We start from the raw sequence: 57,167 nt of genomic DNA, 5'->3' as shown, positions 1-57,167 counted from the left end.
CACGCACGCGCGGTGCTCCGCCATGTGCGCTGCCGCGCCGCCCACGCGCCCCTGCGGAAACGCGACGCCCTCCCGCCGCCTCCTCCCCGACGGCGACAGACCCTAGGCCGTCTCGTGTGACGCGGCCTGCTGGTTCCGGGCGGCCGTACGGCCGGGTCGCCGTAGCCTGCCGATCACGTCACGTATCGGGTTTCGGTCCTTCGCCTCGCCGTGGTCCCAGGTTCCTCCCTTGCATCAGGTCTGAACCCCACCCCCTATGACAAGCCGTTTCGCAGGTCGAATCTCGTTCGGTAAGACGGTGAGTCCGGAGGGTATCGGGCTAATTTCGGGGAAATGGCGATCGGGGGTAGGGGATGGTGTCGAAGCAAGTAAGGATGATTCTCGCTAGAACGCTTGTGGATTTCCGCTTTGCCCGAATAATTGAAGCCTAAGTCGAGTTTGAGGGGAGACATGAAGAAAATCATCGTGCGCAAGCCGGGTCTCGCCAAGCTCACCGGTAACGCCAGCGTCATCCACAAGGGGTGATAGACCACTCCTGCCACTTGTGGCTCCGGGGTGCGCTCTCTCGTGACAGGGCGGGGGAGCGCGCCTCGTGGGGGCCGCTCCCATTGATCGCGCCCGTGGTGAACGCGCATCGGCGAGTGCGCGGGCCCTATGCGGTGGGGAGCGCGTTGCTGCGTGCGCTCGTGCCGGGCGCGCTGGCGCGCCATCCCGGCGAGGTGGCCGCCCGGCATATCGAGATTCGCAGTGTCGCGCCCGATCTGCGGGAGCTGGTGCCGGTCCCGGATGAGACGCTTGACGCGCGCCTGGCCGAGGACGAGCGCATTCTCGTGCCCGCGCCCCGCCGCTCGCTGCGCCTCGCCAACGGGATCACCGAGTTCGTACGCGCCTGCGCCCCGCGCCGCTCCGTACTGGTCGTGGAGAACGTGCACGAGGCCGACGCCACCGACCGCGAGCTGCTGATCGTGCTGGCCCGCCGCATCGACCCGGAACTGCTGACCGTCGTGGCCTGTGCCGGCGGGCCCGCGCCCGAGGCGTTCCGGGGCCGTACCGCGTACGCCCCGCCTGTCCCGGAGCCCGATCTCGCCTTCGGCGCCGAGGCCGCGCGCGCGTACGTGGACAGCGACGGGTCCGAGGACGACCCGCGGATCGTGGCCGCGTACGAGGCGCTGGACCCGGGGGAGCGGGCGGCGCTGCACGACCGGCGCGCCGAGGAGCTGATCCGGAACGGCGAGCCGGGGGCGGAGCTGGGCGCGATCCCGTACCACCGCGAGCACGGCGGCGACCCGGGCGGCGCCGGGGCCGCCGCGCTGTGGGCGGCGGTGGACCACTGCGTGACCGAGGGGTTCCTCGACGCGGTCGCCGACCTGGGCATGCGCGGGCTGGCCGTCGTCGCGGAGGACTCGGACCTGTGGTGGCGGTTCCTCCAGCGCACGGCGACCGCGATGGCGGGGCTGGGCCGGCACGACGAGGCGTGGCGGCTGTGGAACCGGGCCAGGCGGGTCAGCACCAAGCCGGCCGTGCACGCGGCGGCGGCGTACGGCAGCGCGATGCTGGACGCCCGGCATCCCGACCCGGCGCAGCGTGACCTGGACCGGGCGATGGGCTGGATCAACACGGCCATCGCGATCTCCACGCTGCTGCCCGACCGCGCCGACCGGGCGTTCAAGCTGGGCTTCGACCGCAACGGGCGGGCGCTGATCGAACTGCGCCTCGGCCGTCCGGAGGCGGCGCTGGAGCTGGTGGAGTCGGCGATCGACCTCGCCGTGCGCGACCTGCCACCCGGCCGCCACCTCCAGCACCGCATGGTGCTGCTCGCCAACCGGGCCCAGCTCCTGGCCGGGCGCGGGCAGACCAAGGAGGCCCTGGAGGACTACAACGCGGCCATCGCGCTCGACCCGGCCTTCCCCGACTACTACCTCGAACGGGGCAACCTGCTGTTCCGGCTGGGAATGCTCGACGGCGCCCTGAACGACTACGAGGCCGCGATCCGGCTGAGCCCGCCCCTGCCGGAGGCGTACTACAACCGGGCCGAGCTGCGCATCGCGCTCGGCGAGCAGGACGCCGCGCTCGCCGATCTCGGCCGGGTGATCGAGCTGGACCCGGGCTACCTCGACGCCTACATCAACCGGGCCGGCCTGTGGGCGATGGCCGGGCGGCCGGCCGAGGCGCGGGCGGACGTCACCGCCGGGTTCGCCATCGACCCCCGCAACGCCCACCTGTGGTCGGTGCTGGGCCAGGTGGAGACCGCCGAGGGCAACCACGAGGAGGCCGAACGGGCCTTCGGCGAGGCCCTGCGCGCCGATCCCGGGCTCGGCACGGCCTGGGCCAACCGCGGCATCCTGCGCTTCGAGGCGGGCGACGCCGCGGGCGCGGTGGCGGATCTCAGCCGCGCCATCGAGCTGGCGGACGCCGAGGAGCGCGCGGGCCTGCTGTTCAACCGGGCCACGGCCCTGCGCGCCCTGGGCCGGGAGCAGGAGGCGGCGGCCGACCTGCGCCTCGCCTTCGACCTCGACCCCGAGGACCCGGACATCCGCGAGGCCCTCGGCCGCTGACGCCCGCACCCGGCGTCCGGGCGACGCCGGGTGCAGATTTGTCCCCCGAGTGGATGAAAATCCTCCCTCCGCAGCGGGAGGAGGTCTTTGGCGGCCGGGTGGAGGATTTTCCCCCGAAGATTTCTCCCGGAGGGTAGGTGGAAAATTCGCTCCCCTTCGGTAGAGATTCTTGCTACTCGGAGGGAAAATCCTCCTACTGCTTCATGAGCGTTTCGATGATGCGGATCAGGTCCGGCGGTTCCAGGGCGTCGGGGAGGGCCGCAATCTCGGCCAGGCTGAGCCAGGCATGGCCGAGATAGGTGTCGATCTCACCGTCGGTGAAGGCCATCGGGGTCACCTCGGGCGCGCCGGGGAAGCGGGCGACGTAGAACGGCTCGGTCCTGACGTAGCGGCGGCCGCGCCAGCGGGTGTCGCGCGGCACCGGGATCCACAGATCCTCGCGTACGGCGTCGCCGGGAAGGCCCGTCTCCTCGTGCAGCTCGCGGCGGGCGGCCTCCAGCGGGGTCTCGCCGGGATCGATGCCGCCGCCCGGCGGCTCCCACTGGGTGCGGCCGTCCACGGGGTCGCGCCAGTGCAGCAGCAGGACCCGGCCCTCGCCGTCGAAGCAGATCACCCGCGCCGCCGGGCGCTCGGTCGGCTTGTCACTCTGATCCACGTCACTCCTCACCGTTTCATGGCCCCGTCGGCGATGGCGTCGGCCGCGTCGCTGATCGCGACCGCCACGATCTCCAGCCGGCGTACCAGCTCGCGTTCCTTCATCGCCTGCGACGTCACCTCGTCGGCGAAGATACGGGCGATCTCGTACTGGTACATCCGCTGGATGTTGCCGCCGATCTTCTTCGCCTCCAGCGCGTCGTGCCCGGCCGCGCTCGCGCTCGCGGCCAGGTCGCGTACGGAGGTCTCCAGGGCCTCGATTCCGGTGATGATCTGGTCGAGCATCGGGGCGAAGCGGCGCTGGCCGGGCACACGGTACAGGTACGACTCGCGGACGAAGTCGCGCAGGGAGTCCAGGATGTCATCGATCGAGCGGGACAGGCGGAACAGGTCCTCACGGTCGATGGGTGTGACCAGCGCGCCGGACAGCTCCCCGACGAGCCGCGCCCGCCACTGGTCGCCCCGGTGCTCGATGACGCGCATCTTCTCGTGCGCGCTCGTCCGGTCCACCTCGCCGCCGATCATCGCCATGGCGAGCCAGGCGCCGTCTCGGGTCGCCGAGAGCTGGCCGAGCAGCGCGTCGGTCAGGGCGGGGTCCATCCGGCCGTTCATCATGCTCAGCACGCGCCGCAGTCGCTTCACGCGGCCACCCCCTTCACCACGAGGGCCGCCACCCCTGCGAGCAGGCCGCTCACCGGCAGCGTCACCATCCAGGCTATGACGATTTTCATCGCCGCCTGCCAGCGCACCCGGCGGCTGCTTTCGAACACACCGGCGCCGATCATGCCGCCGGCGATGGCCTGGGTCATGCTGACCGGCGCGCCCGCCGCCGCGCAGCCGATCACGGTCGCGCCGCTGGCCAGCTCGGCGGAGACCGAGTGCAGGGGGCGGGAGGCGAGCAGTTCCCGGATCAGCGTGCGGCCCGCGCGCGGCAGGCCGTACAGGGCGCCGAGGCCGAACAGCACCGCGGTCAGCGCGCAGATCTCCGGCGGCGCGCCGGAGAAGCCGAGCGCGACCATGAACACCGCGAGCATCTTCTGCCCGTCGTTGGCCGCGTAGGCCAGGCACTGGACCGCGAACCCGGCACGGTGCCAGCCCGGCAGCGCCCGGGTGGTGGTCAGGGTGACCAGCAGGCCGCTGGTCACCGTGGCGACGAACGCGCCGGCGAACGGCGCGGCCAGCCCGACCACCAGCACGAACGCCACCGCGCCCGGCGAGATCGGCAGCCCGAAGCCGAGCCCGGCGCCGGTGACCGCGCCGACGATGGCCAGCGTGAGGCTGGTGGGCCGGCCGCGCACGCTCAGCGCGATCACCACCGTCAGGGCGGCCACGACCGCGACGATCATGGCAAGCCGGCCCAGCGTGCCGGTGAGCGGGGTCAGCCGGGTGGTGAACGTCAGCGCGACCCGGGAGGTGATCATGGGCACGACCGCGACCGCCAGCATCAGCGCGAGCAGCCCGAACAGGGGCCGTACGCTCGGCACCTTCAGGCCCGTCCCCAGGACGGCGCCGCCGTCGTTGATGCCGGTGACGAAGGCGAACAGGCATGCGAGCGTCACCAGCGTGGTGGTCATGCATCGCAGCTCTGCCCGGATAGAGATGATTTATGCAGAAATATCTACCCAGGGTGGTCCCGGTGACCGCCGGGCCGGTGTGACCGCTGAGGCAGTTGCGGCGATCAGGGAACCGGCGGGTCGCCCGGCCATGTACCCTGCGCTGTGCGTGCGCGAAACGAATGGAGCCCACAGGTGAGTGCGGAGTACGTCCTGACGCTGTCCTGCCCGGATCGGCCGGGCGTGGTCGCGGCCGTCTCGGGGCTGCTGGCGGCACGAGGGTGCAACATCACCGAGAGCCAGCAGTTCGGCGACCGGGTCGCCGAGCGCTTCTTCATGCGGGTGCAGTTCCTCTCCGACCTGCCCGCCGACGAGCTGCACGCGGCGTTCGCGGCGCTGGCGCCCGACTTCGGCATGGAGTTCAAACTCCGCGACCTGGCCGTACGCCCCCGGGTGCTGGTCATGGTGAGCAAGCTCGGCCACTGCCTGAACGACCTGCTGTTCCGCGTACGCTCCGGCCTGCTCGACATCGAGATCGTCGCGGTGGCGTCCAACCATCCCGATCTGCGCCCGCTGACGCAGTCGTACGGGATCGACTACCACCACCTGCCGGTCACGCCCGAGACCAAGCCCCGGCAGGAGGCCGAGGTGCTCACCCTGGTCGAGCACTACCAGGCCGACCTGGTGGTGCTCGCCCGCTACATGCAGGTGCTCTCGGAGGACCTGTGCGGCAAGCTGGCCGGCCGGGTGATCAACATCCACCACTCGTTCCTGCCGTCGTTCAAGGGCGCCAAGCCCTACCACCAGGCGTTCTCCCGCGGCGTGAAGCTGATCGGCGCCACCGCGCACTACGTGACCCCGGTGCTCGACGAGGGCCCGATCATCGAGCAGGAGGTCGCCCGGGTCAACCACACCCACTCACCCGAAGACCTCGCCGCCATCGGCCGCGACCTGGAGTGCCAGGCACTGGCCCGCGCCGTCCGCTGGCACGCCGAACAGCGCATCCTGCTGGACGGCCACAAGACCATCATCTTCCCCCGCTGAAAGGCCCGAGGGGCCCGGGCAGGGCCGGGGCTGACGGCTGACGGCTCGGACTCGCGCGCCCAACACGGGATGGAAGGCCGGCGGTCGCCGCCCCTTCCACCCCGCGTTCACCAGAACCGCGGTGTGCTGCGGCTCACCGCCCCGGCCAGAACGGGTCGCGGCCGATGAAACCCAGCAGTCTGGTCTGGGCGTCCGAACCGTCGGGCACCTCGACCCGGGCGCCGTACTGGCCCGAAGAGCGGAGGACCTGCTCCATCTGCTCCATCCCGCCGAGGAGCTGGGCGCAGAAGTCAGGGTCCAGCCGGTCGTCCTGGCCGGTGGCCCGGGAAAGATCCCAGGTGTGCATGAACACGTCGGCGGTGTAGAACCGGTCGATCGCGGTCGCCAGAGGCAGGCGGCCGATGTGCGGGTTGGTGAGCTCCCGGTGCGCCGTCTCCGGATCGTCCAGCACCGCCTGCACGCCGTCGCAGTGAACCTGCCACGCGCTGACCGGGTTCTCGTCCACCGACGGCCCGCGGGGCAGTTCGATGCCGGCGCTGGAGGCGAGAAACCCGGGGAACCACTCGGTCAGGTGCCGCACGACGTCGCGGGCGGCCCAGCCGGCGACCGGGGACGGCGCGTCCCAGGATCGGGTGCCGCGGACCCGGTCGGTGAACAGCCCGGCGACCTGCCGGTGCCGCTCGGCCGGGTGGTCAGACAGCGCCATCGGCGATCAGCCTTTCCAGCTTCGCGTACCCGTCGTTGACACCGACCTCCATACCGCTGCGCAGCCACGCGTCGCGGCTTTCGAAGCTGTCCACCAGCGACTGCGTCCGCAGCCGCGTACGGCCGTCGCCCAGGTCCTCGAACCACATCGTCTCCAGCGCGACCCCGTCGGGATCGCCGTCGAACGTGAAGGTCTGCACGATACGGTCCGGCCGTACCTCGTGGAAACAGCCGTGGAACCCGTACTCCGTGCCTTCGTGCACCGAGACGTACCGCCAACTGCCGCCGGTGGACGCGTCCCAGCGCTCGATCCGCGTGGACGTGCCGTCGGGACCAACCCACTGGGCGAACAGCGCGGGATCGGTGTGGGCGCGGAAGAGTTGCTCGGGCGTCGCCGCGAAGTCACGGGCCGTCCGGATGACCGGCACCTTCGGGTCGGCTTCGATGACCGTCTCTGTGATCTTGTTCATGTTCGTCTCCGTTCATCGCCGCGAGGACGGCGTCAAGTCGTCGGTAGCGCTGCTCGGCCCGGCTCCGGTAGCGCTCGATCCAGGTGTCCATCAGGTCGAGGGCCTGGATCTCCAGGCGCACGGACCGTGGCTGCGGCCCTGGCGGCCGGCTGACGATCCCGGCCTCCTCAAGCACCCGCAAGTGCTTGTAGACGGCCTGCAACGACATCCGGTACGGCTCGGCGAGCTGGCTCACGGTCGCATCGCCCTCCGAGAGCCGGGCCACCATGTCCCGCCGCGTCGGGTCCGCGAGGGCGGCGAAGACTCGGGACAGCGCGTCCGGTGTCATCCATCCCCCTCTTTTCAACTCCTTGGTTGAAACGACTCTAGAACGCGGCCTGCCCATCCGTCAACCATCTGGTTGAAAGCCCTGCTCAGAGTTGGTACGACCCCGACCTCAGACCCAGGCGGGAACATTCGAAGCGCCCCTCGGCCCGCACCGCCAAGGTCCACGCCCCGCCGGCTCGGGCCACCCCAGGGCTGAAAAGGTCCTCGCCCGTGGCGCTCCGCGCGTCCGGCGCTGTGCGCGGCTCGGGCAGTGCTCAAAGGTCCTCGCCCGTGGCGCTCCGCGCGGCTCGGGCAGCGCCCATCGGGGGGCACGGCCCCCCGAACCCCCGGCCACGAGGGGCAAGCCCCTCGTGGCTCCCCGCTGGCGCCCACGTCACCCAAGACCGCCCGTTTGCCCCCAGAGCGGCCATCCTCCCGGCATCATGACCGAAATCACCAACGTCGCCAGGAAGTGTCCGGGTCACGGCGGATCTTCCTCAAGGGATGGGGGAGGTGGATGCCGGGACCAGCGGAAACGCGAGGCCCTCCCGCCACCTTCTCCCGAACGGGGACGCATCCGGACACATCTGGACAAATCCCGTTGTCCAGGGTGTCCCGTTGCCCGGGGTGGAAGGGCGATGTGCTGCGGCCTTCGAGGGGTGAAGCGCACAGCCTGATGGCCGTGCGCATGGGGATCAACCCGCTCGTTCCGCCCCTTCTGGAATGTGTCGAGTTCGCCGCGGTCCGGCATCTGAATTGGAGCGAGTAATGACGCGTGGAGGACGTGGATGTCTGGGACAATGACCATGGACAGGTGAGGGTGGGGGAGGTGAAGCGGGGTGTCCTACAGTCCGAAGCTGGCGGCGGCGTTGTCGGGGGCTACCCTTCGCCAGCTCGCCCATTGGCGCAAGGCCACCGAGCGCGGCGCCGTACTGGTGCCAGAGATCTCCGCGACCCGGCCGGTGCTCTACTCCTTCCGCGACCTGATCGCGCTGCGTACCTGTGTGAAACTCCGCAACGACGCCTCGCTGCAGAAGATCCGCAGGGCGCTCGACACCCTCCGCGACGACTTGCGTGAACGCGAGCACTTGTCGGCCTACCGATTGGCGGCCAACGGCTCGACCATCTACCTCATCGAGCCTGATCAGGCGACCGACCTCGTCCACCGCAGGGGCAACCTGGTCATCCACGAGCTGGTGGACGTGCTGCGCCCGTTCTACCGCGATGGCCGGCACATCCCGGATCTGCTGCGGCCCCGTGAGCATGTCACGATCGATCCGGGGGTGCGGGGTGGCATGCCGGTGATCGAGGGCACCCGCGTGCCGTACGACGAAGTGGCGGCGCTGCTGCGAGATGGGGTTCCACCAGAGCGGATCGGCGATTACTACCCGAGCGTGAGTGCCATGGCCGCACTGGATGCCGCCGATTTCGCTGATTACGTCGACAGTTACGAGCCCCCCAGGGAACAGCGTGAGGCCGCTGCTGGATGAGAACGTCCCCCGCCCGCTGCACCAGGCGCTGACCGCCTTCATCCTGAACCACGAGATCGTCCACTTGCTGGATCTGCCAGGCTGGTCGGGCACCCGCGACGAAAGCCTTTACCCGCAGGCTGCGGCCGAAGGCTTCCACATCGTGCTCACCAACGACGGGCGTCAGATGCAGCGTCCTCGTGAGGTGGCGGCTGTCGCCGCCTCGCGGGTGCATCGAATCGAGTACTCGCACAAGCATCCCGGCTTGGCCGGTATCGGGATCGCGATCGCGACGGTCGCCGCAGGGCTGCCGAGCGCCTTGGCGCTGCTGGAGGAGGCCGACGGGCAGCGGCTGATCATGTTGCGGGGCGTGGATCCGACGGTGGGAAGCCGCATACGGGTGTGCGATCCTGCGATATCGCCGCCGAAATTCTGGCCTGTGGCCCGTTAGCCGCCTGTGGTGTGGTGGTGCTACCCGATTGGGATCAGGGGTTCGGGTGGGCGTCGGCCGCTGGGGCGCATGTGCGGATGCTGAGAGCCCGCGCGCGTGGGGGTGTGTGCTCGGGAGCGAGTGGGCGATCTCCGGTAAGGGTGGGCGCCAGCGGGGAGCCACGAGGGGCTTGCCCCTCGTGACCGGGGGTTCGGGGGGCCGTGCCCCCCGATGAGCACAGCCCGAGCCGCGCGGAGCGCCGGACGCGCGAAGCGCCCCGGGCGAGGACCTTTTGGCCGTGGCGCTGCCTGAGCCGCACGTAGGGCCGGACGCGCGAAGCGCCGTGGGCAAGGCCCTTTTGGCCGTGGCGCTGCCTGAGCCGCACGTAGGGCCGGACGCGCGAAGCGGCCCGGGCGAGGACCTTTTGGGCCTGGCGGTGAGGACCTTGGGCCGGCAGATCGGGAGGGATCTGCCGGCTGGGTCACTCGCCGAGGCCGGTGTGGTCGGCCAGGAAGCTGAGCTGGTCGGCGGCCAGGTCTACCGACTTGCTCACGGCGCGGGCGCCGTGGCCGACCTCGGTTTCGTTGCGCAGGAGGATCGGGCGGTCGGCGGACTGGGCGTGCTGGAGGGCCGCGCACATCTTCCAGGCGTGCAGCGGGTGCACGCGGGTGTCGGACTGGAACACCGAGAACAGGGTGGCCGGGTAGGCGACGCCTTCGCGGACGTGGTGGTAGGGCGAGTAGGCGTGGAGCCAGGCGAACTCCTCGGGGACCTCGGCGGAGCCGTACTCGACGTTCCAGGTGGCGCCCAGGCCGAACTTCTCGTAGCGGATCATGTCGAGCAGGGGGGCGCTGCAGACCACCGCGGCGTACAGGTCGGGGCGCTGGGTCAGGGCCGCGCCGACGAGGAGGCCGCCGTTGGAGCCGCCGGAGATGCCGAGCATCTCGGGGGTGGTGACGCCGGTGGCGATGAGGTGCTCGGCCGCGGCGTGGAAGTCGTCGAAGACGTTCTGCTTGTTGGCGAGCATGCCCGCGCGGTGCCACTGCTCGCCCTCCTCGCCGCCGCCGCGGAGCTGGGCGATGGCGTAGACGCCCCCTGCCTCCACCCAGGTGAGGATCGAGGCGGAGTAGCCGGGCGTCATCGAGATGCCGAAGCCGCCGTAGCCGTACAGGATGGTGGGGCGGGGGCCCTCGGCGCCGGGGCGGGAGATGACCAGCATGCGCACCTCGGTGCCGTCGGCGGAGCGGTAGACCACCTGCTCGGTGTCGACCGCGGGCACCTCGACCGCGCCGGGGGAGGCCGCCCACAGGGTGGTCTCGCCGGTGCGGGCGTCGTAGCGCTGGATGGAGGGCGGGGTGGTGTTGTCGGTGTAGCCGAACCACGCCTCGTGGCCGCCGTCGGGATGCTCGACGATGCCGCCGATCGTGCCCAGGCCGGGCGTGGGCACCTCGCCGATGCGCTCGCCGGTGACGAGGTCGTGCACGGTGATCTCGCTGATCGCGTGCCGGGTCCAGCCGACGAGCATGACGGGACGGTCGAGGTCGTCGAGGATCGCGAAGTCGGACAGCACCGCCTCGGGGTCCTCGGGGATCAGGTCGCGCCAGTGCTCGTAGCCCGGCTGGGCCGGGTCGGTCACGCACACGCGCGCCCTGGGCGCGTCGCGGTCGGTGAAGACGTAGAGCCGGCCGTCGCGGCCGAAGCTCAGCGAGGTCTGGGCATCGACGTCCTGCTGCACGGTGACCAGCTCGGGCCGCTCCGGGTCGCAGGCCGACAGGTCGGCCACCCACAGGTCGTTGCGCGGCGCGGTGCCGCGCGAGGCCGAGATCGTCAGCCAGCGGCCGTCGCGGGAGACCGACACGCCGTAGTAGTTGGTCTTCTCCAGGCCCTCGCCGAAGATCAGCACATCGTCGTCTTCGGCGGAGGCGCCCACCCGGTGCAGGTAGACACGACGGTGGAACTGCTCCTCGCCCTCGGGCACCTCGCCCGGGGGCAGCCGGCGCACGTAGTAGAACGCCTCGCCGCCCGGCAGCCACGCGATCGGCGAGTAGCGGCAGCGGTCGATCGGCCCTTCGACCACCTCGCCGGTGGCGACGTCGAGGACGTGGAGCTTGGACTCCTCGTCGCCCCCCACCGAGATCTGGTACGCCAGCCGGCGGCCCTCTTTGTCGGGCTGCCACGAGTCGAGCGTGGTGAGCCCGGACGGGTCGAGCCGCATCGGGTCGATCAGCGCGCGCTCGGAGCCGCCGGGATCGACCGTGTAGAGCACCGCGTGCTCCTCGTCGGGGGTGCGGCGCATGAAGAACTGGCGCTCACCGCGCCACACCGGCGGCCCGATCGTGCCGGACCGCAACAGCTCGGCGATCCGCTCCTTGAATTTCGGTCGGCGGCGGAGCGCCGAGTCGAGCAGAGCGCTCTGGGCGGCCAGCCACTCCTTGGTGGCCGGATCGTCCGGATCCTCCAGCCACCGGTACGGATCGGGGACCGCCGTGCCGTGCAGGTTGTCAAGAACCTCGTCACGGCGGGCCGGCGGGTAAGGCAGTCGCGTCATGGCTGGAACCCTACATTTTCGCGGGGCCGTACGAGGAGTCGGCGGGGCGCCTGTGGACAGCGGTTTTCCGGCCTGTGGACGAGGCGAGTAAACGGGGTTGTCGAACGGAGTAAACAGCGCCCAGGACGGGGATAACAGGCACAGGCGTCTCTCGCGTCATTCCGGCCCGGCGTTATGGGGTGGCGGGAGAGCGGAGTCGAAGGCCAGACTGGTGGAGGACGGTGCCGTGGTGACCATCCGTTGGGCCGTCCGGCGGAGGTCCCTGTGACGGAAGCGAACGGGCCCCAAGAGAGCGGGCCACAACAACCCCGGTCGCGCCCCGGCGCGGCCGCCGACATTTCGCGTACTGCGGGAGAGGCCCGCTGATGCGCCAGGTTCTGCTGCTCAATGCCACCTTCGAACCCCTGACCACCCTCTCCCTGCATCGGGCCGTCGTGCTCGTGCTCAGGGAGAAGGCCGACGTCATCCACCGTGACGGGCGTGGCGCGGTGCTGCGCTCCGCCAGCCGCACCCTGGATGTGCCGTCGGTCATCAGGCTCAGGAGATATGTCCGTATCCCCTACCGGTCTCGGATCCCCCTCACGCGCGCGGCGCTGATGCGGCGCGACGACTACCGCTGCGCGTACTGCGGGCAGCGGGCCGAGACCATCGACCATGTCATCCCGCGATCCCGGGGCGGCACGCACACGTGGGAGAACTGCGTGGCCTCCTGCATGGCGTGCAACCACCGCAAGGCCGACAAGTTGCTGGAGGAGCTGGGGTGGGCGCTGCGCGTCGCCCCGGTGGTGCCACGAGGCGCCCATTGGCGGCTCATCGGCGCGCAGCTCGTCGGCGACCCGCAGTGGGCGCCCTACCTCGCGGAGACCGCGGCCTAGCCTCGTCAGCCCGACCGCGGACGAGTGACCGCCGCGGGCGCCGGACCCGTCCGGAGCCCGCGGCGGTTCCCTTATGCGTGCCTCTGTCTGTGGTGTGTCTCTGTCTGTGGCGTGTCTCTGTCTGTGGCGTGTCCCTGTCTGTGGCGTGCCCACTGCCTATGCGTGCCTCTCCCCGATGCGTGCCTCTCCCCGATGCGTGCCTCTCCCTTGTGCGCGCCGGCGCTGCCCTTGTGCTCGCCCAGAGCTTTGCCGGGCCCGCACCCCGTTTTGACCCGGTGCGGGATGCGTATCCTTCTGTCATGCCGCGTTACGAGTTCCGGTGCCGCGCGTGCGGCCACACCTTCGAGCTGACCCGTCCCATGGCCCAGGCCGACGCGCCGGCCACCTGCCCCGCGGGGCACGACGACACCGTCAAGCTCCTGTCCACGGTCGCGGTGACCGGCGGCGCGAGCGCGAAGGCCCCCGCGGGCGGGGGCGGCGGCGGGTGCTGCGGGGGCGGCTGCTGCGGCTGAGCGCCGAGTCCGCGGCGCGGGGCCGGGTCAGGGGCCGCGTACGGCGCGGGCGGTCAGGCGGGCCAGTTCCTGGACGGTCGCGATGCCGGTGGCCAGGTCGGGATTGCGCTCGGATAGCACGGCGATCAGCAGGTCGTGCCGGTCGCCGCGCAGGCGGCCGATGCTGTTGACGGTCCACAGGCCGCCGTGCGCCTCGGCCGGCAGCCACCCGTTCTTCAGCGCCACCTTCTCGCCGGGGCCCGCCGCCGCGCTCACGCCCCACGCCTGCTCGCCGGCGACCGAGGACATCAGGCGCAGCGCGTACCGGCGGCCGGCCCTGCCGATGGGGCTCGCGGGGCTGGTCAGCGTCTCCAGCACCCTGATCTGGGCGGCCGGGGTGCTCGTGCTCATCCCCGAGTGCGGATCGACCGGCCGCAGCCCGATGACGCCGAGGGATCGCAGCGCGCCGCGCAGGCCCTCGCGCCCGCCGATCTCGGCGTAGAGCGAGCGCGCGGCGTCGTTGTCGCTCACGGTGATCATCCGGTCGGCCAGCTCGCGCTCCTCGGTGGTGAGAAGGCGCCCTCGCTCCTGCGCCCGCAGCAGCAGCGCGGCCAGGATGTCCACCTTGGCCACGCTGGCGAGCATGATCGGCGGGCGCTGGTGGTAGCCGAAGCGGACCCCCGTCACCCGGTCGTACACCGCCAGGGCCGCGCGTCCGGGGCGGTCGGCGAGGTAGGAGTCCAGGGCCCGGACCAGCCGCCGCCGTGCGGCCTCGTCGAATCCAGGGGTCGGCCGGGGGTTCACGGCGGGCGCCCACCGGCTCACGACGACGGGCTGGGGCGGCGTGGGCGCGGGGCCCGCGGCGCCGCCGCAGACCGTCAGTGGGAGCGCCGCGCACAGGGCGAGACGCACACCCCTGATCCGAACCCCCATGTGGGGACTGTGCCATGGTCCGTGGTGGAAAGTCCGGATCGAGGGGTCAGTGTCGTGTCAATCGTCGCTTACGCGGCCTTGCGGCGCTGGAACGGCAGGAAGCGCTCGGCGAGGTGCGGCCGGGCGGGGATCATGGTCGGCTCGACCGCGATGATCCGGTCGAACCGGAAGGCCCGGATCGCGCGGCGCATGCGGCACATGCCCACGAGATACCAGTACTCGCGGTGGACCAGGCAGGTCACCGGATCGACCTCGCGGGCGGTGATCCGGCCGCCCGCGTCGCGGTAGTGCAGGCGGATCACCAGACGGTCGGTGATCGCGTCGGCGATGACCCGGGCCCGGGTCGCGACGTCGGCGGGGAGCGGGGTGGTCAGGGTGGCGAGGGTGGTGGCGATGACGTCGTCGTCGAGCTCCAGGTGCTCGAACGCGTGGCGCAGGCCGCGCCGTGCGGTGACGGACTGGGGTCCCGCGCCGAGGTGGGCGAGGGAGAGGGCGAGAGCGGCGATCTCGGCGGTCGTCAGCGAGCGGGTGGGGGCGGCAGGCGTGATGACGTTAGCCATACCTTGATTTTACCTGTGGATGCCGACAATTTTTAGAACACATCGTCGATCTCCGGCTCACCGGTGGGGTGTCACCGGGGGAGGTGGGTGGGGCAGGCGGGCACCGATCGCCGCCCGCCGGTGGAGCGCCGGCGAGTCGGTGTGACTGGGTGGGGTGGCGGGCGCCGGCCGCCGCCCGCCGGTGGAGTGTGGGGGTGCCGGTGTGACCGGGGGAGGTGTGTGGGGTGGGCGGGCGTCGATCCCCGCCCGCCGGTGGAGCGGCGGCCGGCCGGTGTGATCGGGTGGGGTGGCGGGCGTTGGTCGACGCCCGCCGGTGGAGTGTCGGTGAGCCGGTGTCAGCGGGAGAGCTGGGTGAGGTCGCGGGAGGCGCCCGTGCTGGCGGAGGTGGTCAGGGCCGCGTACGCCTGAAGGGCCGCGCTCACCGGGCGGTGGCGCTCGCGCGGGCGGAAGCCGCCCAGCTCGGCCAGCAGGCGCTCGCGGCGGGCCGCCAGCTCGCTCTCGGCGACCTTGAGCACCATCGACCGGCCCGGGATGTCGATCTCGATGATGTCGCCGTCCTCGACCAGCGCGATCAGGCCGCCCTCGGCCGCCTCGGGAGAGGCGTGGCCGATGGACAGACCGGACGTGCCGCCGGAGAAGCGGCCGTCGGTGACCAGCGCGCACACCTTGCCCAGGCCCTTGCCCTTGAGGAACGAGGTCGGGTAGAGCATCTCCTGCATGCCGGGGCCGCCCTTGGGGCCCTCGTAGCGGATCACGACCACGTCGCCGGCCTTGACGCGGTTGTTCAGGATGCCCTCGACCGCGTCCTCCTGCGACTCGAACACCACCGCGGGGCCGGAGAAGCGCCAGATCGACTCATCGACGCCCGCCGTCTTGACCACCGCGCCATCGAGGGCGAGGTTGCCGTAGAGCACCGCCAGGCCGCCGTCGCGGGTGTAGGCGTGCTCCAGGTCGCGCACGCACCCCTCCTCGCGGTCCAGGTCCAGCGACTCCCAGCGGGCGTCCTGCGAGTACGCCTTGACCGTACGCACGTTGCCGGGGGCCGCGTGCCACAGCTCCAGTGCCTCGGGCAGCACGGTCGGCGACTTCGGGTCCCACGAGGAGATGTACTCGCCCAGCGTGGCGGAGTGGATCGTGGGCACGTCGCGGTGCAGCAGCCCGGCCCGGTCCAGCTCGCCCAGGATGGCCGGGATGCCGCCCGCCCGGTGGACGTCCTCCACGTGGTACTTCGCCGTGGCCGGGGCCACCTTGCACAGGCACGGCACCCGCAGCGACAGCTCGTTGATCTCCTTGAGGCCGAAGTCGACGCCCGCCTCGCGGGCCGCGGCCAGCAGGTGCAGGATCGTGTTGGTCGAGCCGCCCATCGCGACGTCCAGCGCCATGGCGTTCTCGAAGGCGTCGCGGGTGGCGATCGAGCGCGGCAGCACGCTCTCGTCGTCCTGCTCGTAGTAGCGCCTGGCCAGCTCCACGACGGTGTGCCCGGCCTTCTCGAACAGGCCGCGCCGCGCGACGTGGGTGGCCAGGGTGGTGCCGTTGCCCGGCAGCGCCAGCCCGATCGCCTCGGCCAGGCAGTTCATCGAGTTGGCGGTGAACATGCCGCTGCACGAGCCGCAGGTGGGGCAGGCGCTCTCTTCCATCTGCAGCAGGTCGGCGTCGGAGACGCTGTCGTCGGCGGAGGCGATCATCGGGTCGATGAGGTCGAGCTTGCGCCCGCCCGACTTGCCGGCCTCCATCGGGCCGCCGGAGACGAACACCGTGGGGATGTTGAGCCGGAACGCGGCCAGCAGCATGCCCGGGGTGATCTTGTCGCAGTTGGAGACGCAGATGAGCGCGTCGGCGCAGTGGGCGTTGACCATGTACTCCACGGCGTCGGCGATCAGCTCGCGGCTGGGCAGGGAGTACAGCATGCCGCCGTGGCCCATCGCGATGCCGTCGTCGACCGCGATGGTGTTGAACTCGCGCGGGATCGCCCCCGCCTCACGCACCGCCGCGGCCACCACGTCGCCGACCTCGCGCAGGTGCACGTGGCCCGGCACGAACTGGGTGAAGCTGTTGGCCACGGCGACGATCGGCTTGCCGAAGTCGCTGCCGGCTACACCGGTCGCCCGGAGCAGGGCCCGGGCTCCGGCCATGTTCCTGCCGTGAGTGACCGTACGAGACCTGAGGGCGGGCATGACGCGTTCTCCCATCGAAGACCGGCAGTCCTGCGGGCGCAGGCGAGTCTTTCCATGGTACGGCCGCCCGCCCGGCGGTTGAGACGCGACAGTCCGGCACCCGGGACGGCGGCCCGGGTCGGGGCCCCTGAGCACGGCCTGTTCGACCGGCTGTTCGACCGCCGGGGACCCGGGACTGCGGCGCCGGGACTGCGGCGCCGGGACGACGGCGCGGGTCAGGACTCGGCGTAACGCGGCGGGAGCACCTGGGACGCGGCCTCGTAGATCTGGTCGATCTCGGTGTCGGTCAGCGAGCGCTCCCGCTTGGTGATCCACTTGCGCACCCGGCTGCCCTCGAAGACGTCCACCTGCCGGATGCTGAGGATCTTCCACGGGATCGCCGGGCCGTAGATCGCCAGCGACGGCACCACGGTCACCTCGCGGTCGAGCTTCTTGGTGATCAGCTCGCTCGCCTGCGCGGCCTCCCACGCCGCCTCGTCCAGACGCGGCTTCTGGTTGAAGGGGCCGTGGAAGAGCCGCTTGCCCGACTGCACCCGCACCGGCAGGCGTTTGTCCCACTTCTCGGAGTCGACCGCGTACACGCCGGTCGGCCCGATGACGAGATGGTCGATCTGCGCCTCGCTCCCGGGGATCGCCCGCGCGTGGAGGGTGCGGTAGCCGCCGCGCTCCAGCTTCTTGAGCTGCGCCTCCGTGCGCCGCTCCGCTACCGACGGCCGGCGCCAGGCCGGCACCGAGGACGCCGAGCGCGCACGGTAGATCGTGTCGGCGATGGCGGCGAGCACGGCCCCGGTCACCCCGGCGCGCCAGTCGGCGATCAGGATGCCGATGATGATGCCCGCGAGCACGGCGATGACCACGCGGCGGCGAAGGTGGCGGTACTTGGGCTCCTGGAGGAGGCCGCGCAGCGAGACCCGCTCGACCGGCGCGTAGGTCGATGCGCGCGGGGCCGGGCGGCCCGAGGACTGTTCAGGCCGGTCACTGACCCAGATTGGTGACTCTGTGTGACCGTCTTCCGGAGTCTGGCCGTGATCCACGTAACTCACCGTAGTTGAGACGTCGTCGGATTGCCTAGTCTTCCCTAGTTCACACTTTTGTGGCCGCCTATACCCGCTTCGGTAGGTCCAGAACCGGGTATCTATACCCTTCCTCTCTAGACAACTCCGATACGGGCAGCGGGTCACGCCGGGTCGATGTCGGACTGCTCCGATCTTACCGGCAGGGTTCCCGGGGTGGCTGGGCTGGGACGGAACGCACCCCGGCGGCCACCCGGAGGCACCGCCCGTACGCTGCCCGTACACCTCGGCGCCGGGGCGAAAGGGCCGCCGGGGCGTACGCAACTGTCACCTTCAGGATGGCTCCGAGGCGGCCACGACCAGGGCAAAGGCGCGTCCCCAGGGGCCGATCCGGGCCGCCGTTATCCGCCCGTCGCCCTTCCGGCCGAGAACGCGCCTCGACGGCCCGCGGCGGCGGGGTTACGTTCTGCGTGTGGACAGCGCGGCAGAGGTGCTCGGCGTACTCATCGGGGTATCCACGGGGTTGTTCATCGTGATCGCCGCGGCGGTGGCGCTGCCCGGCAGGGCCCGCGAACCGCGCGGGGCGCCCGGCCCGCGCGACGACGTGGTGTGGTTCGGCGGCCCCGGGCACGGCGAGCACGGCGTGGGCGACTCCACCCTGGTGCTGGTGGACGGACGCCCCGGCTGGGTCTCGGTGCCCGAGATCGACTGGCCGGCGCTGGCCGAGACCGCCGAGCCCGGTCCCGGCGTCGGCGGCGCCTCGGCGGGGTGGTGAGCGCCGTGCCCAGGATCACCACCCTGGAGGCGGGGGACATCCGCGAGGCGATCGGCCGGGCCGAGCGCCGCACCGGGCTGCGCTTCGCGGTCTTCCTCGGCGGCGCCCGCGAGGGGCGCAGGCGGTACGCCGAGCGCCTGCACGCCGCGCTCGGCGAGGACGCCGGCCGGGCCGTGCTGATCTACGTGGACCTCGCCGGCCGGGCCCTGGAGATCGTCACCGGCGAGCACGCCCGCCGCGACCTGCCCGACGGCAGGTGCCGGCTCGTCGCCACGGCCATGGCGACCAGGCTCGCCGCCGGCGACCTGGCCGGCGGCGTGGTGTACGGCGTGAACGCCCTGGCCGAGCAGGCCGTACGCCGCGCCTGACCCCGGCCCGAACCGGGTCAGGCCGGGGCACACGAACAGCGCCCGCCGGTCGCGTGGGGGCCGTCCGAGAGCCCGGGCCGGTCAGGCGGGCCTGCGCGAGAGCGCGCGCCGGGGCGTATCAGGCGGGGGAGTACTCGCGCAGGTACGCCGCGACCTTCTGGGTGTACTCGCGCCACCGCGCCGGCACCCCGCCCGCCTTGCGCACCGGCTCCACCCCGCTGCGGTAGAGCGCGGCCAGGTTGATCGCCGGGTCGCCGGGGACGTCGGCGATCCGCGGGCCCAGGCCGCACATGAACCGGCCCATCGCCGGGATCGACAGCTCGGGGCTGAGCGGCGGGCGCGGCTCGGGGCGGGAGTAGCCGCCCGGCTGCCAGTGCCGCAGCACCGACGGGGTCCAGCGGGCGATGCCGTACTCGTCGTTGGCCGGGTCGGACAGGCCGGGGTCGAAGCCGCTCTCGGCCTTCAGCATCGCCGCGATCAGCGCCGGGGACAGGCCGCGCAGCTCGCAGGTCGTACCGGCCTGGACGATCAGCGGCCGGTACCGCTCGGGGACGTCGGCGCCCGGCCGGAACCAGGCGTCGGAGGAGGCCGCGGACGACGCAGTGGACGACGCAGTGGACGACGCCCCGGGGGAGGCCACGGACGACGCCGCGGGGGAGGCCGGGCGGCCGGAGGCGGCGGATGTGCCCGCGCTGCCGCCGGCCTCGGGAGGGTTCCCGGCGAGCGCCATGATGGCCACGGCCGTGCCCGCCGCGGCCACCGCGACGGCGGCGCCGCCCGCCAGCAGAGGGCGCATCCGGCTCCCGGGCCGCGGCTCCTCCTCGGCAGCGACGGGGCCGGCCTGCGGCGGGCCGCCCTGGGGAGGGACGGCTTGGGGAGGGCCGGGCTGCGGAGGGACGGCCTGGGGAGGGCCGGGCTGCGGAGGGACGGCCTGGGGAGGGCCGGGCTGCGGAGGGACGGCCTGGAAAGGGCCGGCCGGGGGAGCGGGCGCCGCGGGAAGGGCGGGGCGGTGGCCGGCCCGCGCGGTGACCAGCGCCGAGATGAACGCCGCCGCGTCGGGCCAGCGCCGGTCGCGGTCGGGGTGGAGCGCGCACATCACGACGTCGTCGATCGGCTCGGGCACGCCGGGCCGCGCCGCCGACGGCGGCACCCGCTCGCCGTGCCTGCCCGGCACCCTGCCGGTCAGCAGGTGGTAGGTCAGCGCGCCCAGCCCGTGCACGTCGGCCCGCGAGTCGGGCGCGCCGTCCACGCGGAGCTGCTCGGGCGCCTGGTAGCCGGGCGAGCCCGCGGGCAGGGTGAGCCCCGACAGGTGGTCGGCGGACCTGGCGATGCCGAGGTCGGCCACCATCACCCGCTCGCCGCCCTCGGGCCGGGCGCAGAACAGCACGTTGGACGGCTTGAGGTCGCGGTGGACCACGCCGATGCTGTGCAGCACCGCCACGCCCCGGCCGATCTCCTCCACCACGTCCAGCGCCGAGTCAACCGGCATCGGCGCCCCGCCCATGCGGTCCTCCAGGGTGCCGCGGTCGGCGTAGGTCATCACGAAGTACGGCCTGCCGTCGTCGAGGGTGCCGATGTCGAAGACCTGCACCAGGCGGTGGGAGTCGGCCCGGCGCAGCAGCCGCGCCTCTTGCAGGAACCGCTCGCGGATATGGGTTTGCCGGGCCCAGTTGTCGGCGAGGATCTTGACGGCGACCGGTGAGCGCAGCTCGTCGTCGTGGGCGAGGTACACCGACGCGAAGCCGCCGACGCCGATGATCTGCTCGATCCGGTAGCGGCCGGCACGGGAGGGAGCCGTCACCCGTTTCATGATGGCCGCAGATCCGACCGCCGTCCACGACTTCGCGAGAACCACCCTGTCAGCTACCAGATTCCCTTCGTACGCCGGCGCGGCCAGGATCGAAGGCGGTAAGCGGCCCAGCCGGGCCAGGATGGATGGGATGGAAACGATGAGGAGTCACGCCGCCGGAGTGCGGATCACGAAGCGCGCGTTCGCCGTACCTGCCAAGGCTGGACATATCGGGTGACCCCCGGCTAGGGTCCCGCCGATGCGCAGCACGATCTTGATCCAGATGTCCGCGGTCCCGTCGGCGGAGCGGCCCTACTCCCTGGAGCTCGCGCCCGGGCAGCAGGCCGTGTTCGGGCGCGGGGCGCCGGGAGCCCCCGTGGACATCGTCCTGGACGATCCGGCCGTCTCGCGGCGCGCCGGAGAGATCGCCGCGGTCGGCGACTACTGGCTGATGTCCAACCTCAGCGCGGCCAAGACGTACGTCGTGGAGAACCCCGAGGGCGGCGGAGAGTTCGTGAAGATCCCGCCCGGCCGGATGGGCGCGCCCATCCCCTTCGAGTTCTCCCGGGTGACGCTGCCCGCGGTGGACGGCACGATCTCCTTCCTGGTCTTCGCGCCCCAGCACGTGCACGCCCCCGGAGGCGGGCCGCGCGGGGGCGCGGAGACCGTCGTGGCCTTCCCCCTCGACCGCGACGCGAAGTACTTCCGCATCCTCGTCGCCCTGTGCGAGCCCCGGCTGCTCGACCCGGCCACCTCGCGCATCCCCACGATCCCGGAGATCATCGACCGGCTGCCCGCGCTCGGGCTCAGCCGCACCGCCGTCGGCTTCCACATCGGCTACCTCGCCGAGAAGAAGCTGCACGTCAAGCCGCCGCAGGGGGAGGGCAAGGCCGACTGGCAGCGGCACGCGCTGGTCTCGCTCGCGCTCCGGTTCAACCTGGTCACCGCCGACGACCTCGCGCTGCTCCCGCCCCTCGCCCGCCGCCCCCGGTAGAGCCGCGTCGCACCCGGTAGAGCCGCGCCGCTCCCGGTAGAGCCGGGGCTCAGCTCATCCGGGCGATCAGGTGGGCCGCGATGTCGTCCAGCAGGGTGGCCGGCTCCACGTGCGCGGCGGCGACCGCCGAGAACAGGCTCGGCAGGCCCGGCAGCGGGAAGTCGTCGTCCAGCGTGGCGCCGTGCCCGACCGGGTTGTGGTCCAGCGCGGCGCGGCTGCGGTGCCAGGCGTCCAGCACCTCCTCCGGCGAGGGCACGCCGAACCCGTGCCCCACGGGGGCGGCGTGGCGCAGCCGCACCAGGGGGGTGTCGGCGAACATCAGCGCCACCTTCGCGCGCACGGCCAGGTCCTCGCGTGCGGACGGCGCCACCCAGTCCATCGCCGCGCACGGGTTGCGGCACCCGGCCACGCACGTCGCCAGCGCGCCCGCGACCTGGCTGTGCTGCCGGTCGAAGTACGCCCGCCAGCCCTCGCCCGGCTCGACCGCGACCCGCAGCGTCCGGTTGGCCGCCGACTGCTCGGCCTTGGTGTGGTCGCAGTCCCGGTCGCCGATCACGCCGAACCTGCTGCCCGCCGCGCTCAGCCCCTCCGGCCACAGCACCGGGTCGCCCGCGTGCCCGAGCACCGGCTCGAACGCCAGCAGCGGCAGGTACTCCGCCGCGATGTGCACCGCGGCCATCATCGGGCTCAGCTCCCTGCGGTGCCAGCGGACCGCGATCACCTCAAGCAGCAGCCCGTACGCCGGGCGCAGCGACGCCAGCGCCCCCCGCGGCTGCTCCCGCGGCGTCTGCGGCATGTGGCAGGCGCGGGCCCGGCGGCGCAGGTCGGGCGGCACCGCCCGCGCCTCGGCCGCGAAGTCCTCCGCGTCCAGCGACAGCAGCCGCTGGCCGAACTCGCAGACCGCGGCGATCTCCTCCCCGTCGGGCAGCACGCGCGGCGCGAGCGCGCCGAGATCGGCGAACGCGTGCCGCCGCGCGAGTTCGACCAGCAGTTCGTGAGCCGAATCCATGGTGGAACGATCTCATGGAAATGCCGCGCTCCGGACGCTACCCGTCCAAGCGTGTCCAAGCGGGACCGTCGGGCGGGGGCACTAGGGGCACGGCGCCCGGACGCACTGCACGTCGGGGACCTTGGCGCTCGGCTCGGCGCTGGGCTCCTCGGACGGCTCGACCGTCGGCTCGGGCTCCTCCTGGCCCGGGTCGGGGGTCGAGGGCGGCTGGGACGGCTCCTCGCTCGGGCTCTGGGTGGGCTCCTCGGTGGGCGAGGGCGTGGCCGTGCCGGTCGGCACGGAGGTCGGCGTGGGGGTGCCGCTGAGGCTCGCCGTGGGAGCGGGGCTCCCCGCCTGCTTGCGCGGCCGGCGGGTGGCGGGCCCGCCGTCGGGCCCGGTGCCGGGCCTGACCTGCTCGGCGGTGGGCGAGACGGTCTGCTCGACGCCGCCCGTACGCGGCGAGAGCGTCGTCTGCGTGCCGGACCCGGCCAGCAGCACCGCCGCGCCGAGCGTGACCGTCGCCAGCGCCGCCGCGCCCGCCGTGGCCGCGATCGTGATCGCCCGCCTGCGCCGGCCCGCCGCGTCGCCGCCGGTCGCGACCGTGGGGGCCGGGGCCGCGCCGCGGACGTCGGCCGTGGGGTCGTCGTCGCGGGACTCCGCGCCCGGGTCGGGCAGCACGGCGGCGCCGGGGTCGGTGGCGGCGCGCCGCGCCGCCTCGGCCATCTCGGCCGCGGACGCCCACCGCGCGGCGGGGTCCTTGCGCATCGCCCGCTCCACCACCTGGCGGTGCGCCTCGGGCACGTCTGGCGGCAGCGTCGGCGGGACGGCGTTGAGGTGCTTGAAGATGATCTGGATCGGGGTCTCGCCCTCGAACGGCGGCTTGCCGGTGAGGCACTGGTAGCCCACCACGCCCAGGGAGTAGATGTCGGCCGCCGGGGTCACCACACCGGAGGTGGCCTGCTCGGGCGCGCAGTAGCCCACCGAGCCGAGCACCATGCCGCGGGTGGTGAGCTGGTCGCCGCTGGCGGCCTTGGCGATGCCGAAGTCGGTCAGCGCGACCGCGCCGTTGGTGCGGACCATCAGGTTCGCCGGCTTGACGTCGCGGTGCACGATGCCCTGCGCGTGCGCCGCCGCCAGCGCGTCGGCGACCTCCGCGACCAGCCGCATGGCGGCGGAGTGCGACAGCGGGCCGCGGCGCAGCGTCTTGTCCAGCGACTCGCCTTCGACGTGCTCCATGACCAGGTAGCTGACCTGGCTGCCGTCGTCGAGGCCGCACGAGCCGTAGTCGTAGACGTCCACCACGCCGGGGTGGCGCAGCGAGGCCATCGCCCGTGCCTCGCCGCGGAACCTGGTGATGAACCCGGGGTCGTCCATGAGCGCGGGCAGCAGCACCTTGACCGCCACCGTACGGCCCAGCACGAGGTCCTCCGCGCGCCACACCTCGCCCATGCCCCCGCCGCCCAGGCGCAGGTCCAAGCGGTAACGATCGCCGAGGATCGTCCCCGGTCCCAGCACGGCAACATCCCCCCGCACACGCCAGTGGCCCTGACTGTCAATCAGTGCAGGCTAGCACCGCCGCGGCCGGGCCCCGCCCATATCGCGCGGGCCCGGCCTGTGGCGGGGGCGCGGTCAGGACGCGGCGGCGTCCTTCTCGCGGGCCTTCAGCGCGCGCCGGACGCCGTCGGCGCCCTCCAGCAGGAGGCGGCGCAGGGCGTGCGGCGGGTCCTCGGCGCGGATGTAGGCGTCGGTGCGCTCGATCGTGCCCGGGGCGATGAGCAGGGCCGGGTAGCAGCCGACCACGAAGTTCTGGGCCATGTCGGGGGTCCAGTTCTTCCAGATCTGGCCGACCTCGGCGAAGTACTTCTCCGCGTACGGTTCGAGCAGGTCCACGTGGCGCGGGTCGGCGAAGCCGAGGAGGGTGGAGCGGAACAGGGCCCCGCTGAGCTTGCCCTCCACGATCGTGTCCCACGCGGCGGCCTTGCCCTCGGCGGTGGGGATCGCCGAGCGGCACATCGCGGCGGAGCGCTCGCCGGTGGCGGTGGCGTCGCGCGCCAGCTCGGCCTCGATCTCGGCCTCGCCCAGGACCCCGCCGCTGACCAGGGCGTGCAGCAGGGTCCAGCGCAGGTCGGCGTCCACGGTCAGGCCCTCGGGGACCGACTCGCCGTCGAGGATCGCGCGCACGTACGCCAGGTCGTCGGGCGAGGACGCCACGGCGGCGAAGGCGTTGACGTAGGCGAGCTGGTGGTCCGAGCCCGGGGTGGCGGAGCCGATCAGGTCGCGCAGCGCGGCGGCCATGGTCGCCAGGCCGGTCTCGCGCCAGGCCGGGTCGGCGTACTGCTGCACCGCGAGCCTGGCCTGCCGCAGCACGGCCTGCACCACCGAGATGTCGGCGATGGACGGCGCGCCCGCGATGACCAGCTTGACGTAGTCGCGGGTGGCCATCTCGGCGTCGCGGGTCATGTCCCAGGCGGCCGACCAGCACAGCGCCCGCGGCAGCGAGTCGGCGAAGGCCGTGATGCCGCCCTCGACCAGGGTGCGCAGCGAGCGCTCGTCGAGGCGGATCTTGGCGTAGGTGAGGTCGTCGTCGTTGAGCAGCACCAGGTCGGGCTGCGCCACGCCGGCCAGCTCGGCGACGGAGGTGCGGGCCCCGACCACGTCGAGCTCCACCCGCTTGGTACGCCGCAGCACGCCGCCGTCCATGGAGTACAGGCCGATCGCGACGCGGTGGGAGCGCAGCGTCGGGTAGTCGGCCGGGGCCTCCTGCAGCACGTCGAACCGGGTGAAGCGGCCCTCGGCGTCGGTCTCGAAGTCGGGGCGCAGCGTGTTGACCCAGGCGGTCTCCAGCCACTCCTTGGACCAGGAGGTGAGGTCGCGGCCGGAGGTGCGCTCCAGCGCCGTGAGCAGGTCGGCGAGCGTGGTGTTGCCCCAGGCGTGCTCGTTGAAGTAGTCGCGCACGCCGGCCAGGAAGTTGTCCAGCCCGACGTAGGCCACGAGCTGCTTGAGCACGCTCGCGCCCTTGGCGTAGGTGATGCCGTCGAAGTTGACCGCCACGGCCTGCATGTCGGGGATGTCGGCGGCGATCGGGTGGGTGGAGGGAAGCTGGTCCTGCCGGTAGGCCCAGGACTTCTCCACGTTGGCGAACGTCGTCCACGCGGTCTGGCCCCAGCGGGTGGCCTCGGCCTGGCACAGCACCGACATGTAGGTGGCGAACGACTCGTTCAGCCACAGGTCGTCCCACCAGCGCATGGTGACGAGGTCGCCGAACCACATGTGGGCCATCTCGTGCAGGATGGTCTCGGCGCGCCGCTCCACCATGGCGTCGGTGACCCGCGAGCGGAAGACGTAGTCCTCCAGGAAGGTGACGCAGCCCGCGTTCTCCATCGCGCCCGCGTTGAACTCCGGCACGAAGAGCTGGTCGTACTTGCCGAAGGGGTAGCGCACCCCGAAGACCCGGTGGAAGAAGTCGAAGCCCTGCTTGGTGACCTCGAAGATGTTCTCGGGGTCGAGGTGCTCGGCGAGCGAGGAGCGGCAGTAGATCCCCAGCGGGATGCCGTCGTGCTCGTCGGTCACCTTGTGGTACGGGCCCGCCACCAGCGCGGTGATGTAGGTGGACATCACCGGGGTCGGCGGGAAGTGCCAGCGCTTGGCCGCCTGGAGGGTGCCGTGCCGGCCGCGGTGCTCCTCCAGCTCGATGATCTCGTCGGGGGCCGCGTTGGAGACGACCTGCCAGTCGGCCGGCGCGAGCACGGTCAGCTCGAAGGTCGCCTTGAGGTCGGGCTGGTCGAAGCAGGCGTACATGCGGTGGGCGTCGGCGGTCTCGAACTGCGTGTGCAGGTAGACCTTCCGATCGACCGGATCGACGAAACGGTGCAGGCCCTCACCGGTGTGCATGTAGGCGCAGTCGGCATCGACGACCAGCTCGTTGTCGGCGGCCAGGCCGGTGAGGGGGAAGCGGCCGTTCTCCTCGTCGTAGGCCGAGACGTCGAGCTCGACGCCGTTCAGCGTGACGCTGCGGACGTGGGCCCCGGCCAGGTCGATGAAGGTCTCGGCCCCGGGCTGCGCGGCGGAGAAACGCACCGTGGTGACGCTCTCGAACCGCTCCTCGCCCTCGGTCAGGTCGAGCGCCACCGCATACGACCGTACCTGCAGCAGCCGGGCTCGCTCCCGTGCCTCGTCACGCGTGAGATTGCCTGCCACATCCACTCCCCTTCGCACGGCGCGGTCGCGCGGTGTCCTTCCTCTCCGCCTCGTCGCGGAACGGATGTTCTGAATCCTGCCACGGCTGACCGGGGAATGCCGCACAGGAAAGATCCGGTTGTGCTTGACCGGACATACCGCCTCAAACGTCAGGGACACTGCCATGACCGATGCCGTGACACCCAAGGTTCCGGTGGACCTCTGGTTCGACCCCTCCTGCCCGTGGGCGTGGATGACGTCCCGCTGGCTGCTGGAGGTCGCGGACGTGCGTCCGATCGAGCCCCGGTGGCGGCTGATGAGCCTCACCGTGCTCAACGAGGACAAGGACATCCCCGAGGACTACCGCCGCATGCTCGTCGGCGCCATGGGCCCGGTGCGCGTGGTGGCCGCCGCCGCGGCCAAGTACGGCGAGGAGGTGCTGGGCCGCCTCTACACCGAGATCGGCGTCCGCTTCCACAACCAGGGCCGGGTCAAGGACCGTGAGGCCATCCCCGCCACGCTCGCCGAGGCGCTGGAGGCCGCGGGTCTCGACCCCGGGCTGGTCTCCGCGATCGACTCCACCGAGCACGACGAGTACATCCGCGCCTCGCACGCCGAGGGCATCGGCCTGGTGGGCCAGGAGGTCGGCACCCCGGTCATCGCGGTGGACGGCCCCGAGGGCAAGATCGCCTTCTTCGGCCCGGTCGTCTCGCCCGCGCCGCGCGGCGAGGCCGCGGGCAGGTTGTGGGACGGCGTGCTGCTGGTCGCGGGCACCGACGGCTTCTTCGAGATCAAGCGCTCCCGCACCCGTGGGCCGATCTTCGACTGAGCGTGCCCGCGGGTAAGCGGTATCCGATCTGACGGGTAACCGCCCGCGTCCCGGCCCTGGGCTTTACGCTCGACGCGAGACGATCCGTCGCAGGGCGTGACCGGGCCGCGGGCGTTCCCGTCATGCCCGCGCGCTCGCCTTCCGGCACTTCGCGCGCGAGGATGGGAGACATGCGTCACCTGTATGTGAACGGAGCATGGGCGCCGTCGGCGTCGGACGAGGGCATCGACGTCGTCAACCCCGCCACGGAAGAGGTGATCGATCGGGTCCCGGCCGGTTCACCCGACGACGTCGAGGCCGCCGTCGCCGCCGCCAGGGCCGCCTTCCCCTCCTGGGCCGCCACCGCGCCCGCCGAGCGCGGCAAGATCCTGGCCACGGCCGCCGAGATGCTCTCCGAGCGCGCCGACCCCATCGCCCGCGTCATCGCCGCCGACATGGGCGCCCCGTACGGCCTGGCGCTGAAGGTGCAGACCCTCATGCCGGCCGGCGTGCTGTCCTCCTACGCCCGCCTGGCCGAGACCTACGACTTCGAGGGCGGGCGCGTCGGCAACTCGCGGGTGCTGAAGGAGCCCGTGGGCGTGGTCGGCGCGATCACCCCGTGGAACTACCCCCTGCACCAGGTGGTGTGCAAGGTCGGCGCGGCGCTGGCCGCCGGGTGCACGGTGGTGCTCAAGCCGAGCGAGGTCGCGCCGCTGGCGGCGTACGAGCTGGCCGGCATCCTGGAGGAGGCCGGGCTGCCGCCCGGGGTGTTCAACATGGTCAGCGGGCGCGGGCCGGTGGTCGGCGAGGCCATCGCCGCGCACCCCGAGGTGGACATGGTCTCCTTCACCGGCTCCACCAGGGCCGGGCGCAGGGTGGCCGCGCTGGCCGCCGAGGGCGTCAAGCGGGTCGCGCTGGAGCTCGGCGGCAAGTCCGCCAACGTGATCCTGCCCGACGCCGACCTGGTGGCGGCGGTCAAGGTCGGCGTCGGCGCCGCCTTCGTCAACTCCGGCCAGACCTGCTCCGCGCTCACCCGCATGATCGTGCACCGCGACCAGTACGACGAGGTGGTCGCGCTGGCCGTCGAGGCGGCCGCGAAGTACACCGTCGGCGACCCGTTCGACGAGGGCACCCGGCTGGGCCCGCTGGTCTCGGCGGCGCAGCGCGAGCGCGTCGTGCGCTACATCAACCGCGGCGAGGAGGAGGGCGCGCGCCTGGTCACCGGCGGCACCGAGCGCCCCCTGGAGCGCGGCTACTACGTGCTGCCCACGGTCTTCGCCGGCGTCGCGCCCGGCATGACGATCGAGCAGGAGGAGATCTTCGGCCCGGTGCTGTCGATCATCCCCTACACCGGTGAGGACGAGGCCGTCGAGATCGCCAACGGCACGCCGTACGGCCTGTCGGGCGCGGTCTGGGCCGGCACCGAGGAGCGCGCGGTCGCGCTCGCCCGCCGGCTGCGCACCGGCCAGGTCTCCATCAACGGCGGCCAGTTCAACCCGATGGCCCCCTTCGGCGGCTACAAGCAGTCCGGGATCGGGCGTGAGCTGGGCGAGTACGGCCTGGAGGAGTTCCTGGAGATCAAATCGCTGCAGCTGTGAGGCGGGGCCCGTGACGGAGGGGCGCGCCCGCAGGCTGAGCGCCTTCGACGTGGTGGTCGTGGCGAGCGGGGTGCTGCTGTTCCTGCTCGCCGCGCAGAGCGCGCCCGCCGCCGTCGCCGCCTACCGCGCCGACGGCATCCCGGGCACCTTCACCGCGACCGGCCTGGAGTGCGTGCGGCACCCGGGGCACGAGCAGTGCACCTGGCTGGGCCGGTTCGTCTCCGCCGACGGTCGGGTGCGCCGCACGGGCGTCGGCTTCTACGGCTCCGACCGCGGCATGTTCACCGCGGGAGAGAGCACCCGCGCCTACGACATCGGGCGCAGCGGCCACGTCTACGGTCCCGGCGGGTCGAACGAGTGGGTGGTGGTCGCCCTGATGGGGCTGACCGGCGCGGCGCTCGCGCTGTGGCCGGTGCTGCGCGGCAGGCGCCGCGCCCCCGAGGAAAGGGCCCCCGAACCACCGGCCCCTGAGTGAGCGGCCCCTGAGTGAGCGGGCCCGGGGTGAGCGGGCCCTGAGCGGGCCCGGGGTGAGCGGGCCCTGAGCGGGCGTTCAGGGGACCTGGAGCAGGACCTTGCGGGCGGCCTCGCGCGGCAGGCGGTCGATGTAGAGCTTGCCGTCGAGGTGGTCGGTCTCGTGCTGGAAGCAGCGGGCCAGGCCGCCCCGGGCCTTGATCCGGATCGGCCGGTTCAGCTTGTCCACGCCGGTGACGGTGACGCCGGCGGCGCGCGGCGTGGGGGCGTACAGCGGAGTGCCGCCCGACCTGCCCACCACGGACAGGCAGCCCTCCTCGTCGACGACCTCCTCGGGGTCGTCCACGGTGAGCACCGGGTTGATCACGTGCCCCTTCCGGCCGCCCTCCATGTCGTAGACGAACAGGCGGCGCGACACGCCGATCTGCGGCCCGGCCAGGCCGACGCCGCGGGCGGCGTACATGGCCTCGAACATCTCGTCGATCAGGCGGCGCAGGTCGCGGTCGAACTCGGTGACCGGGGCGGCCGGGGTGCGCAGGACCGGGTCGCCGATCTTACGGATGTCACGCATCGGGCGCTCTCCTGTAAGGACTGCTCATGGGTTGCGGCTATTACCTTACCGGGTGCCGGCTCGTACCCGGCAGGCGAACCTGCCAGACTGGACGGGTGCGTGTCTACATCGGTGCCGACCATGCCGGCTATGAGCTGAAGAACCACCTCGTCTCCGTGCTGAAGGAGTACGGGCACGAGGTGACCGACTGCGGCCCGTTCGTCTACGACCCCGAGGACGACTACCCGGCGTTCGTGCTGCGCGCGGCCGAGGGCGTGGCCGGCGACCCGGGCAGCCTGGGCGTGGTCATCGGCGGCTCGGGCAACGGCGAGCAGATCGCGGCCAACAAGGTGCGCGGCATCCGCGCCGTGCTCGCCTGGAACGAGGACACCGCCCGGCTCGGCCGCGAGCACAACAACGCCAACGTCGTCAGCGTCGGCGCCCGTCAGCACACCGCCAAGGAGGCCACCAAGCTCGTCCAGACCTTCCTGGCCACGGCGTTCTCGGGCGACGAGCGGCACAGCAGGCGCATCGCGCAGATCGCCTCGTACGAGACGATCGGCCAGCTCCCGCCGCTGCCGTAATCCCGCGGCCCCTCAGCCCTTCGGCGGTCCCGTAAAGAAAGATCAGTCGCGGCCGCGGCGCGATTCGCGCCGCGGCATCTCATCGCGTAGAGGCCGCCGGTCCGCGGCCTCCTGCTGCTCCTTCGTCGGGCGCGAGACGTCGCGGGCCCGCATGGCCGTGATCGCGGTGATCTGCAAGCTCTGCAGTGCCATGATCCCGACCCTAGCGCACGTCCGTCGCGCGTCGAGGGGGCCGGACGGTCAGAAGACCGATCCCGCCCAGGGGCGCGGCTCCCAGGACATCGCCGTGGACAGCGCCCGCAGGGCGCCGGGGGTGTGCTCGGCGACCAGCCCGGCGCCGCCGTACGCCGACAGGGGCCGCCCGCCCAGGTACGCCGCACCGAGCGCCGAGACCGGGAGCGTCAGGTCGGCCGCGTCCGAGGTGGCCTCGCAGCGGGCGCCCGAGCCGTCGCCCGACAGCCGCCAGCGCCGCGCGTTCCACGGGCAGCGCGCGTCCTCCACCTGCACCACCACGTCCACCGGCGCCGAGTACGCCCGCGCCGCCAGGGCCCGGTCCACGTCCACCAGCCTGATCCACAGGTCGTCCAGCCAGGTCGCACGCAGGTTGCGCGGCTCGGCGATGAGGTGGATCAGCGGGTCGTCCACGGGGCGGCTCCACGCCTTGACCGTGCGCACCAGGTCGCGGTCCAGCACGCCGCGCCAGATCAGCGCGTACGCCGCCGGGTCGGTCGCGTACAGCTCGTTGAGCCGCAGTTCGCCCTCGGGGGTGTCGTGGGCGCTCCAGTTCGCCTTCACCCGGAACAGCGCGTAGCCGCGCGCCGCGGAGCCGTCCTCGGCGATGAGGCAGCGCAGCGGGCCCGCGCCCTCGCGGTCGTGCTCCTCGTCGGCGAGCAACTGGTCCCACCGCGCGGCGGTCCTGGCGTACTGGCCGGGGCGCTCGGCGCGCACGGCCTCGAACACCGTCTCGAACTCCTTGCGCGCCTCGGCCGGGCGGGCCACCCGCAGCCGCAGCGACGGGTCCTCGGGCACGCCGGGCCCGAACGCGGAACCGCGGGTGGGGATGTCGAACAGCAGGGAGTCGGCGGCGCGGCCGTAACCGAACCGCCCGTAGATGGCGGCCTCGGAGGCGTACAGCGCGGCCACGGGCTCGCCGCCCTCGTGCAGGTCGGTGAGCTGCCGCAGCATGAGGGCGGACAGGATGCCGCGGCGGCGGTGCGAGGGCAGCACGGCGACGCCGGTCACGCCCGCCACCGGCGTCGTCGCCCCCGGCACCGTCATGGTGAACGACAGGGCCGCGGTGTTGCCGACCACTTCGGGGCCGTCGAAGGCGGCGAGTGTGCGGTCGAACTCGGTCATGGCGCGGAAGCGGTCGAATATCGCCGGTGTGTCCGCGGAGTTGAAAGCCTCGACCCAGACGCGTACGTAGGCGTCCCATTCTGATTCGGACAGGGGCCTGATCGGAAAGCCGCTCATCTCGCCAACGTATGGCGCTGCACGTCCCGGCGGCCACCCAATATCCGTGTTTAACGATCAAGGCGTTGGTCAAGTGGGCTGCCCAATCCGTGCCGAGACCGATACAGTCGAGCGCATCATGAGTTCCCGTCCGGCGCCGCTGATCCCTCCACGGCTCCGCGCGCTACTGGTCCGAGTGCCCCTTCTGGTGCGCACCGTCCGCTTCGTGCGGCGCGAGATCCTGGGAAAGGACCGCAACCTCCTGCTCGCCCTGGTCGCGCTCACGCTCCTGATCGGCGTGCTCGCGGCGCACACGGTGACCGAGTGGTTCTCACCGGCCCTGCTGATCCTGGTCACGCTGGTCGGCGGGCTGCAGCTCCGGCTGCGCAGCCTGGTCATGTTGCTGGGCGCGGTCGCGGTGGCTCTGGTCTACGTCTGGGCGGTGCGGGGCTCGCCGGCGATCGGGCCGGGACTGCTGGTCACGATGGGCTTCACCGCCGTGCTCGCCGCCCTGATGTCGCGTACGCGGGGCAAGCTCGGCGTGCAGGGGCTGCGCGGCGACGCGATGCTGCTGGAACTGCGCGACCGGCTCAAGAGCCAGAGCGAGATGCCCGCCCTGCCCAAGGACTGGGGCGCCAAGGTGGTGCTCAAGCAGGCGGGCGGCTCGTCCTTCGGCGGCGACTTCCTGGTCTCCACCCGCCAGGACGACCGGCTGGAGCTCGCCCTGGTGGACGTCTCGGGCAAGGGCGTGGACGCCGGCACCCGGGCGCTGCTGCTGTCGGGCACGTTCGGCGGGCTGCTCGGCTCGGTGCCTGAGTTCCTGCCCGCGTGCAACGCCTACCTGCACCGCCAGCGCGAGGGTGAGGGTTTCGTCACCGCCGTGCACCTGAGCCTGGACCTCACCACGGGCGAGTACGTCATCACCTCCGCCGGGCATCCGCCGGTGGTGAAGTTCGAGTCGGGCACGGGCACCTGGCGGATCGCCACCGCCAAGGGCGTGGTGCTCGGCGTGGTGCCCGACCTGCACTGCGAGCCCGACAGCGGGGTGCTGCGCAAGGGCGACGCGCTCATGCTCTACACCGACGGCCTGATCGAGCAGCCGGGGCGCGACATCGACGCCGGGCTCGACCGGCTGCTGGGCGAGGCCGAGCGGCTGGTGCCCTCGGGCTTCAGCTCGGGTGCGCGCACCCTGGTCAACTCGATGTCGGCCGGTCACAGCGATGACTGCGCCCTGGTGCTCATCTGGCGCCCGTGACCCCGCGCCTTACCGACCGATCGGTACGAAGCGGGCTGAGCCGGGCAAGATTCGGTTAGCCTTGAGAAGCTAGCGACTTCTCGGTAACGGGGGTTCCACAGGTGATCTGGTACGTCGTCGGGATAGTCATCTTCCTCATCGGACTGATGATCTCGATCGGCCTGCACGAGATCGGCCACCTCGTCCCGGCGAAGCGGTTCGGCGTACGCGTCACGCAGTACATGGTCGGCTTCGGCCCCACCCTGTGGTCGCGGCGGCGCGGCGAGACCGAGTACGGCATCAAGTGGCTCCCGTTCGGCGGCTACATCCGCATGATCGGCATGCTCCCGCCCCGGGCTCAGGACGACGGCAAGCTGCGCAGCGCCGCCACGGGCCCGTGGCAGGGCCTGATCGAGACCGCCCGCGAGGCGGCGCTTGAGGAGGTCCGGCCGGGCGACGAGAACCGCGTGTTCTACCGCAAGCCGTGGTGGCAGAAGGTCATCATCATGGCCGGCGGCCCGGCGATGAACTTCGTGCTGGCCTTCGTGCTGTTCGCGGTGGTGCTGATGGGCTTCGGCGTGCCGACCCAGCAGACCGTGATCGCCACCGTCCCGGCGTGCGTGAAGACCCAGCAGTCCTACGAGCAGAACCCCGAGTGCACCGCGAGCGACCCGGCCAGCCCGGCGGCGAGCGCGGGCCTGCGCCCCGGCGACCGCATCGTGTCGGTCGGCGGAGTCCAGATCAGCACCTGGGAGGAGGCCACCCGCGCCATCCGCGCCGAGAAGGCCGGCCCCGTGGCGATCGGCGTCGTGCGCGACGGCAAGCCGCTCACTCTCACCGCCAACCTGATCGCCCAGGACCGCGAGTCGCTGGACGACCCCAACAAGATCGAAAAGGGCGTGGGCTACCTCGGCGTCTCCGCGGTGGTCGCGAACGAGCGGCAGAGCATCGGCGCGGTCACCGCGCACATGTGGGAGCTGACCGCGGCCACGGCGGGCTCGCTGATCCGGCTGCCGGAGAAGCTGGTGGGCGTGTGGCACGCCGCGTTCTCCGGGGAGGAACGCGACATCAACGGCCCGATCGGGGTGATCGGCGCGGGCCGCATCGGCGGTGAGATCGCCGCCTCGGAGGCCCCGGTCGACAGCAAGATCGTGTTCTTCATCAACCTGCTGGCCGGGTTCAACCTCGCGGTCGGCATGTTCAACCTGCTCCCGCTGCTCCCGCTGGACGGCGGCCACATCGCCGGCGGGCTGTGGGAGGGGATCAAGCGCGCCTACGCCCGGATCATGCGCCGGCCCACGCCGGGGCACGTGGACATCGCCAAGGCGCTGCCGCTGACGTACGCGATGGCGCTGCTCATGATCGTCATGGCCGGCCTGCTCATGTACGCCGACCTGGTGAACCCGGTCCGCCTGACCGGCTGATCCCGCTAGGCTGGGGCCGGCCACGCCGGGGGCTCCAGGATGTATGTATCGTACACATTTCTGCGGTAGCCTGGGGGCGTGGAGGTTCAGGAGAAGCAGGACGTCACCCTGATCGACGAGGCCCTGCTGCGGCTGCGCCGGATCTGGACCCGGCAGTTGCGCTCGCGCAAGGCCGGGGGCGACCCGGGCCGGCCCGTCCTGATGTCCAACATCATCGTCGTCAACGCCGTCCACCGGCTCAGCCGCGAGTGCGCCGAGGTCACCGTGGGCGGCGTCGCCGAGCAGGTGGACGTCGATCCCTCGACCGCCAGCCGCCTGGTCAACGACGCCATCGCCGCCGGACTCGTCGAGCGCGCGGCCTCACGCGTGGACGCCCGCCGCGTACGCCTGGTGCTGACCGAGGCCGGCCACCGCGTCCGTGAGGCCGTGGCCCGCTACCGCCGCGAGCACCTCGGCCGCGTCCTCGCCGACTGGGACCCCCAGGAGCGCGAGGTCTTCGCCCGCATGCTCGCCCGCTTCGCCGAGGCGTCGATCGCGACCCCGGCCGACACCGCCCGCTTCGACCGCCTCGTGGCCGAGGCCCTGGCGGGCGACCCGGTGCAGACCCCCTGACCGCCCTACCCGGAGGCCGCCATGGCAGACGACCCGCTGGAGAGACTGCGCCGGATCTGCATGGGCTTCCCCGAGACCGTGGAGAAGCTCAGCCACGGCGAGCCCACCTGGTTCGCCCGAGGGCGCAAGACCTTCGTCATGTACGCCGACCACCACCACGACGACCGGCTGGCGTTCTGGTGCGCGGCGCCGCCCGGGGCCCAGGAGGCGCGGGTGGCGGAGGACCCCGAGCGGTTCTTCCGCCCCCCGTACGTCGGCCACCGCGGCTGGCTCGGGGTCTACCTCGACGTCCCCGGCCTGGACTGGACCGAGATCGAGGACATCGTCGCCGAGGCCCACGAGGTGATCTCGGCCACGCTCCCCAAGCCCCGCCGCCGCGCCTGAGCCCCGCCTCGGCGCGTGTCAGTACATCGACACGTGCACGTGGTCGAAGTGGTTCTGGGTGATGCTGCCGCGGTCGGACATGGCGCGCCAGCCGGGGGAGGCGATGTTGTAGATGCGCTGCTTGTAGATGACGTACTTCACGCCCAGCTTGGCGGCGTTCTCGATGGTCCAGGCGGCGATCTGGTCGCCCAGGGCCAGGTTGGCGGCGCTGGGCATGGCGCCGCCGCTGCTGAGCATGAAGTCGCAGGCGCGGCCCAGGGGGTGCTCGCCCCCGCCGCCGTCGTTGCGGAAGCAGCCGACGGTGAAGGGCAGCTTGAACCGCTCCTTGATCTCATCGCGCATCAGCCGGGTGCGCGGCGTGATGTTGTCGGGGCCCGTGGGCAACTCGGGGCTCCAGGTGCCGTCGGAGCGTTTGCCTGAGGCGGCGGGCACGAGCTGGTCCAGCTTGCGCTCGATCTGGCCGATCAGCTTCTCGGCCTCCTTGCGCCTCCGGTTGACGTCCTCGGCCTGGCCGCGGATCTTCCCGGTGAGCTTCTCCGCCTCCTCGGCGGCCTTCTCGCGCTCGTCGCGGGCGGTGGCGAATCCCGCGAGGTACGCGCTCTGCCGCTCGGCCATCTGCTGCAGCAGCGCCGCGCCGCCCGCGCTCTGGCCGAACAGGAACGCGGGCAGGTCGTCGTCGCCGGCCTGGTAGCGGAGCTGGGCGATGTCGCCGACCTCGCGCGTGGCCCGCTCGTACGCCTCCTGGGCGGCGGTCAGCTTCTCGCGCGCCGCCCGCTCGGCCTTCTGCGCCTCGGCCAGTTCGGCGCGCTTGGCGCCGTACTCGGCGATGAGCTTGTCCACTTGCTTGTTGAGCTTGGCCAGCTCGGCCTTCAGCGCGGCCTTGCTCGGCTTGGGCTCCGCCGCTCCGCTGCTCGCCGGGCCGAGGGCGATGGCGCCGGCGGCGGCCAGCACGCAGGCGGCGAGCGCCACGCCGCGCAGCAGCGATGACGGGTGGTGCAGTGCGCCGGCTCCGCCGGACGTGCTGTTCGTGCTGTTCTTGCTGAACTTACCGGTCTTACTGGGCTTACCGGTCTTGCTGGGCTTACGGGACGTGGGGGGCTGGGCCGCCACGCATACTCCTCTCCTGCCGCCGACCGGGTTAGCTGACGGGTTCGGGCCGAGAGCGAGCCCTACCGCGGCGTGCGGCGCCGTGGATTCACCCCATGAACCTGGGTCCCCGGTTCCCGGGCGAGGCGCCCGGGATTAGGCGAGTCGACTGGTACAGCCGATGTGTGAGGATGTTAGTGGTAAAACGACAGTCATGCGACTCTAAGCTGAAATCAAGCGGTGATCAGTCCGTTATCGCCGCCGCCTCCCGCAGCATGCGCGCGGCCTCCTCCGGCACCACGTCGTTCACGAAGGCCCCCATGGCCGACTCCGACCCGGCCAGGTACTTCAGCTTGCCCGGCGCCCTGCGGATGCTGAACAGCTCCATGTGCAGGTAGGCCAGGTCGGCGCCCTCGCGTACGGGCGCCTGGTGCCAGGCCGCGACGTACGGCATCGGCACGCCGAACAGGCCGTCGAGCGCGCGCAGCACGCCGGTGTAGAGCGGCGCGAACGCGGCGCGCTCCTCGGCCGTCAGCGCGCCCAGCCTCGGCACCCCCCGGTGCGGATACAGGTGCACCTCGAACGGCCAGCGGGCCGCCGCCGGCACGAACGCGGTCCAGTGCTCGTTGCGCGCCACCACGCGCACCTCCGCCCGCTGCTCGGCCGCGAGCACGTCGGCGAACAGGTCGCCCCCCGTACGCTCCCGGTGCTCCGCGGCCATCGCCAGCATCCGGCGGGTGCGCGGCGTGACGTACGGGTAGGCGTAGATCTGGCCGTGGGGGTGCGCCAGCGTGATGCCGATCTCCGCGCCCCGGTTCTCGAAGCAGAACACCTGCTCCACTCCCGGCATGGCCGACAGCTCGGCCGTGCGGTCGATCCACGCCTCCATGACCAGCGCGACCTGCTCGGGTGAGAGCGAGGAGAACGAGGCGCCGTGGTCGGAGGTGAAGCACACGACCTCGCACCTGCCGACGCCCGGACGCACCTCGCTCAGCCCGCCCACCTCGGCGTACTCCCCGAGGTGGGAGGAGAAGGACGGGAAGCGGTTCTCGAACACCACCACGTCGTAGTCGGCGGCCGGGATCTCGGTCGGCCTGCCGGGCGCCGACGGGCACAGCGGGCACTCGTCGGCGGGCGGCAGGAAGGTGCGGGTCTGGCGATGCCGGGCGACGGCGATCCACTCGCCGGTCAGCGGGTCGCGGCGCAGCTCCGAGGCGAGCGGGCGCGGCGGCAGGTCGCGCTGGTCGATCGCGCTCCTGTCGGCGTCGTCGCGGCGGTCGAAGTAAATCAGCTCGCGCCCGTCGGCGAGGTGGGTGATGGTGCGTTTCACGCTGGTGGTCCCTCCGGCGTCGAGGTCAGGTGGGGTCGTCGGGTCCGGAGCCGGCCGGGGGAGCGGACGCGCGGCCCTCGGCCACGATCAGGCCGCCCACGTGCGCGGCCAGCTCCTCGCGGGCCGCCTGCGGCAGACCCTCGTCGGTGATCACCAGGTGGGCCTCGGACAGCTCGGCGATGGTGCTGATGCCGACGGTGCCCCACTTGGTATGGTCGGCCGGCACCACCAGGCGGGTGGCCGAGGCGACCAGCTCGCGGTCGGTCTCGGCCTCCAGGAGGTTCGGGGTGGTGAACCCGGCGCGCACGCTCATGCCGTGCACGCCCAGGAACAGCGTGTCCACGTGCAGGCGCCGGATCGCGGCGACCGCGACCGGCCCGACCAGCGCGTCGGACGGCGTGCGCACGCCGCCGGTCAGCACCACCGTGCGGTCGGGGCGCGGCGCCCGGTGGAACACGTCGGCCACCCGCACCGAGTTGGTGATGACGGTGAGGTCGGGCACGTCGACCAGGTGGTGCGCCAGCGTCCAGATCGTGGTGCCCGCGGACAGGGCCACCGCCGTGCCGGGCCGCACCAGCGCGGCGGCGCGGCGCGCTATCGCGTCCTTCTCCGCCCGCTGCCGGGCCGACTTGGCGGTGAACCCGGGCTCCTCGGTCGAGCCGGGACCGGCGGCGGTGGCGCCGCCGTGCACCTTCTCCACCAGCCCGCGCTCGGCCAGGGCCTCCAGGTCGCGCCTGATGGTCATGTCGGAGACGCCCAGCTCGCGCACCAGGTCGGCGACGCGAACGCCCCCGTCGCGCCGGACGCGTTCGAGGATCGTCTGCTGGCGCTGCTGTGCGAGCATGGCCACTCCTTCCAACAGATTCCACCAAATTATGACAGAGACGGCGATGGGTCATGTTCGATTGGTGATGACTCCTGCGTGAAACCCGAATCAAAGCCGGTTACGGCTTGTGCGCGGGACGACGTCACTGGATCGTGAGACGTACGTCACATCGTCGGCAACGAGCGGAGGTCTGCGACATGGCCCGACGCGCGCGCAAGGGACGGGCACGCAAGAAGAAGAAGGCGAACCACGGCAAGCGCCCCACGGCCCGCTGAACCGCCGCCCGCCGGGCCCGGCGATCGGCCGGATGCGCCCGGCGGCGGCCCGGCCCCGCCGCCGTCCGCGCGGGGCGAATCGTCAGACGCGCTTGGCGGCGGCCCGGTCCGCGTCGGTGTCCGCGTGGGCGTGCGTGCCCGCATCCGTCGCCGCGCCGGTGGCCACGCTCGGGGCGCCGCGGCCGGGGCGGGGGATCGCGATGGCGATGAGCAGGCCCGCGAGGGCCGCGCCCGCGGCCAGGGCGAGGCCGACCCGCAGGCCGGTGAGCGAGGGCGCCGGGCCCAGCGTGAGCTGCGCCAGCACCACGCTGATCACCGCGCTGGAGACGGAGGTGCCGATCGCGCGCATCAGCGCGTTGAGCCCGTTCGCGGCGGCCGTCTCGGTCGTGGGCACCGAGCCCATGATCAGTGCGGGCATCGAGGAGTAGGCCAGGCCGAGCCCGGCCGAGATCACGATGGTGGCGAGCACGACCTGCCAGGCCGAGGCCAGCAGGCCGATGCTCGCGGCGTACCCGAGGGCCATGATCGCTGCGCCGCCCACCAGCGCGGTCTTGGGGCCCCAGCGCCGCGACACGCGGGCGGAGACGGGGGAGAGGATCATCATGACCAGCCCGCTCGGGGCCAGGCACAGCCCGGTCTCCAGCAGCGACAGGCCCAGGCCGTAACCGGTCTCCGGCGGGGCCTGGAGCACCTGCGGCAGGATCAGCGACATCGCGAACAGCGCGAACCCGACGCACACCGACGACAGGTTGGTGAGCAGGACCGGCCGCCTGGCCGTGGTGCGCAGGTCCACCAGGGGCGCGCGGATGCGCAGCTCGGCCCAGGCCCACAGCGGCAGGATCACGGCCGCGCCGGCGAACAGGCCGACGGTGAGCGGGCTGCCCCAGCCCCAGTCGCCGCCCTTGGACACCGCGAGCAGCAGGCAGACCAGCCCCGCGGTGAGGCCGAGCGCTCCGGGCAGGTCGAAGCGGCCCCCGGCCCGTACCGGCGACTCCGGCACCAGGAACAGCACCAGCAGCAGGTTGAGCACGCCCACGGCGGCGGACAGCCAGAACAGCGCGTGCCAGTCGGCGCGCTGGGCCACGAAGGCGGCCAGCGGCAGGCCGATCGCGCCGCCCACGCCCAGCGTGGCGCTCATCAGCGCCATCGCCGAGCCGAGCCGGCGCGGCGGCAGCTCGTCGCGCATGATGCTGATGCCGAGCGGGATCACCCCGACCGCGCAGCCCTGCAGCACCCGGCCGAACACCACGAGGCCGAGCGAGCTGGTCAGGGCGCAGATCGCCGAGCCGGCGACCATCATGGCCAGCGAGAGCAGGATCATCCTCCGCTTGCCGTACATGTCGCCCAGCCGGCCGCTGACCGGGTTGCACACCGCCGCGGCGAGCAGCGTCGCCGTCACCACCCAGGAGGCGTTGGCCGGCGTCGTGTCGAGCAGGCGCGGGAGATCGGGGATGAGGGGGATGACCAGGGTCTGCATCAGGGATACGACGATCCCGCACAGCGAGAGGACGACGACGAGCACGCCGGGTCTTCGCACGGATGTCACGGCCAAACCAGGACCTCTCGGCACGATGCAGGCAAGACCTATGTACGGTACACGTTATCTCGCCATGATCATGATCCGGCTCCCCCGGATCAGGGCAGGCGCACCTCGCACCACACGATCTTCCCGGTGGCCGTGGGCCGGGTGCCCCAGCGGTAGGAGAAGCGGTTGACCAGGTTCAGGCCCCGCCCGGCCTCGTCGTCCGCCTCGGGCTCCCAGCGCACCGGCCGCTGCGGGCTTCGGTCGGCCACCTCGCACAGCAGCGTGGCGCCGCGCAGCAGGCTCAGCTCGATCGGCCCGGTGCCGTGGTTGACCGCGTTGGCCACCAACTCGCTGACCATCAGCTCGGTGACGTCCAGGATCGCGCTCTGCCCCCACGCGCGCAGCGTCGCCCGTACGAGCCGGCGCGCCTCGGCCGCCGACTGCGCCTCGAACGGCAGCGTCCAGGTCACGTACTCCGACGGCGACAGGTCGCGCACCCGGGCCAGCAGCAGCGCGATGTCGTCGCGCTCGTCGCCCGGCCGCTGGGTGGCGATGGTCGCGTCGCACAGGTCTTCCAGGTCCTGGTGGGAGTACTCCAGCAGCCGGCGCAGGTCGCGGATGCCGGAGTCCAGGTCGCGGTCGCGGCTCTCCACCAGGCCGTCGGTGTAGAGCGTCAGGACGCTGCCGGGCGGCAGCGTCAACTGGCGCATCTCGAACGGGTCGCCGCCGATGCCCAGCGGCAGGCCGGGCGGCAGCTCGATCAGCTCGGTGCTGCCGTCGGGCCGCAGCAGCACCGGCGGCACGTGCCCGGCGCGGGCGATGGCGCAGGAGTGCGTGATCGGGTCGTACGTCGCGTACACGCAGGTCGCGATCTGGGTGGCATCCAGGTCCTGGGTCATCCGGTTCAGCCGGAACAGCACCTCGCTGGGCGGCAGGTCCAGGCTGGCCAGCGTGCGGGCGGCGGTGCGGAGCTGGCCCATCGTGGCCGCCGCCCGGGTGCCGTGCCCCATCACGTCGCCCACGACCAGGGCCGTACGGTGGCCGGGCAGCGGGATCACGTCGTACCAGTCGCCGCCGACCCCGGTCAGGTCGCTGGCCGGCAGGTAGCGCGAGGCGATCTCCAGGCCGGGCGGCGCGGGCAGGTCGGTCGGCAGCAGGCTGCTCTGCAGGGTGAGCGCGGTGCGGCGCTCGCGGTCGTACAGGCGGGCGTTGTCCAGGCACAGCGCCGTGCGCGCGGCCAGCTCCTCGGCGAGCTGCACGTCCTTTTCATGGAACGGGGAGCTGTCGGGCGAGCGGGTGAACACCGCGAAGCCCAGCACCCGCCCCCTGGCCTGCAACGGCACCACGAGGAACGAGCTGTCCTCCAGCAGGGCGCCCACGACGTCGCGCTTGGCCAGGATCGCCAGCTCCCTGGCGGTCATCGCGTCCATCCGCGGGTACAGGATCGGCTGGCTCGTGGCCACGCACCGCGCGTACGGCGACCAGGAGGGGTAGACCGCGACCTCGTCGATCGGGAACGCGGCGCGGTAGTCGTCGGCGCGCGAGCTGGTGCCGAGCGCGATGCGGCGCACCACCGCCGACCCGTCGGCGGGCCGGGCGGGGAACTCGCCCTCGGTGACCAGCCGGTCGTGCACCAGCACGTCCGCGGCGTCGGCGAAGCGCGGCACCGCGACGTCCGTCAGCTCCCGGCCGGTCTGGCTCAGGCTGAGGGTGCTGCCGATCCTCCGGCTCGCCTCGTTGAGCAGCGCGAGCTGTTCCTTGGTGGAGGCCGGGCTGCCGAGCCGCTTGCGATCGGGAGAGGGCGGGTTGACGACGAAGTAGGCGGTCATTCGCCGTCGTCCCGCCCGGCGTGCGACGTGACGTGCTCGACGGCCCCGGCCGGGTGTGCGGCCCGGGGCAGGCCGCGGCCGGCCGCGCCGCCGTCGAATGCGCTCACCCTGCTCCCGCCCCTCCCTGATTCGCGGGCCTGACGCGCCCGCCGCGCACGACGCTGTGCGGAGCCGGCCGTCCCGCGAGGTGGCGGACGCCACCGGCTGCTCAGGAACGAGCATAGTAAAGATCGATCTTCCTGAAGCCGGTGGAACGCTGACAAGCACCCGAAAATTGTGATTTGTCGCACTTGGGGAGGGGCGGGACGGGACTCAGACGCCGGGCAGCGTCGCCAGCGCCTCCTCGATGCGGTCCTGCGGCAGCTCGAAGTCCTCCATCGCGCCCGACAGGTAGCGGTCGTAGGCGTTCAGGTCGAAGTGCCCGTGGCCGCACAGCGCCGTCAGGATCACCTTCTCCTCGCCGGTCTCCTTGCAGCGCAGCGCCTCGGAGATGGCCTCGGCGAGCGCGTGGGTCGGCTCGGGCGCCGGGACGATCCCCTCGGTGCGCGCGAAGCGCACGCCCGCCTCGAAGCACTCGCGCTGGCCCTTGGCCACGGCCTGGAACATGCCCAGCTCGTACATGTGCGACAGCAGCGGCGACATGCCGTGGTAGCGCAGGCCGCCCGCGTGGATGGGGTCGGGCACGAAGCCGTGCCCCAGCGTGTGCATCTTCAGCAGCGGGGTGAACCCGGCCGTGTCGCCGAAGTCGTAGGCGTACCTGCCGCGGGTGAAGGACGGGCACGCGGCCGGCTCCACCGCCCTGATCTCCGGCGAGATCCGCCCGGCCAGCTTCTCCCGGATGAACGGGAACGTCAGCCCGGCGAAGTTGGAGCCGCCGCCGGTGCACCCGATGATCAGATCGGGCGTCTCGCCGAACGCCGCGAGCTGCTCCAGCGCCTCCTCGCCGATCACGGTCTGGTGCATGAGCACGTGGTTGAGCACCGAGCCCAGCGCGTAGCGGGTGTCGTCGGCGCCTCCCGCGACCTCGACCGCCTCGCTGATCGCGATGCCCAGGCTGCCGGGGGAGTCGGGGTTCTCGGCCAGGATCGCGCTGCCCGCCTTGGTCACCGGCGACGGGCTGGCGTGCACGGTCGCGCCGTAGACCTGCATCAGCGAGCGGCGGTGCGGCTTCTGGTCGTACGACGCGCGCACCATCCAGATCTCGCACTCCAGGCCGAACTGCGCGCACGCGAACGCCAGCGACGAGCCCCACTGCCCGGCGCCGGTCTCGGTGGTCAGCCGCCGGATGCCCTGCTGGGCGTTGTAGTACGCCTGCGGCACCGCCGTGTTGGGCTTGTGCGAGCCGGCGGGGGAGCCGCCCTCGTACTTGTAGTAGATCCTGGCCGGGGTGCCGAGGGCGCGCTCCAGGCGCCGCGCCCGGATCAGCGGCGTCGGCCGCCACAGGCGGTAGACGTCGCGCACCGCGTCGGGGATCGCGACGAACCGCTCGGCGCTCACCTCCTGCGCGATCAGGTCCATCGGGAACAGCGGCGCCAGGTCCTCGGGCCCGACCGGCTCGCGGGTCCCCGGGTGCAGCGGCGGGGGCGGCGGGGCGGGCAGGTCGGGCACGATGTTGTACCACGCGCGGGGAATCCGTGACTCGTCGAGCAGCACTCTGGTCGCTTCGCTCACCGTGCCTCCACGTCTACGGGGAGTCCGTCAGATCAACCCAGTGTCGGCCTCCGGGAGGGTCACGGTAAGACCCCGGCCCGGTGACTCCGTGTAAGTCTTTCCGGTCAATCCGCGATCCGTAACGTGTTTCGGCGAGCCGTAATGCTCAGCCCTCGCGTTCCTTGGCGACGCGCTCGCGCACCTCCGGCACGACCTCCTCGGCGAAACGGCGGAGCTGCCGCTCCTGGTCGCCCTCGGGCCACAGGACGAACGTGTCCAGCCCGTAGCCGAGGGCCAGGTCGGTCAGCTCGTCCGCCCACTGCTCCGGCGGCCCGTTCAGGAAGCCCGCCGAGGGGCCGCCGGGCTCGGTGATCGCGCCGTTGACGTTGTAGAGGCGGCGGACGTCGCGCGGGTCGCGGCCCGCCGCCACGGCGCCCTCGTCCAGGCGCGCGATCAGCTCGGGCAGCCGCTCCGGCGTCGCCCAGGTGGACGACGGCAGCCACCCGTCGGCCCGCGCCCCGGCCAGCGCGAGCGCCCGTGGCCCGCCCACGCCCAGCCACAACTCGATCGGCCGCGGCGGCACCGGCCCGGAGTGTGCCCCGGCCAGGCGGTAGTGCTCGCCCTCGAACCGCAGGTTGCGCTCGCCCGACCAGACCTTCCGGATCACCGTGATCGCCTCGTCGAGCGCGGCCAGGGCCTGCGCGGGCGTCCGCCGCGCGCCGCCGTACGCCTCGATGGCCTCCCAGAACGCCCCCGCGCCCAGGCCCAGCTCCACCCGGCCGCCGCTGAGCAGCGACAGGCTGGCGGCGGACTTGGCCAGCACCGCCGGGGGACGCAGCGGCAGGCTGACCACGTCGGGGAACACCCTGATCCGGCCGGTCACCGCCGCGATCATGGTGAGCAGGGTCCACGTGTCGACGTATCGCCGCTGGTAGGGATGGTCCTGCACCCCGATGAGGTCCAGCCCGAGATCATCGGCCAGCCTGGCCCGCTCCAGCAGCGGATCGCCCGCCGCCGGCACCAGGAAGTACCCGAACTCCAGCGCCCGTCCGTAGTCGCCCATGACGCGCCTCCTCGCTCGTCCTCCACCCCGCGCAAACCCCGGGCCGTCCCCGCGTGTTCCCGGCCCGGCGGCCGTGGAGGGCGATGCACGTGCAGGCGAGGTCAGGCCAAGGCCGCGACGAACTCCCGGGCCTCGTGCACCAGGGCGAGCCAGTCCTCCGCGGCGGACGGCGCCACGGCCAGCCACTCGCGCATCGGCCGGCCGTGACCGGGGTCGAACCGCTCGCCCGCGCCCGCGGCGACCAGCTCCTCGACCCGCCGGCTCGGCAGCTTCACCACCAGGCCGCCCCGGACCAGCATGGCGAAGATCCTGCCGCCCACCTTGAGCGCCGAGGAGCCGAACCCGGGCCGCGCGTCGTACACGCTCGCCGTCTGGGTCACGCCCGCCAGCGTGAGGAGTTCCTCCGCGATCGCCGTGAAACGCTCTTCGGGACCGGCCACGCGTTCGCTCATGTGAACCTCCTGGAGGGAGACTCCGCGTAATCGAGCCAGACGGCAAATTTGGACAAAAGCCGATAAAGCGACGAAAAGGCCAGGGTCCGGAATCCCGGATGACCTGGCCTTTTCGCCTGGTGGAGCGGACGACGGGAATCGAACCCGCGTAGCCAGTTTGGAAGACTGGGGCTCTACCATTGAGCTACGTCCGCGCGAGCCGGTCGTGGTCTGGTCTAGACTTCTTCCGGTCGTCAGGGCGTAAGCGTACCGGAGTTCGCGGGAGCTTGCGTACCCGGCGCCAGCGGGGCGTGGCGCAGCTTGGTAGCGCGCGTGCTTTGGGTGCACGAAGTCGTGGGTTCAAATCCCGCCGCCCCGACCAGTGGTCCAGGACCGGCCCGTCCGGTCCCGGTCCCATCCCGGTCCCAGGTCCCGCCCGGGTTCGGCTCTGGCCCGGGTTCGGCTCGGACACGCCAGGGGTGGACGGTTGCGGCCGGGCCGTAAGGTCCGCCGCCGCTGTCCTTATTACATACGTGTCATCCGGCCGCGCCGGCCTGGCCCGGCCCCGTCACGAAGCCGTCGCCGCCGAACAGCGCCCACACGGCCTTGCCGCCGTTCTCCAGCCGGTCCCAGCCCCAGCGCTGGCTGTAGGTCTCCACGATGTACAGGCCGCGGCCGTTCTCGGAGATGAAGTCGGGCTCCTTGGGCACCGGAGCCTCGTCGCTCGGGTCGGCCACGGCGAGCAGCACGTGCGGCATGAGGCGCAGCAGCATCAGCGTGATGGGCAGCTCGCCGCTGGTGCCGCGGGGGCACATCGCATAGCGGACGGCGTTGGTGACCAGCTCCGAGACCACCAGGGCGGCGTCGTCGCCGAGGTCGTTCAGGCCCCAGTTCCGCAGCGTGTTCCGGGTGACGTCACGGGCCAGCTTCACCGAGTCGGCCTGCGGCGGGAGGGGGCACGTCGCCGTGTCGGACGCCCGCGCGTACAGCAGTTCCGCGAAGCCGAGTCGCCGCTGTATCTGCAGGCGGTCAGCGGTGGACACCGGTTCATCCACCATCCGGCCGACCCCTCCCGGTCCCATGTTGACATCTCCGTAACGTTGCCGATTTACGGACTAGTGCACCATTAGCCCAATATGCACTAGGCCATCATGGGTCACCGCTTACGTCCGCTGCAAGACCCAAATGCACGTGCACCTGCATTGTGCAACCGCATGGGCGGTTACGACTTCCGGCTTGCGAATCGGACACGAGGTTGAGACCTTGTCATAGCGGCCGGAAGTGGTGACACTGTGTCCGCTGGCCCAAGCGAGAGGGAGGCGACGTGACGCAGACTCAGCCGGGAGCAGGTCCCACGGCGCTGCGCATCCTCCTGGGCTCCCAACTGCGCCGGTTGCGGGAGGCCAAGGGCATCTCGCGCGAAGAGGCCGGCCACCTCATCCGCGGCTCCGAATCCAAGATCAGCCGGATGGAGCTCGGCCGGGTCGGCTTCAAGGAGCGCGACGTGGCCGACCTCCTCACCCTGTACGGCGTGGAGGACGAGGAGGCGCGCATGCCCGTCATGGAACTCGTGCTCAAGGCCAACGAGCCGGGGTGGTGGCACCGCTTCAACGACCTGCTCCCGTCGTGGTTCCAGGCATACGTCGGCCTGGAGGAGGCGGCCTCGCGCATCCGCACGTACGAGGTGCAGTTCATCCCCGGCCTGCTGCAGACGAAGGAGTACGCCCGCGCGGTGATCACCGCCGGCGCCGCCGGCCTCAGCTCGCACGAGATCTCCCGGCGTGTCGACCTGCGGATGGAGCGTCAGCGCGTGCTCGACGGCGGGGGCGGCCCGTTCTTCTGGGCGGTCATCGACGAGGCGGCCCTGCGCAGGCCCATCGGCGGCGCCGACGTGATGCGGGCGCAGATCGAGCACCTGCTCGACCTCATGCGCCAGCCCAACATCACCATCCAGGTGATGCCGTTCAGCTTCGGCGGGCACAGCGCCGAGGGCGGCGCGTTCAGCATCCTGCGCTTCCAGGACCCCGAGCTTCCCGACGTCGTGTACGTCGAGCAGCTCGCCAGCGCGCTGTATCTCGACAAGCGCGAGGAGGTCGACCGCTACAGCGAGGTCATGGAGCGGTTGTGCGCGGTGAGCACCACGCCCGACGAGACCGTGGCCATTCTCCTGAAGATCATGAAGGAGATCTGACGGTAGCTTCGTCGTCCAGATGTGTTCATCTGCCTTAGACTGGCGGGCGGCGCTGGACACGCGCCACTTTCGAGCATGTCCAGATGGTTGTGATCAGCGCCGCACATGTGGGCGCGGCGCGCTTGCCGCGGTAGCCGTACACGACTTGACGCGCCCGCGATCACTCGAAGCTTGATCAAGGAGACCACCCCGTGAAGACCGCTGTCGAGGAGCTCACCCCGACCCGGGTGAAGCTCACCGTCGAGGTACCGTTCGAGGAACTCGGCGAAAGCATGAAGGCGGCGTACAAGAAGGTCGCGCAGCAGGTGCGCGTCCCCGGTTTCCGCCCCGGCAAGGTCCCTGCTCGCATCATCGAGCAGCGCTTCGGCCGCGCAGTGGTGCTGGAGGAGACGCTCAACGACGCGGTCCCGAAGCTGTACGGCCAGGCCGTTGACGAGAGCGACATCTTCCCGGTCAGCCAGCCGGACATCGAGGTCACGAAGATCGAGGACGGTCAGCAGGTCGAGTTCACCGCCGAGGTGGACATCCGGCCCAACTTCGACCTCCCCGACTACCAGGGCATCGAGGTGACGGTCAGCACGGCCGAGGTCTCCGACGCCGACATCGACGCGCAGCTCGACTCCCTGCGCCAGCGCTTCGCCACCCTCACCGGCGTCGAGCGCCCGGCGCGCAAGGGCGACTACGTCGTCATGGACCTCGCCGCGTCCATCGACGGCAAGAACATCGAGGAGCAGCAGGCGAGCGAGGTGTCGTACGAGGTCGGCGCCGGCTCGGTGCTGCAGGGCCTCGACGCCGCCCTGGAGGGCATGTCCGCGGGCGAGGAGAAGGTCTTCACCTCCGAGCTGGTCGGCGGCCAGAACGCGGGCGAGGAGGCCCAGATCACGGTCTCCGTCAAGTCGGTCAAGGAGAAGGTCCTCCCCGAGCTCGACGACGACTTCGCCCAGCTCGCCAGCGAGTTCGACACGCTGGAGGAGCTGCGCGAGAGCCTGCGCGGGCAGGTCCGCCGCAACAAGATCGTGCAGCAGGTCATGGAGGCCCGCGACAAGGCGCTCGACGCCCTCCTGGAGCAGATCGACATCCCGCTGCCCGACAGCGCGCTGAAGACCGAGATCGACGCGCGCAAGCACAACCTTGAGCACCAGATCGCCGACAGCGGCCTCAGCCGCGACGCGTTCTTCCGCCTCTACCAGACCACGGAAGAGGAGCGCTTCCAGGAGTTCGAGCAGACCGCCGCCAAGGCGCTGAAGACCGGCTTCGTGCTCGACAAGATCGTCAAGCAGGAGGACCTCGGCGTCTCCGAGCAGGAGCTCACCAACTTCGTCGTCCGCCGCGCCATGGAGCTGGGCGTGGCCCCCAACACCCTCGCCCAGCACCTCGCCGACAACGACCAGCTCACGCTGGCCATGGTCGAGATCGTCCGCGACAAGGCCAAGACCGTCCTCGGCGACGCCGCCAAGGTCGTCGACGAGAACGGCAACGAGGTCGACCTCAAGGCCATCTACGCCGAGATCAACCCTCCGGCCGAGGGCGAGTCCGCCGAGGCGCCGTCCGAGGAGCAGGCGACCGACAAGCCCGCCGAGTAGGCACGCCGGCGCCACCTCTTCGGCTCACCGCGTCACCGTACGCCCCCGTCGCAGCCTCGCGACGGGGGCGTACGCGTTGGGGGCATCGACGTCCTGAACGAGAGACGGTGGCGGCGGTGCGCTTGCAGCCTCACGCGGGGCGCGGGCCCGCGACAGGCGTCGCAGACACCGGCATGTACACGCGCGTCCGCCTCCCCGTCGCGATCCACGCCCGGCTCGCCTGCCCCTACCGCGCTGCGCACCGTGTCCCGGTCCGCGTGGCACCCGCCCCCGACGGCGCGCCGCCATCCATGCCCCGCTCGTCCACAGCGCGCCGGCGTACCGCTCCCGTCCGTGTGGTCGCGCGCCGCCCACCCCGCCCTCAGCCTCCCCCGCCGCCTCGGCGCAGGGCGCCGTGCCCGCGCCCTGGGCCCCCGCACGGGCACCTTGGGCCCGCATCCCGCCCGGCGCATGCATGCGCCCAGCCCTCAAGCGCCGGCGTATGGCCGAATGGCACTGACAGGAGTGGTGTGAAAGTTTCCCCTGGTAGAAGTGTGGCGTCGTGAAATGGTGGCGCTCTGGCACCGGGCCCCTCCAGAGACCACGCCGCGCCCGCACGTGCTCCGGTACCGCGCTACGTCACGCCCGCGCCTTCGCCCCGGGCTACGTCACGCCCGCGCTCGCCCTGTGCCCGGCTCGCGCCGCGTGTTGCCCGCGTGCCGTCCCGCGCTTCGGCATCGCGCCGTGCTCCGGCCGTCTGCCGCCCGCCGGCGCCCGCGCCGCCTCCAGAGACCGGGCTGCGCCCCGCACGTATGGCCCCGCGCCTCCGGTACCGCGCTACGCCCCGCCCGGGCGACACGGACCTTGCGCCGGTCGCTGAGGATGAGCGGGGCTTCTCGATGGCCGGGAGGGGCGGGCCAAGGGCTGGTCATGGTGGGGCAAGCGCGGTCCCGCCTATCGCGAAAGCTTGTCCCAAAGATCTGGAACCGGGGGCCTGACGGTGAATGCCGGTTGAGCGTGGGGAGTTTTCGGGGTTGAAGGGGCTTGGTGCGGTTGGCCGGTCTAGCGTGGGGCTGTACGGGCCGGCGGTCCTCAAACCCCTTGGGGACCTACCTGCGCCGACAGCGAACAGCACCTCGGAGGGGGCATGTCAGGTCCACGACGGGCGTTAGGGTCACAGGCAAAGCCAATCGTTTACGACGCATCGGAAGGTGACGCTGTGACCAGCCCGCCGACCCTCTACCAGCCGAACGGCTTCGAGCCCGCCTCGTCGAGCCAGCCCAACGGCTCGTTCCGGCTCGAAGACCAGCTTTATCAGCGGCTGCTGCGCGAGCGCATCATCGTGCTGGGCTCCCAGGTCAACGACGAGATCGCCAACCGAATCTGCGCGGAGCTGCTGCTGCTTGCGGCCGACGACTCCGAACGCGATATCTACCTGTACATCAACTCGCCGGGCGGTTCGGTGACGTCAGGTATGGCGATCTACGACATGATGGAGTATGTGCCTAACGACGTGTGCACCGTCGCCATGGGCCTCGCCGCCTCGATGGGGCAGTTCCTGCTCTGCGCCGGCGCCCACGGCAAGCGTTACGCACTGCCCCACGCCCGCATCATGATGCACCAGCCTTCCGGTGGCATCGGCGGAACCGCCGCCGACATCGCCATCCAGGCGGAGCAGATGCTCTACGTGAAGAAGACCCTGGCCGAGCGTATTGCCTACCACACCGGCCAGCCGCTCGAACAGATCGAGAAGGATTCCGACCGCGACCGCTGGTTCACCGCCGACGAGGCCAAGGACTACGGCTTCATCGACCACGTGGTGCGCAGCGCGCGGCAGGTGCCCTCCAGCGGTGCCGTCTCCTGAAAGGGCGAAAGGTGACTGAGCTGATCCGGCCGGGAGACATCAACGGCCGCTATGTGATCCCGTCGTTCACCGAGCGGACGACATACGGGATCAAGGAAATGAACCCGTACACCAAGCTCTTCGAGGACCGCATCATCTTCCTCGGGGTGCAGATCGACGACACGTCGGCCAACGACGTGATGGCCCAGCTCCTGACGCTGGAGTCGCTCGATCCCGACCGTGACATCAGCATCTACATCAACTCGCCGGGCGGCTCCTTCACCGCCATGACGGCGATCTACGACACGATGCAGTTCGTCCGGCCGGAGATCCAGACGGTGTGCCTGGGCCAGGCGGCCTCCGCCGCCGCGGTCCTGCTCGCCGGCGGTACGCCGGGCAAGCGGTTCGCGCTGCCCAACGCCCGCGTCCTGATCCACCAGCCCTCCACCGAGGGCGGCGGCCAGGGGAGCGACATCGAGATCCAGGCGCGCGAGATCCTGCGGATGCGCTCGCTCCTGGAGGAGATCGTGGCCAGGCACTCGGGCAAGACCGCCGACCAGGTCCGTCGCGACATCGAGCGCGACAAGATCCTCAGCGCCGAGGAGGCGAAGGAGTACGGCCTGGTAGACGACATCATTCCGTCGCGGAAGAAGCGCGCTCAAGCGGTCGCGAGCTGACGGATCGTGCGCACCGGAACGGTGCCCAATTGGGCACGTTCCGGTGCGACTCGCCGCTAGGGGGCTCACTGAGGGCCCGGAAGACGGTAACGTCGAAACCTGAGCGGGATGACTTTTCGCACCCGGTATCGGGCCGGGGGCGAAAGAAACGGACCGCGGCAGCAGGGCGGTCCCACGCAAAGGAGTATCTGGGGTGGCACGCATCGGCGACGGGGGAGACCTGCTCAAGTGCTCGTTCTGCGGAAAGAGCCAGAAGCAAGTCAAGAAGCTCATCGCCGGACCCGGCGTCTACATCTGCGATGAGTGCATCGATCTCTGCAACGAGATCATCGAAGAGGAGCTCTCCGAGTCCTCCGAGCTCAAGTGGGACAATCTGCCCAAGCCGCGGGAGATCTACGAGTTCCTCGACGCCTACGTCATCGGTCAGGACAAGGCGAAGAAGGCGCTCTCGGTGGCGGTCTACAACCACTACAAGCGGGTGCAGTCAGGCGACCGGGGCCGCGACGACGGCGTGGAGTTGTCCAAGTCCAACATCCTGCTGCTCGGGCCGACGGGTTCCGGCAAGACCCTGCTCGCGCAGACGCTGGCGAAGATGCTGAACGTACCGTTCGCCATCGCCGACGCGACCGCGCTCACCGAGGCCGGCTACGTCGGCGAGGATGTCGAGAACATCCTGCTCAAGCTGATCCAGGCCGCCGACTACGACGTCAAGAAGGCCGAGACCGGGATCATCTACATCGACGAGGTCGACAAGATCGCCCGCAAGAGCGAGAACCCGTCGATCACCCGCGACGTCTCCGGCGAGGGCGTGCAGCAGGCGCTGCTGAAGATCCTGGAGGGCACCACCGCATCGGTGCCGCCGCAGGGCGGGCGCAAGCACCCCCACCAGGAGTTCATCCAGATCGACACCACCAACGTGCTGTTCATCTGCGGTGGCGCGTTCGCCGGCCTGGAGAAGATCATCGAGTCGCGGGTCGGCAAGAAGGGGATCGGCTTCAACGCGATCCTGCACTCCAAGGACGAGATCGACTCCTCCGACATCTTCGCCGACGTCATGCCCGAGGATCTGCTCAAGTTCGGCATGATCCCCGAGTTCGTCGGCCGCCTGCCGGTCATCACCAGCGTGCACAACCTCGACCGCGAGGCCCTGATCCAGATCCTCACCGAGCCGCGCAACGCGCTGGTCAAGCAGTTCCGGCGGCTGTTCGAGCTGGACAACGTCGACCTGGAGTTCGGCACCGACGCGCTGGAGGCCATCGCCGACCAGGCGATCCTGCGCGGCACCGGCGCGCGCGGCCTGCGCGCGATCCTGGAGGAGGTCCTCCTCTCGGTGATGTACGAGGTGCCCAGCCGGCAGGACGTCGCCCGGGTCATCATCGACCGGGCCTCGGTGCTCGAACACGTCTACCCGACCCTGGTGCCCCGCGACCAGCTCCAGGCCAAGCAGCAGCGCGCGCCCCGCGAGAAGTCCGCCTGACGGGCGCGCGAACACGCCTGAACCGGCCGGCGGTGACGATCACCGCCGGCCGTTCGCATGCCGGGGCGCGCGCGACGCGTGATCCGCCCCGCGCTCGAACGGATACGGAACGGGTGCGGCCCGGCCCTAGAATCGTCACGTGACGACGCCAGAGCTGCCAACCCAGTACACGCCCGCCGACGTCGAGACCCGGAGCTACGAGCGCTGGGTATCCGAGGGGTACTTCCGGGCGGACCCGGGCAGCGACCGCGAGCCGTACTCGATCGTGCTTCCGCCGCCCAACGTCACCGGCTCCCTGCACATCGGCCACGCGCTCGACCACTCCATCCAGGACGCGCTCACCCGCCGCGCCCGCATGCGCGGCATGGAGACGCTGTGGCTGCCCGGCATGGACCACGCCGGCATCGCCACCCAGAACGTCGTGGAGCGCGAGATCGCCAAGGACGGCCTGTCGCGGCACGACCTCGGCCGCGAGGCGTTCGTGGAGCGCGTCTGGCAGTGGAAGGAGGAGTCCGGCGGGCGCATCCTCGGCCAGATGAAGAAGCTCGGCGACGGCGTCGACTGGTCGCGCGAGCGGTTCACCATGGACGAGGGCCTGTCGCGGGCCGTCCAGACCATCTTCAAGCGGCTGTTCGACGACGGGCTCGTCTACCGCGCCGAGCGCATCATCAACTGGTGCCCGCGCTGCCTGACCGCGCTGTCCGACATCGAGGTCGAGCACAGCGAGGACGAGGGCGAGCTGGTCTCGATCCGCTACGGCGACGGCGACGACGCGATCGTGGTGGCCACCACCCGCGCCGAGACCATGCTCGGCGACACCGCGGTGGCGGTCCACCCCTCCGACGAGCGCTACACGCACCTGGTCGGCCGCGAGGTCGAGCTGCCGCTCACCGGGCGGCGCATCCCGATCGTGGCCGACGAGCACGTCGATCCGGCGTTCGGCACCGGCGCGGTCAAGGTCACCCCGGCCCACGACCCCAACGACTTCGAGATCGGCCGCCGCCACTCGCTGCCGTCGCTGTCCATCATGGACGAGCGCGGCGTCATCACCGCCCACGGGCCGTTCGAAGGGCTCGACCGGTTCGAGGCGCGGCCGGCGGTCGTGGCGGCGCTGCGCGCCGAGGGCCGCATCGTGCACGAGCGGCGTCCCTACCTGCACTCCGTCGGCCACTGCTCGCGGTGCAAGACCGTGGTCGAGCCGCGGCTGTCGCTGCAGTGGTTCGTCAACGTCTCGCCGCTGGCCAAGGCCGCGGGCGACGCGGTGCGCGACGGGCGTACCCGCATCCACCCGCCCGAGATGGCCAAGCGCTACTTCGACTGGGTCGATGACATGCACGACTGGTGCATCTCCCGCCAGCTCTGGTGGGGGCACCGCATCCCGGTCTGGTACGGCCCGGGTGGCGAGGTCGTGTGCGTCGGCCCCGACGAGGAGCCCCCGGCCGGCTACGTCCAGGACCCGGACGTCCTGGACACCTGGTTCTCCTCCGGCCTGTGGCCGTTCTCCACGATGGGCTGGCCGGAGCAGACCCCGGAGCTGGCCAGGTTCTACCCGACCTCGGTCCTGGTCACCGGCTACGACATCCTGTTCTTCTGGGTGGCCCGGATGATGATGTTCGGCCTGTACGCCATGGACGGCGAGCCGCCGTTCCGGGTCGTCGCGCTGCACGGCATGGTCCGCGACCAGTTCGGCAAGAAGATGTCCAAGTCGTTCGGCAACGTCGTCGATCCGCTCGACTGGATCGAGCGTTACGGCGCCGACGCCACCCGCTTCACGCTGCTGCGCGGCGCCAACCCCGGCTCCGATGTGGCGATCAGCGAGGAGTGGGCGGCCGGCTCGCGGAACTTCTGCAACAAGATCTGGAACGCCACCCGCTTCGCGCTCATGAACGGCGCCACGGTCGCGGGCGAGCTGCCCGACACCGGCCTGACCGCCGCCGACCGCTGGATCCTGTCCCGGCTGCAGTCCGTGATCAGGGCGGTGGACGAGGCGTCGGAGGAGTTCGAGTTCGCCAAGGTCGCCGACCTGCTGTACCACTTCGCGTGGGACGAGGTCTTCGACTGGTACGTCGAGCTGGCCAAGATCCAGCTCGCCGCCGGGCTCGACCACACGCGCCTGGTCCTCGGCCACGTCTTCGACGCGCTGCTGCGGCTGCTGCACCCGATGATCCCGTTCGTCACCGAGGAGCTGTGGCGGGCGCTCACCGGGCGCGAGTCCATCGTGGTCGCGAGCTGGCCGGTCGCCGACTCCCGGTACGACGCGCCGGAGGCGGAGGAGGAGATCCGCGCGGTGCAGCACCTCGTCACCGAGGTCCGCCGGTTCCGCTCCGATCAGGGGCTCAAGCCGGGCCAGCGGGTCGCCGCCCGCCTGGCGCTGGCAGGCACGCCGTTGGCCGCGCACGAGCCGGCGATCCGTACGCTGCTCCGCCTCGATCCCGCGGGCGACGGCTTCAACGCCACGGCCCGGGTGGTCGTGGGCACGGTCGCGGTCGAGATCGACACCGCGGGGGCCATCGACGTCGCCGCCGAGCGCAAGCGGCTGGAGAAGGACCTCGCCGCCGCGCGCAAGGAGGCGGCCCAGTCGGCGGGCAAGCTCGGCAACGAGCAGTTCATGGCAAAGGCCCCCGAGGACGTCGTGGCCAAGGTCCGCGCCCGCGCCACCCAGGCCGAGGCCGACATCGCCCGGCTTGAGGCCCAGCTCGCCGCCCTGCCGCCGGCCTGACCCGCACAGCCGGGTCCCGGCCGGGGCACGGCCGGTTCGCGGGCGGTTCGCGGGCGGGTCATTGCCAGGTCGCCGTCTTCACCGCCGGGCTTGACCCGCGCTCAGGGCACGATGGCCGTCCCGCTGCCGGGCCCCGCGCAGTCGGGGCGTGGCGTCCGCTACCGCTCTGACCCCGCGCAGTGGGGGTGCGGCGTCCGCTACCGCTCTGACCTGCGCAGATCGCCGTGGGAGCGATCCGCTCCCACGGCGCCGCGGCCGGCGGAAGCGTGCGGCCCCCGGTGGCGTTTGGAGTCTCTGCACCATGGGTAGACCTCATTGTTACCGGGGAAGCGGCCAATGATCCCGATGAGGGTGCTAATGTTTCTTCCTGCGGGGCCGAGGAGCCCTGCTCACCCTCAACCTCTCCCCGGAAGATCGGGCGTACTGGCGTGGTTTGGTGCGTACCGGACATTCGGGTAAGGTCCAAGGGTTGTCCCCGAAGGGGGACGAACCACCAGGATCGGGACGGTTTGCCACAAACCTCCCAAGCCTGATAAGATAGACAAGCGGAAGTAACGCCCTGGAGGGCTCACGGGAGATCGTCTCACGGGGCCGCAGAGCACGCGTCCGTTTCTTGAGAACTCAACAGTGTGCTAAAAGCCAGTGCATGATGCACAACCCCGTCCCCCGCGGGTTCGTGGGGAACGGATTCCTTTG

Annotated in this window: 51 protein-coding genes, 2 tRNA genes and 1 riboswitch; of the genes, 25 read left to right on the top strand and 28 right to left on the bottom strand. The window is 71.7% G+C overall.

Annotated features, from left to right (window positions below; genetic code table 11):
- The first annotated feature begins 671 nt into the window (after positions 1-671).
- On the top strand, positions 672-2,555 hold the full coding sequence (locus tag HNP84_RS29705) for a tetratricopeptide repeat protein (RefSeq protein WP_246518916.1): 1,884 nt from the start codon (positions 672-674) through the stop codon (positions 2,553-2,555).
- A gap of 193 nt (positions 2,556-2,748) precedes the next feature.
- Here the strand turns inward: HNP84_RS29705 and HNP84_RS29700 are convergent, their stop codons facing one another.
- The 3 genes from HNP84_RS29700 to HNP84_RS29690 are packed head-to-tail and all read right to left on the bottom strand — an operon-like array spanning position 2,749 to position 4,783.
- Positions 2,749-3,210: an NUDIX hydrolase gene (locus HNP84_RS29700; RefSeq protein ID WP_185053243.1), complete on the bottom strand. Its 462-nt coding sequence runs from the start codon at positions 3,208-3,210 to the stop codon at positions 2,749-2,751.
- An 8-nt stretch (positions 3,211-3,218) separates the two neighbouring features.
- Complete coding sequence (locus HNP84_RS29695; RefSeq protein WP_185053242.1) at positions 3,219-3,851, bottom strand: DUF47 domain-containing protein; 633 nt, start codon at positions 3,849-3,851, stop codon at positions 3,219-3,221.
- Entirely contained in the window at positions 3,848-4,783 is a 936-nt protein-coding gene (locus tag HNP84_RS29690; protein ID WP_185053241.1) for an inorganic phosphate transporter, read from the bottom strand. The genes HNP84_RS29695 and HNP84_RS29690 overlap by 4 nt, the downstream gene beginning before the upstream one ends.
- A 174-nt stretch (positions 4,784-4,957) precedes the next feature.
- Between HNP84_RS29690 and purU the strand changes: the two genes are divergently transcribed.
- Positions 4,958-5,806, top strand: coding sequence for a formyltetrahydrofolate deformylase (gene purU, locus HNP84_RS29685; protein ID WP_185053240.1), 849 nt, complete (start codon positions 4,958-4,960; stop codon positions 5,804-5,806).
- Positions 5,807-5,939: 133 nt separating this feature from the next.
- Here the strand turns inward: purU and HNP84_RS29680 are convergent, their stop codons facing one another.
- The 3 genes from HNP84_RS29680 to HNP84_RS29670 are packed head-to-tail and all read right to left on the bottom strand — an operon-like array spanning position 5,940 to position 7,309.
- On the bottom strand, positions 5,940-6,512 hold the full coding sequence (locus HNP84_RS29680) for a TIGR03086 family metal-binding protein (RefSeq protein WP_185053239.1): 573 nt from the start codon (positions 6,510-6,512) through the stop codon (positions 5,940-5,942).
- On the bottom strand, positions 6,499-6,981 hold the full coding sequence (locus HNP84_RS29675; protein WP_185053238.1) for an SRPBCC family protein: 483 nt from the start codon (positions 6,979-6,981) through the stop codon (positions 6,499-6,501). The genes HNP84_RS29680 and HNP84_RS29675 overlap by 14 nt, the downstream gene beginning before the upstream one ends.
- Complete coding sequence (locus tag HNP84_RS29670; protein WP_185053237.1) at positions 6,914-7,309, bottom strand: ArsR/SmtB family transcription factor; 396 nt, start codon at positions 7,307-7,309, stop codon at positions 6,914-6,916. The genes HNP84_RS29675 and HNP84_RS29670 overlap by 68 nt, the downstream gene beginning before the upstream one ends.
- 817 nt (positions 7,310-8,126) lie before the next feature.
- Here HNP84_RS29670 and HNP84_RS29665 point away from each other — a divergent pair.
- Both HNP84_RS29665 and HNP84_RS29660 read left to right on the top strand, forming a co-directional pair.
- On the top strand, positions 8,127-8,777 hold the full coding sequence (locus HNP84_RS29665) for a DUF433 domain-containing protein (protein ID WP_185053236.1): 651 nt from the start codon (positions 8,127-8,129) through the stop codon (positions 8,775-8,777).
- The gene (locus HNP84_RS29660; RefSeq protein WP_185053235.1) at positions 8,758-9,207 is read left to right on the top strand and encodes a PIN-like domain-containing protein; all 450 of its coding nucleotides are present in this window, start codon (positions 8,758-8,760) and stop codon (positions 9,205-9,207) included. The genes HNP84_RS29665 and HNP84_RS29660 overlap by 20 nt, the downstream gene beginning before the upstream one ends.
- A gap of 460 nt (positions 9,208-9,667) precedes the next feature.
- On the opposite strand, the gene HNP84_RS29655 is transcribed toward HNP84_RS29660, so the two are convergent.
- The gene (locus tag HNP84_RS29655; RefSeq protein ID WP_185053234.1) at positions 9,668-11,734 is read right to left on the bottom strand and encodes a prolyl oligopeptidase family serine peptidase; all 2,067 of its coding nucleotides are present in this window, start codon (positions 11,732-11,734) and stop codon (positions 9,668-9,670) included.
- A 365-nt stretch (positions 11,735-12,099) separates the two neighbouring features.
- Between HNP84_RS29655 and HNP84_RS29650 the strand changes: the two genes are divergently transcribed.
- Positions 12,100-12,609, top strand: coding sequence for an HNH endonuclease (locus HNP84_RS29650; RefSeq protein ID WP_185053233.1), 510 nt, complete (start codon positions 12,100-12,102; stop codon positions 12,607-12,609).
- 299 nt (positions 12,610-12,908) lie between these two features.
- Positions 12,909-13,121, top strand: coding sequence for an FmdB family zinc ribbon protein (locus HNP84_RS29645; protein ID WP_185053232.1), 213 nt, complete (start codon positions 12,909-12,911; stop codon positions 13,119-13,121).
- A gap of 27 nt (positions 13,122-13,148) precedes the next feature.
- On the opposite strand, the gene HNP84_RS55330 is transcribed toward HNP84_RS29645, so the two are convergent.
- From HNP84_RS55330 to HNP84_RS53645, 4 genes are all read right to left on the bottom strand, one after another.
- Positions 13,149-14,033, bottom strand: a complete 885-nt coding sequence (locus tag HNP84_RS55330) for a serine hydrolase (RefSeq protein WP_185053231.1) — start codon at positions 14,031-14,033, stop codon at positions 13,149-13,151.
- Between the two features lie 68 nt (positions 14,034-14,101).
- The gene (locus HNP84_RS29635) at positions 14,102-14,593 is read right to left on the bottom strand and encodes a helix-turn-helix transcriptional regulator (protein ID WP_185053230.1); all 492 of its coding nucleotides are present in this window, start codon (positions 14,591-14,593) and stop codon (positions 14,102-14,104) included.
- A 335-nt stretch (positions 14,594-14,928) separates the two neighbouring features.
- Positions 14,929-16,767 carry a dihydroxy-acid dehydratase gene (ilvD, locus tag HNP84_RS29630; RefSeq protein WP_185053229.1) on the bottom strand — a complete coding sequence of 613 codons (1,839 nt, stop codon included), beginning with the start codon at positions 16,765-16,767 and terminating at the stop codon, positions 14,929-14,931.
- A gap of 215 nt (positions 16,768-16,982) precedes the next feature.
- Entirely contained in the window at positions 16,983-17,801 is an 819-nt protein-coding gene (locus HNP84_RS53645; protein WP_312925966.1) for a nuclease-related domain-containing protein, read from the bottom strand.
- Between the two features lie 451 nt (positions 17,802-18,252).
- Here HNP84_RS53645 and HNP84_RS56295 point away from each other — a divergent pair, with 451 nt between their 5' ends.
- The gene (locus tag HNP84_RS56295) at positions 18,253-18,555 is read left to right on the top strand and encodes a hypothetical protein (RefSeq protein ID WP_185053227.1); all 303 of its coding nucleotides are present in this window, start codon (positions 18,253-18,255) and stop codon (positions 18,553-18,555) included.
- Between the two features lie 5 nt (positions 18,556-18,560).
- Positions 18,561-18,923: a TPM domain-containing protein gene (locus tag HNP84_RS56290; protein WP_185053226.1), complete on the top strand. Its 363-nt coding sequence runs from the start codon at positions 18,561-18,563 to the stop codon at positions 18,921-18,923.
- 118 nt (positions 18,924-19,041) lie between these two features.
- On the opposite strand, the gene HNP84_RS55325 is transcribed toward HNP84_RS56290, so the two are convergent.
- Positions 19,042-20,724, bottom strand: a complete 1,683-nt coding sequence (locus HNP84_RS55325; protein WP_185053225.1) for a protein kinase domain-containing protein — start codon at positions 20,722-20,724, stop codon at positions 19,042-19,044.
- A 247-nt stretch (positions 20,725-20,971) separates the two neighbouring features.
- Between HNP84_RS55325 and HNP84_RS29605 the strand changes: the two genes are divergently transcribed.
- Positions 20,972-21,706, top strand: a complete 735-nt coding sequence (locus tag HNP84_RS29605) for an FHA domain-containing protein (protein WP_221336910.1) — start codon at positions 20,972-20,974, stop codon at positions 21,704-21,706.
- Between the two features lie 49 nt (positions 21,707-21,755).
- Here the strand turns inward: HNP84_RS29605 and HNP84_RS29600 are convergent, their stop codons facing one another.
- The 3 genes from HNP84_RS29600 to pepN all read right to left on the bottom strand — a co-directional run bounded on the left by HNP84_RS29600 (position 21,756) and on the right by pepN (position 26,891).
- Complete coding sequence (locus HNP84_RS29600; RefSeq protein WP_185053224.1) at positions 21,756-22,715, bottom strand: hypothetical protein; 960 nt, start codon at positions 22,713-22,715, stop codon at positions 21,756-21,758.
- 81 nt (positions 22,716-22,796) lie between these two features.
- Positions 22,797-24,209: a serine/threonine-protein kinase gene (locus tag HNP84_RS29595; protein ID WP_185053223.1), complete on the bottom strand. Its 1,413-nt coding sequence runs from the start codon at positions 24,207-24,209 to the stop codon at positions 22,797-22,799.
- A gap of 114 nt (positions 24,210-24,323) precedes the next feature.
- Positions 24,324-26,891, bottom strand: a complete 2,568-nt coding sequence (pepN, locus tag HNP84_RS29590) for an aminopeptidase N (protein ID WP_185053222.1) — start codon at positions 26,889-26,891, stop codon at positions 24,324-24,326.
- 163 nt (positions 26,892-27,054) lie between these two features.
- Here pepN and HNP84_RS29585 point away from each other — a divergent pair, with 163 nt between their 5' ends.
- From HNP84_RS29585 to HNP84_RS29575, 3 genes are all read left to right on the top strand, one after another.
- Positions 27,055-27,699, top strand: a complete 645-nt coding sequence (locus HNP84_RS29585; protein ID WP_185053221.1) for a mycothiol-dependent nitroreductase Rv2466c family protein — start codon at positions 27,055-27,057, stop codon at positions 27,697-27,699.
- A gap of 170 nt (positions 27,700-27,869) precedes the next feature.
- Complete coding sequence (locus HNP84_RS29580; RefSeq protein WP_185053220.1) at positions 27,870-29,276, top strand: aldehyde dehydrogenase family protein; 1,407 nt, start codon at positions 27,870-27,872, stop codon at positions 29,274-29,276.
- A 10-nt stretch (positions 29,277-29,286) separates the two neighbouring features.
- Positions 29,287-29,751, top strand: coding sequence for a hypothetical protein (locus tag HNP84_RS29575; protein WP_185053219.1), 465 nt, complete (start codon positions 29,287-29,289; stop codon positions 29,749-29,751).
- A gap of 75 nt (positions 29,752-29,826) precedes the next feature.
- Here the strand turns inward: HNP84_RS29575 and def are convergent, their stop codons facing one another.
- Positions 29,827-30,318, bottom strand: coding sequence for a peptide deformylase (gene def, locus HNP84_RS29570; protein ID WP_185053218.1), 492 nt, complete (start codon positions 30,316-30,318; stop codon positions 29,827-29,829).
- Between the two features lie 95 nt (positions 30,319-30,413).
- On the opposite strand from def, the gene HNP84_RS29565 reads away from it, so the two are divergent.
- A complete protein-coding gene (locus HNP84_RS29565) occupies positions 30,414-30,881 on the top strand; it encodes a ribose-5-phosphate isomerase (protein ID WP_185053217.1) in 468 nt (155 codons plus the stop codon).
- 42 nt (positions 30,882-30,923) lie between these two features.
- Here HNP84_RS29565 and HNP84_RS29560 read toward each other — a convergent pair whose 3' ends face one another.
- Together HNP84_RS29560 and HNP84_RS29555 are read right to left on the bottom strand one after the other, a co-directional pair.
- Positions 30,924-31,073 carry a hypothetical protein gene (locus tag HNP84_RS29560; RefSeq protein ID WP_185053216.1) on the bottom strand — a complete coding sequence of 50 codons (150 nt, stop codon included), beginning with the start codon at positions 31,071-31,073 and terminating at the stop codon, positions 30,924-30,926.
- Positions 31,074-31,121: 48 nt separating this feature from the next.
- Positions 31,122-32,354 (bottom strand): GNAT family N-acetyltransferase, encoded by a 1,233-nt coding sequence (locus HNP84_RS29555; protein ID WP_185053215.1) that lies wholly within the window; start codon positions 32,352-32,354, stop codon positions 31,122-31,124.
- Positions 32,355-32,472: 118 nt separating this feature from the next.
- Between HNP84_RS29555 and HNP84_RS29550 the strand changes: the two genes are divergently transcribed.
- The 4 genes from HNP84_RS29550 (at position 32,473) to HNP84_RS29535 (ending at position 35,987) form a co-directional block, all read left to right on the top strand.
- Positions 32,473-33,588 (top strand): PP2C family protein-serine/threonine phosphatase, encoded by a 1,116-nt coding sequence (locus HNP84_RS29550; protein WP_185053214.1) that lies wholly within the window; start codon positions 32,473-32,475, stop codon positions 33,586-33,588.
- Positions 33,589-33,689: 101 nt separating this feature from the next.
- Positions 33,690-34,991, top strand: coding sequence for a M50 family metallopeptidase (locus HNP84_RS29545; RefSeq protein ID WP_312925956.1), 1,302 nt, complete (start codon positions 33,690-33,692; stop codon positions 34,989-34,991).
- 78 nt (positions 34,992-35,069) lie between these two features.
- The gene (locus HNP84_RS29540; protein WP_185053213.1) at positions 35,070-35,603 is read left to right on the top strand and encodes a MarR family winged helix-turn-helix transcriptional regulator; all 534 of its coding nucleotides are present in this window, start codon (positions 35,070-35,072) and stop codon (positions 35,601-35,603) included.
- Between the two features lie 21 nt (positions 35,604-35,624).
- Positions 35,625-35,987 carry an MmcQ/YjbR family DNA-binding protein gene (locus tag HNP84_RS29535; protein WP_185053212.1) on the top strand — a complete coding sequence of 121 codons (363 nt, stop codon included), beginning with the start codon at positions 35,625-35,627 and terminating at the stop codon, positions 35,985-35,987.
- A gap of 18 nt (positions 35,988-36,005) precedes the next feature.
- Here the strand turns inward: HNP84_RS29535 and HNP84_RS29530 are convergent, their stop codons facing one another.
- The 3 genes from HNP84_RS29530 to HNP84_RS29520 form a co-directional block, all read right to left on the bottom strand.
- The gene (locus tag HNP84_RS29530; RefSeq protein WP_312925955.1) at positions 36,006-37,097 is read right to left on the bottom strand and encodes a coiled-coil domain-containing protein; all 1,092 of its coding nucleotides are present in this window, start codon (positions 37,095-37,097) and stop codon (positions 36,006-36,008) included.
- 3 nt (positions 37,098-37,100) lie between these two features.
- Positions 37,101-37,246: riboswitch (cyclic di-AMP (ydaO/yuaA leader) on the bottom strand.
- Between the two features lie 71 nt (positions 37,247-37,317).
- Positions 37,318-38,403: a galactose-1-phosphate uridylyltransferase gene (gene galT, locus HNP84_RS29525; RefSeq protein WP_185053211.1), complete on the bottom strand. Its 1,086-nt coding sequence runs from the start codon at positions 38,401-38,403 to the stop codon at positions 37,318-37,320.
- A 25-nt stretch (positions 38,404-38,428) separates the two neighbouring features.
- On the bottom strand, positions 38,429-39,247 hold the full coding sequence (locus HNP84_RS29520; RefSeq protein ID WP_185053210.1) for a DeoR/GlpR family DNA-binding transcription regulator: 819 nt from the start codon (positions 39,245-39,247) through the stop codon (positions 38,429-38,431).
- 179 nt (positions 39,248-39,426) lie between these two features.
- Here HNP84_RS29520 and HNP84_RS56815 point away from each other — a divergent pair, with 179 nt between their 5' ends.
- On the top strand, positions 39,427-39,504 hold the full coding sequence (locus HNP84_RS56815; protein WP_372513659.1) for a 50S ribosomal protein bL37: 78 nt from the start codon (positions 39,427-39,429) through the stop codon (positions 39,502-39,504).
- Between the two features lie 82 nt (positions 39,505-39,586).
- Here HNP84_RS56815 and HNP84_RS29515 read toward each other — a convergent pair whose 3' ends face one another.
- The 6 genes from HNP84_RS29515 to HNP84_RS29490 all read right to left on the bottom strand — a co-directional run bounded on the left by HNP84_RS29515 (position 39,587) and on the right by HNP84_RS29490 (position 46,217).
- Positions 39,587-41,050, bottom strand: coding sequence for an MFS transporter (locus HNP84_RS29515; protein WP_312926078.1), 1,464 nt, complete (start codon positions 41,048-41,050; stop codon positions 39,587-39,589).
- 89 nt (positions 41,051-41,139) lie between these two features.
- Positions 41,140-42,858 carry an ATP-binding SpoIIE family protein phosphatase gene (locus tag HNP84_RS29510; protein ID WP_185053209.1) on the bottom strand — a complete coding sequence of 573 codons (1,719 nt, stop codon included), beginning with the start codon at positions 42,856-42,858 and terminating at the stop codon, positions 41,140-41,142.
- A gap of 312 nt (positions 42,859-43,170) precedes the next feature.
- Positions 43,171-44,529 (bottom strand): TrpB-like pyridoxal phosphate-dependent enzyme, encoded by a 1,359-nt coding sequence (locus HNP84_RS29505; RefSeq protein WP_185053208.1) that lies wholly within the window; start codon positions 44,527-44,529, stop codon positions 43,171-43,173.
- Between the two features lie 145 nt (positions 44,530-44,674).
- Positions 44,675-45,571, bottom strand: coding sequence for an LLM class flavin-dependent oxidoreductase (locus tag HNP84_RS29500; protein ID WP_185053207.1), 897 nt, complete (start codon positions 45,569-45,571; stop codon positions 44,675-44,677).
- Between the two features lie 101 nt (positions 45,572-45,672).
- Complete coding sequence (locus HNP84_RS51390) at positions 45,673-46,023, bottom strand: TfoX/Sxy family protein (RefSeq protein ID WP_221336907.1); 351 nt, start codon at positions 46,021-46,023, stop codon at positions 45,673-45,675.
- A 120-nt stretch (positions 46,024-46,143) separates the two neighbouring features.
- Positions 46,144-46,217 (bottom strand) — tRNA-Gly (locus tag HNP84_RS29490).
- A 90-nt stretch (positions 46,218-46,307) separates the two neighbouring features.
- Between HNP84_RS29490 and HNP84_RS29485 the strand changes: the two genes are divergently transcribed.
- Positions 46,308-46,384, top strand: a tRNA-Pro gene (locus HNP84_RS29485).
- A 154-nt stretch (positions 46,385-46,538) separates the two neighbouring features.
- Here the strand turns inward: HNP84_RS29485 and HNP84_RS29480 are convergent.
- Complete coding sequence (locus tag HNP84_RS29480) at positions 46,539-47,045, bottom strand: ATP-binding protein (protein ID WP_312925953.1); 507 nt, start codon at positions 47,043-47,045, stop codon at positions 46,539-46,541.
- A gap of 281 nt (positions 47,046-47,326) precedes the next feature.
- Between HNP84_RS29480 and HNP84_RS29475 the strand changes: the two genes are divergently transcribed.
- The 6 genes from HNP84_RS29475 (at position 47,327) to HNP84_RS29450 (ending at position 56,471) form a co-directional block, all read left to right on the top strand.
- On the top strand, positions 47,327-48,193 hold the full coding sequence (locus tag HNP84_RS29475; RefSeq protein ID WP_185053205.1) for a Sco1979 family transcriptional regulator: 867 nt from the start codon (positions 47,327-47,329) through the stop codon (positions 48,191-48,193).
- Positions 48,194-48,384: 191 nt separating this feature from the next.
- Complete coding sequence (gene tig, locus HNP84_RS29470; protein WP_185053204.1) at positions 48,385-49,776, top strand: trigger factor; 1,392 nt, start codon at positions 48,385-48,387, stop codon at positions 49,774-49,776.
- Positions 49,777-50,974: 1,198 nt separating this feature from the next.
- Positions 50,975-51,619, top strand: a complete 645-nt coding sequence (locus HNP84_RS29465; RefSeq protein WP_185053203.1) for a ClpP family protease — start codon at positions 50,975-50,977, stop codon at positions 51,617-51,619.
- Between the two features lie 11 nt (positions 51,620-51,630).
- Positions 51,631-52,275 (top strand): ATP-dependent Clp protease proteolytic subunit, encoded by a 645-nt coding sequence (locus tag HNP84_RS29460; protein ID WP_185053202.1) that lies wholly within the window; start codon positions 51,631-51,633, stop codon positions 52,273-52,275.
- 193 nt (positions 52,276-52,468) lie between these two features.
- Positions 52,469-53,752 (top strand): ATP-dependent Clp protease ATP-binding subunit ClpX, encoded by a 1,284-nt coding sequence (gene clpX / locus HNP84_RS29455; protein WP_185053201.1) that lies wholly within the window; start codon positions 52,469-52,471, stop codon positions 53,750-53,752.
- A gap of 139 nt (positions 53,753-53,891) precedes the next feature.
- On the top strand, positions 53,892-56,471 hold the full coding sequence (locus HNP84_RS29450; protein ID WP_185053200.1) for a valine--tRNA ligase: 2,580 nt from the start codon (positions 53,892-53,894) through the stop codon (positions 56,469-56,471).
- The last annotated feature ends 696 nt before the right edge of the window (positions 56,472-57,167 follow it).

This window comes from Thermocatellispora tengchongensis (assembly GCF_014202315.1).
Classification (GTDB): domain Bacteria; phylum Actinomycetota; class Actinomycetes; order Streptosporangiales; family Streptosporangiaceae; genus Thermocatellispora; species Thermocatellispora tengchongensis.
The sequence above is the reverse complement of the archived record's forward strand: the minus strand, read 5'-3'. Positions and strand labels throughout refer to the sequence as shown.

Excerpts from the sequence above, each read along its gene's own strand:
- HNP84_RS29690 (WP_185053241.1), bottom strand. The coding sequence starts at position 4,783 with ATGACCACCACGCTGGTGACGCTCGCATGCCTGTTCGCCTTCGTCACC.
- HNP84_RS29680 (WP_185053239.1), bottom strand. The coding sequence starts at position 6,512 with ATGGCGCTGTCTGACCACCCGGCCGAGCGGCACCGGCAGGTCGCCGGG.
- HNP84_RS29675 (WP_185053238.1), bottom strand. The coding sequence starts at position 6,981 with ATGAACAAGATCACAGAGACGGTCATCGAAGCCGACCCGAAGGTGCCG.
- HNP84_RS29670 (WP_185053237.1), bottom strand. The coding sequence starts at position 7,309 with ATGACACCGGACGCGCTGTCCCGAGTCTTCGCCGCCCTCGCGGACCCG.
- HNP84_RS29655 (WP_185053234.1), bottom strand. The coding sequence starts at position 11,734 with ATGACGCGACTGCCTTACCCGCCGGCCCGCCGTGACGAGGTTCTTGAC.
- HNP84_RS29650 (WP_185053233.1), top strand. The coding sequence starts at position 12,100 with ATGCGCCAGGTTCTGCTGCTCAATGCCACCTTCGAACCCCTGACCACC.
- HNP84_RS29645 (WP_185053232.1), top strand. The coding sequence starts at position 12,909 with ATGCCGCGTTACGAGTTCCGGTGCCGCGCGTGCGGCCACACCTTCGAG.
- HNP84_RS55330 (WP_185053231.1), bottom strand. The coding sequence starts at position 14,033 with ATGGGGGTTCGGATCAGGGGTGTGCGTCTCGCCCTGTGCGCGGCGCTC.
- HNP84_RS29635 (WP_185053230.1), bottom strand. The coding sequence starts at position 14,593 with ATGGCTAACGTCATCACGCCTGCCGCCCCCACCCGCTCGCTGACGACC.
- ilvD (WP_185053229.1), bottom strand. The coding sequence starts at position 16,767 with ATGCCCGCCCTCAGGTCTCGTACGGTCACTCACGGCAGGAACATGGCC.
- HNP84_RS29605 (WP_221336910.1), top strand. The coding sequence starts at position 20,972 with ATGCGCAGCACGATCTTGATCCAGATGTCCGCGGTCCCGTCGGCGGAG.
- HNP84_RS29600 (WP_185053224.1), bottom strand. The coding sequence starts at position 22,715 with ATGGATTCGGCTCACGAACTGCTGGTCGAACTCGCGCGGCGGCACGCG.
- HNP84_RS29585 (WP_185053221.1), top strand. The coding sequence starts at position 27,055 with ATGACCGATGCCGTGACACCCAAGGTTCCGGTGGACCTCTGGTTCGAC.
- HNP84_RS29580 (WP_185053220.1), top strand. The coding sequence starts at position 27,870 with ATGCGTCACCTGTATGTGAACGGAGCATGGGCGCCGTCGGCGTCGGAC.
- def (WP_185053218.1), bottom strand. The coding sequence starts at position 30,318 with ATGCGTGACATCCGTAAGATCGGCGACCCGGTCCTGCGCACCCCGGCC.
- HNP84_RS29560 (WP_185053216.1), bottom strand. The coding sequence starts at position 31,073 with ATGGCACTGCAGAGCTTGCAGATCACCGCGATCACGGCCATGCGGGCC.
- HNP84_RS29555 (WP_185053215.1), bottom strand. The coding sequence starts at position 32,354 with ATGAGCGGCTTTCCGATCAGGCCCCTGTCCGAATCAGAATGGGACGCC.
- HNP84_RS29550 (WP_185053214.1), top strand. The coding sequence starts at position 32,473 with ATGAGTTCCCGTCCGGCGCCGCTGATCCCTCCACGGCTCCGCGCGCTA.
- HNP84_RS29535 (WP_185053212.1), top strand. The coding sequence starts at position 35,625 with ATGGCAGACGACCCGCTGGAGAGACTGCGCCGGATCTGCATGGGCTTC.
- HNP84_RS29520 (WP_185053210.1), bottom strand. The coding sequence starts at position 39,247 with ATGCTCGCACAGCAGCGCCAGCAGACGATCCTCGAACGCGTCCGGCGC.
- HNP84_RS56815 (WP_372513659.1), top strand. The coding sequence starts at position 39,427 with ATGGCCCGACGCGCGCGCAAGGGACGGGCACGCAAGAAGAAGAAGGCG.
- HNP84_RS29510 (WP_185053209.1), bottom strand. The coding sequence starts at position 42,858 with ATGACCGCCTACTTCGTCGTCAACCCGCCCTCTCCCGATCGCAAGCGG.
- HNP84_RS29500 (WP_185053207.1), bottom strand. The coding sequence starts at position 45,571 with ATGGGCGACTACGGACGGGCGCTGGAGTTCGGGTACTTCCTGGTGCCG.
- HNP84_RS51390 (WP_221336907.1), bottom strand. The coding sequence starts at position 46,023 with ATGAGCGAACGCGTGGCCGGTCCCGAAGAGCGTTTCACGGCGATCGCG.